61 protein-coding genes, 1 tRNA gene and 2 pseudogenes (2 of these 64 cut by a window edge) are annotated in these 55,495 nt (G+C 55.4%); 38 read left to right on the top strand and 26 right to left on the bottom strand.

Translation table 11 applies throughout. From position 1 onward, the window contains the following. On the top strand, positions 1-1,299 hold the 3' portion of the coding sequence (dnaG, locus tag JDW22_RS09150; protein ID WP_200522804.1) for a DNA primase. It extends 486 nt beyond the left edge of the window; the window shows 1,299 of its 1,785 coding nt (coding positions 487-1,785); its start codon lies beyond the left edge, outside the window; its stop codon occupies positions 1,297-1,299. Positions 1,300-1,582: 283 nt separating this feature from the next. Here the strand turns inward: dnaG and hpf are convergent, their stop codons facing one another. The 10 genes from hpf to JDW22_RS09200 all read right to left on the bottom strand — a co-directional run bounded on the left by hpf (position 1,583) and on the right by JDW22_RS09200 (position 11,781). After that, positions 1,583-1,876: a ribosome hibernation-promoting factor, HPF/YfiA family gene (hpf, locus tag JDW22_RS09155; protein ID WP_003796899.1), complete on the bottom strand. Its 294-nt coding sequence runs from the start codon at positions 1,874-1,876 to the stop codon at positions 1,583-1,585. A gap of 82 nt (positions 1,877-1,958) precedes the next feature. Next, entirely contained in the window at positions 1,959-3,320 is a 1,362-nt protein-coding gene (gene rpoN, locus JDW22_RS09160) for an RNA polymerase factor sigma-54 (protein WP_200522805.1), read from the bottom strand. Positions 3,321-3,337: 17 nt separating this feature from the next. Then, a complete protein-coding gene (lptB, locus tag JDW22_RS09165; protein WP_200522806.1) occupies positions 3,338-4,069 on the bottom strand; it encodes an LPS export ABC transporter ATP-binding protein in 732 nt (243 codons plus the stop codon). Positions 4,070-4,293: 224 nt separating this feature from the next. Continuing rightward, complete coding sequence (gene lptA / locus JDW22_RS09170) at positions 4,294-4,827, bottom strand: lipopolysaccharide transport periplasmic protein LptA (protein WP_200522807.1); 534 nt, start codon at positions 4,825-4,827, stop codon at positions 4,294-4,296. Beyond that, positions 4,808-5,383: an LPS export ABC transporter periplasmic protein LptC gene (gene lptC, locus JDW22_RS09175; protein ID WP_200522808.1), complete on the bottom strand. Its 576-nt coding sequence runs from the start codon at positions 5,381-5,383 to the stop codon at positions 4,808-4,810. Before lptC ends, lptA begins: the two co-directional genes overlap by 20 nt. Beyond that, the gene (locus JDW22_RS09180; RefSeq protein ID WP_003796912.1) at positions 5,380-5,919 is read right to left on the bottom strand and encodes a KdsC family phosphatase; all 540 of its coding nucleotides are present in this window, start codon (positions 5,917-5,919) and stop codon (positions 5,380-5,382) included. The genes lptC and JDW22_RS09180 overlap by 4 nt, the downstream gene beginning before the upstream one ends. Before the next feature lie 770 nt (positions 5,920-6,689). After that, positions 6,690-7,529: a 3-deoxy-8-phosphooctulonate synthase gene (kdsA, locus tag JDW22_RS09185; RefSeq protein ID WP_200522809.1), complete on the bottom strand. Its 840-nt coding sequence runs from the start codon at positions 7,527-7,529 to the stop codon at positions 6,690-6,692. Between the two features lie 61 nt (positions 7,530-7,590). Next, positions 7,591-8,088 carry a YbhB/YbcL family Raf kinase inhibitor-like protein gene (locus JDW22_RS09190; protein ID WP_200522810.1) on the bottom strand — a complete coding sequence of 166 codons (498 nt, stop codon included), beginning with the start codon at positions 8,086-8,088 and terminating at the stop codon, positions 7,591-7,593. Between the two features lie 95 nt (positions 8,089-8,183). Beyond that, positions 8,184-8,672 (bottom strand): adenylyltransferase/cytidyltransferase family protein, encoded by a 489-nt coding sequence (locus tag JDW22_RS09195; protein ID WP_200522811.1) that lies wholly within the window; start codon positions 8,670-8,672, stop codon positions 8,184-8,186. A gap of 214 nt (positions 8,673-8,886) precedes the next feature. Then, entirely contained in the window at positions 8,887-11,781 is a 2,895-nt protein-coding gene (locus tag JDW22_RS09200) for an Rne/Rng family ribonuclease (protein ID WP_200522812.1), read from the bottom strand. 406 nt (positions 11,782-12,187) lie between these two features. Here JDW22_RS09200 and JDW22_RS13960 point away from each other — a divergent pair, with 406 nt between their 5' ends. The 20 genes and pseudogenes from JDW22_RS13960 (at position 12,188) to JDW22_RS09285 (ending at position 26,258) form a co-directional block, all read left to right on the top strand. Further along, positions 12,188-12,313 carry a hypothetical protein gene (locus JDW22_RS13960; RefSeq protein ID WP_268884230.1) on the top strand — a complete coding sequence of 42 codons (126 nt, stop codon included), beginning with the start codon at positions 12,188-12,190 and terminating at the stop codon, positions 12,311-12,313. Positions 12,314-12,318: 5 nt separating this feature from the next. Then, the gene (locus JDW22_RS09205) at positions 12,319-13,299 is read left to right on the top strand and encodes an RluA family pseudouridine synthase (protein ID WP_200522813.1); all 981 of its coding nucleotides are present in this window, start codon (positions 12,319-12,321) and stop codon (positions 13,297-13,299) included. A gap of 111 nt (positions 13,300-13,410) precedes the next feature. Continuing rightward, a complete protein-coding gene (locus tag JDW22_RS09210; RefSeq protein WP_200522814.1) occupies positions 13,411-14,745 on the top strand; it encodes a tetratricopeptide repeat protein in 1,335 nt (444 codons plus the stop codon). 33 nt (positions 14,746-14,778) lie between these two features. Further along, positions 14,779-14,964, top strand: a complete 186-nt coding sequence (locus JDW22_RS09215) for a hypothetical protein (RefSeq protein ID WP_200522815.1) — start codon at positions 14,779-14,781, stop codon at positions 14,962-14,964. Between the two features lie 180 nt (positions 14,965-15,144). Further along, positions 15,145-15,462 carry a hypothetical protein gene (locus JDW22_RS09220; protein WP_200522816.1) on the top strand — a complete coding sequence of 106 codons (318 nt, stop codon included), beginning with the start codon at positions 15,145-15,147 and terminating at the stop codon, positions 15,460-15,462. A gap of 12 nt (positions 15,463-15,474) precedes the next feature. Then, the gene (locus tag JDW22_RS09225; protein ID WP_200522817.1) at positions 15,475-16,053 is read left to right on the top strand and encodes a hypothetical protein; all 579 of its coding nucleotides are present in this window, start codon (positions 15,475-15,477) and stop codon (positions 16,051-16,053) included. A 340-nt stretch (positions 16,054-16,393) separates the two neighbouring features. After that, on the top strand, positions 16,394-17,800 hold the full coding sequence (leuC, locus tag JDW22_RS09230) for a 3-isopropylmalate dehydratase large subunit (protein WP_200522818.1): 1,407 nt from the start codon (positions 16,394-16,396) through the stop codon (positions 17,798-17,800). Positions 17,801-17,899: 99 nt separating this feature from the next. Continuing rightward, positions 17,900-18,250, top strand: a complete 351-nt coding sequence (locus JDW22_RS09235) for a hypothetical protein (protein ID WP_200522819.1) — start codon at positions 17,900-17,902, stop codon at positions 18,248-18,250. Positions 18,251-18,359: 109 nt separating this feature from the next. Then, on the top strand, positions 18,360-19,292 hold the full coding sequence (locus JDW22_RS09240) for a DUF1152 domain-containing protein (RefSeq protein ID WP_003796942.1): 933 nt from the start codon (positions 18,360-18,362) through the stop codon (positions 19,290-19,292). An 89-nt stretch (positions 19,293-19,381) separates the two neighbouring features. Beyond that, positions 19,382-19,757 (top strand): annotated as a pseudogene (locus JDW22_RS14160) (transposase family protein); the annotation flags it as partial. An 81-nt stretch (positions 19,758-19,838) separates the two neighbouring features. Further along, a pseudogene (locus JDW22_RS14165) lies at positions 19,839-20,102 on the top strand (transposase family protein); the annotation flags it as partial. Next, positions 20,099-20,959, top strand: coding sequence for a M48 family metallopeptidase (locus JDW22_RS09250; RefSeq protein WP_200522820.1), 861 nt, complete (start codon positions 20,099-20,101; stop codon positions 20,957-20,959). The pseudogene JDW22_RS14165 and the gene JDW22_RS09250, both read left to right, overlap by 4 nt. Before the next feature lie 138 nt (positions 20,960-21,097). After that, a complete protein-coding gene (locus JDW22_RS09255) occupies positions 21,098-21,238 on the top strand; it encodes a hypothetical protein (RefSeq protein ID WP_200522821.1) in 141 nt (46 codons plus the stop codon). 81 nt (positions 21,239-21,319) lie between these two features. Next, positions 21,320-21,964: a 3-isopropylmalate dehydratase small subunit gene (gene leuD / locus JDW22_RS09260; protein WP_200522822.1), complete on the top strand. Its 645-nt coding sequence runs from the start codon at positions 21,320-21,322 to the stop codon at positions 21,962-21,964. Positions 21,965-22,096: 132 nt separating this feature from the next. Then, positions 22,097-23,218, top strand: a complete 1,122-nt coding sequence (dapE, locus tag JDW22_RS09265; protein WP_200522823.1) for a succinyl-diaminopimelate desuccinylase — start codon at positions 22,097-22,099, stop codon at positions 23,216-23,218. Positions 23,219-23,450: 232 nt separating this feature from the next. Continuing rightward, positions 23,451-24,143, top strand: coding sequence for an aspartate/glutamate racemase family protein (locus JDW22_RS09270; RefSeq protein ID WP_200522824.1), 693 nt, complete (start codon positions 23,451-23,453; stop codon positions 24,141-24,143). A gap of 42 nt (positions 24,144-24,185) precedes the next feature. After that, positions 24,186-25,184, top strand: coding sequence for a UDP-N-acetylglucosamine 4,6-dehydratase (inverting) (pseB, locus tag JDW22_RS09275; protein WP_200522825.1), 999 nt, complete (start codon positions 24,186-24,188; stop codon positions 25,182-25,184). Between the two features lie 132 nt (positions 25,185-25,316). Further along, positions 25,317-25,445, top strand: a complete 129-nt coding sequence (locus tag JDW22_RS13965) for a hypothetical protein (protein WP_268884231.1) — start codon at positions 25,317-25,319, stop codon at positions 25,443-25,445. Further along, positions 25,442-25,780, top strand: coding sequence for a hypothetical protein (locus JDW22_RS09280; protein WP_003796963.1), 339 nt, complete (start codon positions 25,442-25,444; stop codon positions 25,778-25,780). The genes JDW22_RS13965 and JDW22_RS09280 overlap by 4 nt, the downstream gene beginning before the upstream one ends. 94 nt (positions 25,781-25,874) lie before the next feature. Further along, on the top strand, positions 25,875-26,258 hold the full coding sequence (locus tag JDW22_RS09285) for a hypothetical protein (protein WP_003796965.1): 384 nt from the start codon (positions 25,875-25,877) through the stop codon (positions 26,256-26,258). Between the two features lie 43 nt (positions 26,259-26,301). Here JDW22_RS09285 and JDW22_RS09290 read toward each other — a convergent pair whose 3' ends face one another. Further along, entirely contained in the window at positions 26,302-26,502 is a 201-nt protein-coding gene (locus tag JDW22_RS09290) for a hypothetical protein (protein WP_200522826.1), read from the bottom strand. Positions 26,503-26,620: 118 nt separating this feature from the next. Between JDW22_RS09290 and smc the strand changes: the two genes are divergently transcribed. From smc to JDW22_RS09310, 4 genes are read left to right on the top strand one after another with little or no spacing between them, the layout of a single operon-like run. After that, positions 26,621-30,103 (top strand): chromosome segregation protein SMC, encoded by a 3,483-nt coding sequence (gene smc / locus JDW22_RS09295; RefSeq protein WP_200522827.1) that lies wholly within the window; start codon positions 26,621-26,623, stop codon positions 30,101-30,103. 4 nt (positions 30,104-30,107) lie between these two features. After that, positions 30,108-30,908, top strand: a complete 801-nt coding sequence (locus tag JDW22_RS09300; RefSeq protein WP_200522828.1) for an alpha/beta hydrolase — start codon at positions 30,108-30,110, stop codon at positions 30,906-30,908. Positions 30,909-30,962: 54 nt separating this feature from the next. Beyond that, positions 30,963-31,175, top strand: coding sequence for a hypothetical protein (locus tag JDW22_RS09305; protein ID WP_200522829.1), 213 nt, complete (start codon positions 30,963-30,965; stop codon positions 31,173-31,175). After that, on the top strand, positions 31,166-31,309 hold the full coding sequence (locus tag JDW22_RS09310; protein WP_200522830.1) for a hypothetical protein: 144 nt from the start codon (positions 31,166-31,168) through the stop codon (positions 31,307-31,309). The genes JDW22_RS09305 and JDW22_RS09310 overlap by 10 nt, the downstream gene beginning before the upstream one ends. On the opposite strand, the gene JDW22_RS09315 is transcribed toward JDW22_RS09310, so the two are convergent. The 3 genes from JDW22_RS09315 to JDW22_RS09325 all read right to left on the bottom strand — a co-directional run bounded on the left by JDW22_RS09315 (position 31,279) and on the right by JDW22_RS09325 (position 32,292). Beyond that, complete coding sequence (locus JDW22_RS09315; protein WP_200522831.1) at positions 31,279-31,470, bottom strand: hypothetical protein; 192 nt, start codon at positions 31,468-31,470, stop codon at positions 31,279-31,281. The genes JDW22_RS09310 and JDW22_RS09315 overlap by 31 nt on opposite strands. Further along, positions 31,470-31,877 (bottom strand): PepSY domain-containing protein, encoded by a 408-nt coding sequence (locus JDW22_RS09320; protein ID WP_235965360.1) that lies wholly within the window; start codon positions 31,875-31,877, stop codon positions 31,470-31,472. The genes JDW22_RS09315 and JDW22_RS09320 overlap by 1 nt, the downstream gene beginning before the upstream one ends. A gap of 100 nt (positions 31,878-31,977) precedes the next feature. Further along, a complete protein-coding gene (locus tag JDW22_RS09325; RefSeq protein WP_200522833.1) occupies positions 31,978-32,292 on the bottom strand; it encodes a PepSY domain-containing protein in 315 nt (104 codons plus the stop codon). A gap of 226 nt (positions 32,293-32,518) precedes the next feature. On the opposite strand from JDW22_RS09325, the gene JDW22_RS09330 reads away from it, so the two are divergent. The 3 genes from JDW22_RS09330 (at position 32,519) to JDW22_RS09340 (ending at position 35,865) form a co-directional block, all read left to right on the top strand. After that, entirely contained in the window at positions 32,519-33,751 is a 1,233-nt protein-coding gene (locus JDW22_RS09330; protein WP_200522834.1) for a sugar transferase, read from the top strand. Positions 33,752-34,156: 405 nt separating this feature from the next. Further along, positions 34,157-35,173 (top strand): UDP-glucose 4-epimerase GalE, encoded by a 1,017-nt coding sequence (galE, locus tag JDW22_RS09335; protein ID WP_200522835.1) that lies wholly within the window; start codon positions 34,157-34,159, stop codon positions 35,171-35,173. A 98-nt stretch (positions 35,174-35,271) separates the two neighbouring features. Beyond that, positions 35,272-35,865 carry a hypothetical protein gene (locus JDW22_RS09340; RefSeq protein WP_200522836.1) on the top strand — a complete coding sequence of 198 codons (594 nt, stop codon included), beginning with the start codon at positions 35,272-35,274 and terminating at the stop codon, positions 35,863-35,865. Between the two features lie 135 nt (positions 35,866-36,000). On the opposite strand, the gene JDW22_RS09345 is transcribed toward JDW22_RS09340, so the two are convergent. Then, positions 36,001-36,216: a SemiSWEET family transporter gene (locus JDW22_RS09345; protein WP_268884239.1), complete on the bottom strand. Its 216-nt coding sequence runs from the start codon at positions 36,214-36,216 to the stop codon at positions 36,001-36,003. Here JDW22_RS09345 and JDW22_RS14170 point away from each other — a divergent pair. Then, the gene (locus JDW22_RS14170) at positions 36,139-36,423 is read left to right on the top strand and encodes a hypothetical protein (RefSeq protein WP_268884240.1); all 285 of its coding nucleotides are present in this window, start codon (positions 36,139-36,141) and stop codon (positions 36,421-36,423) included. The two genes, JDW22_RS09345 and JDW22_RS14170, sit on opposite strands and share 78 nt — an antisense overlap. Positions 36,424-36,698: 275 nt before the next feature. Here JDW22_RS14170 and JDW22_RS09350 read toward each other — a convergent pair whose 3' ends face one another. Both JDW22_RS09350 and JDW22_RS09355 read right to left on the bottom strand, forming a co-directional pair. Beyond that, the gene (locus JDW22_RS09350; protein WP_200522837.1) at positions 36,699-37,457 is read right to left on the bottom strand and encodes an iron ABC transporter ATP-binding protein; all 759 of its coding nucleotides are present in this window, start codon (positions 37,455-37,457) and stop codon (positions 36,699-36,701) included. Positions 37,458-37,526: 69 nt separating this feature from the next. Then, the gene (locus JDW22_RS09355; protein ID WP_200522838.1) at positions 37,527-38,480 is read right to left on the bottom strand and encodes an iron chelate uptake ABC transporter family permease subunit; all 954 of its coding nucleotides are present in this window, start codon (positions 38,478-38,480) and stop codon (positions 37,527-37,529) included. Here JDW22_RS09355 and JDW22_RS09360 point away from each other — a divergent pair. Continuing rightward, complete coding sequence (locus JDW22_RS09360) at positions 38,479-38,787, top strand: hypothetical protein (protein ID WP_200522839.1); 309 nt, start codon at positions 38,479-38,481, stop codon at positions 38,785-38,787. The two genes, JDW22_RS09355 and JDW22_RS09360, sit on opposite strands and share 2 nt — an antisense overlap. On the opposite strand, the gene JDW22_RS09365 is transcribed toward JDW22_RS09360, so the two are convergent. Then, positions 38,784-39,746, bottom strand: a complete 963-nt coding sequence (locus tag JDW22_RS09365) for an ABC transporter permease (RefSeq protein WP_200522840.1) — start codon at positions 39,744-39,746, stop codon at positions 38,784-38,786. The genes JDW22_RS09360 and JDW22_RS09365 overlap by 4 nt on opposite strands. 221 nt (positions 39,747-39,967) lie before the next feature. On the opposite strand from JDW22_RS09365, the gene JDW22_RS09370 reads away from it, so the two are divergent. Further along, positions 39,968-40,117, top strand: coding sequence for a hypothetical protein (locus JDW22_RS09370; protein ID WP_200522841.1), 150 nt, complete (start codon positions 39,968-39,970; stop codon positions 40,115-40,117). 41 nt (positions 40,118-40,158) lie between these two features. Here JDW22_RS09370 and JDW22_RS09375 read toward each other — a convergent pair whose 3' ends face one another. The 7 genes from JDW22_RS09375 to JDW22_RS09405 form a co-directional block, all read right to left on the bottom strand. Then, positions 40,159-40,470, bottom strand: a complete 312-nt coding sequence (locus tag JDW22_RS09375) for a hypothetical protein (RefSeq protein WP_200522842.1) — start codon at positions 40,468-40,470, stop codon at positions 40,159-40,161. 25 nt (positions 40,471-40,495) lie between these two features. Further along, positions 40,496-40,870 carry a hypothetical protein gene (locus JDW22_RS09380; protein WP_200522843.1) on the bottom strand — a complete coding sequence of 125 codons (375 nt, stop codon included), beginning with the start codon at positions 40,868-40,870 and terminating at the stop codon, positions 40,496-40,498. Between the two features lie 577 nt (positions 40,871-41,447). Beyond that, positions 41,448-42,470 carry a siderophore ABC transporter substrate-binding protein gene (locus tag JDW22_RS09385; protein ID WP_200522844.1) on the bottom strand — a complete coding sequence of 341 codons (1,023 nt, stop codon included), beginning with the start codon at positions 42,468-42,470 and terminating at the stop codon, positions 41,448-41,450. A gap of 227 nt (positions 42,471-42,697) precedes the next feature. Then, positions 42,698-44,665 (bottom strand): TonB-dependent receptor domain-containing protein, encoded by a 1,968-nt coding sequence (locus JDW22_RS09390; protein WP_200522845.1) that lies wholly within the window; start codon positions 44,663-44,665, stop codon positions 42,698-42,700. 308 nt (positions 44,666-44,973) lie between these two features. Continuing rightward, a complete protein-coding gene (locus JDW22_RS09395; RefSeq protein ID WP_200522846.1) occupies positions 44,974-45,156 on the bottom strand; it encodes a hypothetical protein in 183 nt (60 codons plus the stop codon). Positions 45,157-45,353: 197 nt separating this feature from the next. Continuing rightward, a complete protein-coding gene (locus JDW22_RS09400) occupies positions 45,354-45,686 on the bottom strand; it encodes a hypothetical protein (RefSeq protein ID WP_200522847.1) in 333 nt (110 codons plus the stop codon). A 33-nt stretch (positions 45,687-45,719) separates the two neighbouring features. Next, complete coding sequence (locus JDW22_RS09405; RefSeq protein ID WP_200522848.1) at positions 45,720-46,754, bottom strand: hypothetical protein; 1,035 nt, start codon at positions 46,752-46,754, stop codon at positions 45,720-45,722. Position 46,755: 1 nt separating this feature from the next. Here JDW22_RS09405 and JDW22_RS09410 point away from each other — a divergent pair, with 1 nt between their 5' ends. The 7 genes from JDW22_RS09410 to JDW22_RS09440 all read left to right on the top strand — a co-directional run bounded on the left by JDW22_RS09410 (position 46,756) and on the right by JDW22_RS09440 (position 54,005). Further along, complete coding sequence (locus JDW22_RS09410; protein ID WP_200522849.1) at positions 46,756-46,914, top strand: hypothetical protein; 159 nt, start codon at positions 46,756-46,758, stop codon at positions 46,912-46,914. A 59-nt stretch (positions 46,915-46,973) separates the two neighbouring features. Next, complete coding sequence (locus tag JDW22_RS09415) at positions 46,974-48,167, top strand: oligosaccharide flippase family protein (RefSeq protein WP_200522850.1); 1,194 nt, start codon at positions 46,974-46,976, stop codon at positions 48,165-48,167. A gap of 173 nt (positions 48,168-48,340) precedes the next feature. Beyond that, the gene (locus JDW22_RS09420; RefSeq protein ID WP_200522851.1) at positions 48,341-50,335 is read left to right on the top strand and encodes a transglutaminase family protein; all 1,995 of its coding nucleotides are present in this window, start codon (positions 48,341-48,343) and stop codon (positions 50,333-50,335) included. Further along, positions 50,272-52,161: a phospho-sugar mutase gene (locus tag JDW22_RS09425; RefSeq protein WP_235965362.1), complete on the top strand. Its 1,890-nt coding sequence runs from the start codon at positions 50,272-50,274 to the stop codon at positions 52,159-52,161. Before JDW22_RS09420 ends, JDW22_RS09425 begins: the two co-directional genes overlap by 64 nt. A gap of 138 nt (positions 52,162-52,299) precedes the next feature. After that, entirely contained in the window at positions 52,300-53,010 is a 711-nt protein-coding gene (deoD, locus tag JDW22_RS09430) for a purine-nucleoside phosphorylase (RefSeq protein WP_200522852.1), read from the top strand. A 107-nt stretch (positions 53,011-53,117) separates the two neighbouring features. After that, a tRNA-Glu gene (locus tag JDW22_RS09435) sits at positions 53,118-53,190 on the top strand. A gap of 146 nt (positions 53,191-53,336) precedes the next feature. Beyond that, a complete protein-coding gene (locus tag JDW22_RS09440; protein WP_200522853.1) occupies positions 53,337-54,005 on the top strand; it encodes a protein-L-isoaspartate O-methyltransferase family protein in 669 nt (222 codons plus the stop codon). 189 nt (positions 54,006-54,194) lie between these two features. Here JDW22_RS09440 and JDW22_RS09445 read toward each other — a convergent pair whose 3' ends face one another. Next, positions 54,195-55,495: the 3' portion of a DUF4178 domain-containing protein gene (locus tag JDW22_RS09445; protein ID WP_235965382.1), read on the bottom strand. Its footprint extends 232 nt past the window's final position; 1,301 of the gene's 1,533 nt are visible here — the last part of the coding sequence; its start codon lies beyond the right edge, outside the window; it ends in the stop codon at positions 54,195-54,197.

Consider the following 55,495-nt stretch of genomic DNA (forward strand, 5'->3'; position numbering starts at 1 on the left):
GACGGCTGGACACCGCTCGCTCAAGTGTTCCAGCCCTATCCCAACGGCGAACTCATCGCCAGCGGCATGGTCATCGACCAAGACGGCAAACAATACGACCGCTTCCGCCACCGCCTGATGTTCCCCATCCGCAACGTTTCAGGCAGCATCATCGGCTTTGGCGGGCGCGTATTAGATGACAGCAAACCCAAATATCTCAATTCCCCCGACACCCCCCTGTTTGACAAAGGCAAAAACCTATACGGGCTATACGAAGCCCGCCAAGCCATCAAAGACGCAGGGCGAATCTTGGTGGTGGAAGGCTACATGGACACCGTTGCCCTCGCCCAATACGGCATCGGATACGCCGTCGCCGCGCTGGGCACCGCCACCACCGCCGAACACATCAAAATCCTGTTCCGCCAAACCGACAACATCTATTTTTGCTTTGACGGCGACGCAGCAGGACAAAAAGCCGCATGGCGCGCGCTAGAAAACGCCCTACCCCAGCTCAAAGACGGCAAAGCCCTGCATTTTCTCTTCCTGCCCGCCGAACACGACCCCGACAGCTTCGTGCGCCAATTTGGCAAAGCCCAATTTGAAGAAGCCCTGTTACACCAAAGCCGCCCCCTATCCCAATACTTTTGGGACGCGCTCACCGCAGATTTAGACCTCGCCAGCCAAGAAGGCAAAGCCGAGCTGGTCAAACGCGCCGCGCCGCATCTCGCCCAAATCAGCCAAGCCCCCACCCTCGCCTACCTGCTCAAACAAAATCTCAGCGAGCAAACAGGCATAGACCCCACCAATCTCGCCTACCTAATGGGACAAGCCGCACCGCAACGCCACGTTGCCGCCAAGCGCTACAACCTGCCGCGCGAAAGTTTCAGGCAGCCTGAAACCACCACCCTCGTGCAACGCCAAATCCGCACCCTACTACTCAACCCCCAATGGGCGGAACACGTCGCCATCCCCGACTACCTGCCTGCAGGGGGCGACATCGCCTGCCTGCTCGCCCTCGCCCACAGCTACCGCAGCCACCCCAGCATGACCGCCGCCCAAGCCATAGAACACTTCCGCGCCACCCCCTTCGCCCACACCATCGACCACATCTTCCGCAACGCCCTGCAAAACCAAGAAGACCTCACCGACAGCAGCCCCGAAAAACAACAAGAGTTCCAAGACGGCATCGCCAAACTCATCACCGAGCTGAAAAACCAGCAAATCTACCAGCTCAAACACCGCCTCGCACAGCCCGAAATCAGCCCAGACGAGCGCAAACGCTTATCCCTGCTGATTGTGCAACTGCTGGCAATCAAGTAGGCAGAGCGATTGAGGCAGCCTGAAAACGCTAAATTGTGTTTTCAGGCTGCCTTAGGCGTAGGGTGTGTACCGCAGGTACGCACGCGGTTGAAACGCAACAAACAGCGTGCGCAGCCAAGCTGCACACCCTACAACGGATGGCAAACAACCCCATCACAAATAATGGTTTTCAGGCTGCCTCTGCTGTTTCCCCAAAGGCAGCCTGAAACGAAGTTCAGCGAAGCTAAACCCAAAAAAAGACCGAGCAAACTCAATCGCTCGGTCTTTCTCAATTCCCAAAACCTCAACGGTTTTGCGCTTTCTCTTTATATTGCAGCAACGCGCGGTCTAATTTATCCGCCATATTGTCAATCGCCGCATACATATTGTCGCCGTTTTCCGATGCCTCCACATGAAAATCCTTACCGGCCAAATGCACTTGCGCGGCGGCTTTGCTTTGCACTTTTTCCACCGAAAGCGTAATCGTTGCCGAAATCATGCCATCGGTGTGGCGTGCGATGCGTTCTAATTTTTCGGTTACACGCGCTTTGATGGCTTCGGTAACATCAAAATTAAGACCTGTGATTTTCAGATTCATAATGCAACTCCTTATCCAGAGTGGTTAGAAAAGGCAGCCTGAAAACGCCGCTGGGGCGTTGCCAAGCGCAAAAGAAACTCAATTATTCTCGGCGTTGTTGCACGGTGGGGATGCCCAGTTGTTCACGGTATTTGGCAACCGTGCGCCGCGCGATGTTGATGCCTTGCTGTTGCAGCAAGCGATGCAGTGAGCAATCGCTGTGGGGTTTGCTTTTGTCTTCATGTTCAACGATTTGCGCAATCACGGATTTGATGGCGTTGGCGCTGATGGCGTTGCCTGTTTCGCTGTCGTTGATGGCTGCATTTTGGCTGAAAAAATAGCGCAGCGCAAATAATCCTTGCGGGCAAGCCAGATATTTGTTGCTCACGGCGCGGGAGATGGTGGATTCGGCGAGTTCAAGGTGTTTGGCGCAGTCTTTAAGCAGCATGGGCACCAGCCCGATTTCGCCGAAATAGAAAAAATCCTGCTGATGGGCAAGGATGTATTCGGCAACGCGCAAGATGGTGCTTTTGCGCTGTTGCAGCATATCTATTTTTTGTTTTGCGCCGTTGATTTTTTCGCGCCAAATCGGGTCTAGGTTGCTTTCTTCTTGCAGGGCTTCGATGATTTCGGTGTTGATTTTGATTTGCGGCAGCGATTCTTCGTTGCTGATGGCATACCACTCGCCCTTGTCGTTCTTTTGCACGAACACATCGGGGCGAACGTATTGGGTGGGTTCTTCGCTGGCAAAGCCGTAGGAGGGATAGGGGCGCAGGTTGGTGATGATTTCCAGCGCGTCGCGCAACACGGTTTCGCTGTATTCGGGCAGCAATTTGCTGAATCGGTTGAGATTTTTCGGCGTGTTTTGGGTGATTTGGTCTAGATGGCGGGTAATGATTTGCGCGGCGCAACGGCGTGCTTCGGATAGCGGCAGGCGGTCAAGCTGATAGAGCAGCGATTGGGTTAAATCGGGGGTGGCGATGCCTGCGGGGTCAAACGCGCGCAGGTGTTCCAGCGCGATTTCCATGTCGTCTTCTTCCAGCATCCATTCCAGCGGGGTGTGTTCTATGATTTCTTCTATGGATTCGGTGAGATAGCCTTTGTCGTCCAAAAAATCAATCAGAATATGCACGCGGGCGGCTTCGGATGGGGTGAGCGGGTGTTCGGCAACTTGTTTATGCAGATAGGCGTTGAGCGTTTCTTCTTGCGCAAGGTTTTCCCACGCGCTGCTGTCGTCGTCATCCAGGCTCACGCCGCGTTTGGCGATGTCTGCGGTGGTTTGGGGCGGCTCGTAGGTTTTTTCAGGCTGCTCTACGCGGTCAAGCAGGGGGTTGTCCGCCAGCCAGTCTTCCACTTCGCGCTCGATTTCAATACCCGACATTTGCAAAACGCGCAGCGATTGCTGCATGTTTTGGCTAAGCTGCTGGGTTTGCCTGAGTTTGAGTTGGATGTTGGTGCTGCTCATAGCGGTTGTTATGGTTGTCAGTAATCAAAATTTTCGCCTAGGTAAACGGCGCGGACTTGTTCGTTGTTCACCAGCTCTTCGGGTTTGCCGGTGGCAAGCACGGTGCCGTCGCTGATGATGTAGGCGCGGTCGCAGATGCGCAGGGTTTCGCGCACGTTGTGGTCGGTAATCAGCACGCCGATGCCGCGCTCTTTGAGAAATTCGATGATTTTTTGGATGTCTATCACGGCGATGGGGTCTACGCCGGCAAAGGGTTCGTCCAGCAGGATAAAGCGCGGCTGCATGGCGAGCACGCGGGCGATTTCCACACGGCGGCGCTCGCCCCCCGATAGCGCGGGCGCGGGGCTGTGGCGCAGGCGTTCAATGTTTAAATCGGCGAGCAGTTTGTTGAGCTGGGTTTCAATTTGCTGCTTGTCGCGCAGGCGGATTTCCAAAATGGCGCGGATGTTTTGTTCTACCGTCATTTTGCGGAAGATGGATGCTTCTTGCGGCAGGTAGCCGATGCCTGCTTGGGCGCGTTGGTGGATGGGTCTGTGGCGCAGCTCTTCGCCGTTGAGCGTGATGCTGCCTGCATCGGCGGCAATCAGCCCGACTATCATGTAAAAGCTGGTGGTTTTGCCTGCGCCGTTGGGCCCGAGCAAGCCGATGACTTCGCCGCTTTGGATGTCTAGCGAGAAGTTTTTGACCACTTGGCGTTTTTTAAAGGCTTTTTGCAAGCCTGATACATGGAGATGGGCGGGTTGGGTCATGGTAGAAACTCGGGGGTGGTTTTGGCTGCGCCAAACTGCGTTTCAGGCTGCCTTGGGTTTTTCGCTTTGGCGGCGTGGGTTTTATTCTGCGCGTTGAGGATGGCGCATGATTGAGGCAGCCTGAAAATGATTTGGGCAGGGTGGGCGCAGATGTTTACATTATGAAACGAATACGGATAAGGCAGCCTGAAAACCGTGCAGCTTGGTTTCAGGCTGCCTATCCATTATTTTTTCTTATCGCTCTGCGCGGTGGAGGGCTGGATGATGATGTGCACGCGCGGGTTGTTTTTGCTGCCTGTGGCGTTGCCGCCCAGCACGGTATAAACCTCGGTTTGCGTGTTGTAGCTGATGGCGTTGCCTGTGGCAACGTCGCCGCCACGGCGCACTTTGGCGTTACCCACCAGTTTTACCGTGTGGTTGGCGGAAACGTATTCGGCGCGGTCGCCCCAGCCTTCGGCGATGCCTTTGTTGTTGTCCAGCTCTTGGCGGAAGTAAACGGGGCTTCCTTGGGCGTTCATGGTTTGGTTGCCATTTTGGTCTTGCACCACGCGCACGGTGTTGGCGCGCATATTAAGCGTGCCTTGCGTGATGATGACGTTGCCGGTGAACACGGTTACTTGGTTTTTTTGGTCCAGCGAGCCTTGGTCGGCATCAATGGAGATGGGCTGCTGGCGGTCGCTTTCTAGAGCGTGGGCGTTCAGGCTGCCTAGGGCGAGCGCGGCGGCAAGGAGGGTGTTTTTAAGGGCGTTTGAGGTCATAGATTTGTGCTTTCACTTTGGATTTGAGGTTGAGCAGGCCGTTTTTGTTGTCGTAGGTTAAGCCTGTGGCGGTGCCGTGCGAGCGTCCGTATTCGTATTGCACGGGAGCATCGGTTTCGGCGGTTTCGGTTTGGGTGTCCACGTTTAAATAATCGGTTACGACTTTGCCTGCGGGGCGTTCGGCATCGGGGGTTTTGGTGAGCACCACGTTTTGTTCAAAAAAGACTTTTTTGCTTTCCAGTTCGTAGCGGGCGGTTTGGCTGGACACGGTGTATTGTTCGTTGTTGTCGCGGTAGGTTTTGAGCGTGGGTTGTTGGAAATAAACGTTTTTTTGGTCGGGCAACTGCCATGCCAGCGGAGCGGTGAGGTCTTGATTCAGGCTGCCTGAAATGTCGTAGCGTTTGCCGTGGATTTGCGTCATGGTGTATTGCGGCTTGGCGGGGTCCAGCTTCACGGCTTCAATCACCACTTCGCTCACGCGCCCGAGCCACGCGGTTAAGCCGCCCAAAATCAGGGCAAGCGCAAGGGGAAAGACAAGGCTGCGAAATCGGTTCATTTGGTGTACTCGGCGAGCGCATCGCTCAATGTGTTTTGGGCGTGCATAATCAGGTCGGTTACTTCGCGCACCGCGCCGAAACCACCGCTTTTCCGGGTGGTGTAGAGCGCGTGTTCTTTCACATAGCTGTGGGCGTTGGCAACGGCGAACGGGAAGCCGCAGCGGGTCATCACAGGCAGGTCAATCACGTCGTCGCCCACAAAGGCGCATTGTTGCGCGGCGATTTGGGTTTGGGCGCAGAGTTGTGCGAAGGCTTGCTGTTTGTTTTCCACGCCGTGCAGATAGTGGTTGATACCGAGCTGGGCAGCGCGGTGGGCGACGGCGGGGTCGTTGCGGGCGGTGATGATGGCGGTTTGCACGCCTGTTTGGTGCAACATTTTGATGCCGTGCCCGTCTAGCGTGTTGAATGCTTTGATGATTTCGCCGTTGCCGCCGATGAAGAGTTGCGCGCTGGTGAGCACGCCGTCCACGTCTAAGATAAGGAGTTTGATGTCGCGCAGGCGTTGTTGGCGTTCGGGAGAAAGGGGGGTAAACATGGTTTGAGGCAGCCTGAAAATGATATTTTGGACATTCTAACAGATTGGGGCGGGAATAAGCATTTTTTGTGCCAAACGTTGATGGGGGATGGTAAAGTTTTCAAGGGGGTCTTGGACAATGAGCCGTCGCTACGCCATTAAGGCAGCCTGAAAATGGGTTAGTGCATTATGGTTGGCTTTGGGTGTAGCTTTAACCATGCGTCTCATGCCGACGGGGCACTTACTTTTCTTTGCTTCGCCAAAGAAAAGTAAGCAAAAGAAAGGCGACCCCGACGTGCAGGTTCGCTGCGCGAACTACCCTCACTCCGCATCCTTTTTTCGGCGCGTGCGAACTAGTCGCACTTCGTGCGCCGTCGGACAAGCGCACGCTTTTTCCCGAAAAAAGAATGCTGCGTTCGGCTAGACGTAGGGGAGAGTGGCAGCAGCATTAAACATTTGTGAAGCGTTAGGCAGCCTGAAATTCAATTCATCCAGTAAAAAACCGCGTGGCAGAACATCAAGCAATTTTGTGTTTTCAGTAAAACAGTATGCGCAACGAAGCTGCACACCCTACGGCTATTTCTCAAAGGCAGCCTGAAATGTTTGCGCTACGGCAATGGAAAGAGTGGGTATAGCGGCGATACGCCATGTTCTGTTTCGGGCTGCGCGAAGGGTTGGGGTAGCTTGCATGGCGAAGTGGGGTTGCGAAGCTCAAATCCATCGCTCTATTTGGTTTTCAGGCTGCCTCATCATGCACAATAAGGCAGCCTGAAAATATGCAAACCGCAGCGTTACGCAATCTCCATCGGCGCAAACGATTTCACCACATCGTCCACGGCTTTCACGCGCACGAGGAAGTCTTCTAGCTGGGCGAGTGGCAGAGCGGATGCACCGTCGCATTTGGCTTGGTTGGGGTTGGCGTGGCTTTCCAAAAACAAGCCTGCCAAGCCTGTCGCCATGCCCGCCAGCGCAAGGTCTAGCACTTGGCTGCGCCGCCCGCCCGATGCCGCCGCGCCGCTTTCGCGCTGTTGCAGCGAGTGGGTTACGTCAAAAATAATGGGTAGGTTGTTGCAGGTTTTTTTCATCACGCCAAAGCCGAGCATATCTACTACGAGGTTGTCGTAGCCGAACTGCGCGCCGCGCTCGCACAGGATGATGTGGTCATTGCCTGCTTCGTGGAATTTTTCCACGATGTTTTTCATTTGGCTGGGGCTGAGAAACTGGGGTTTTTTCACATTAATCACGCGCCCTGTTTTCGCCATGGCGGTTACCAAATCGGTTTGGCGGGCGAGGAAGGCGGGCAGTTGCAGGATGTCGCACACTTCGGCAACGGGGGCGCATTGGTGCGGCTCGTGCACATCGGTAATGATGGGGCAGCCAAATTCTTGTTTGACTTTGGCGAAGATGCGCAAGCCTTCGTCTAGCCCCACGCCTCGATAGGAGTGGATGGACGAGCGGTTGGCTTTGTCAAACGAGGCTTTGAAGATGAAGGGGATGCCGAGTTTTTGCGTTACTTGGATGTAGTGTTCGGCGGCGTGCAGCGTGCTGGTTAGGTCTTCTAGCACGTTGATGCCGCCAAAGAGTACAAACGGGGCTTGGTTGTTGAGGGTGATGTTGTGGTGGGAGAGCATGGGGTGTCCTTTGGGGTGGGTTTTAGCTTCGCAGAAGCTCGTAAACTCGCTTTCAGGCTGCCTAATCGCTGTATGTGCCGGTTACGCTGGCGGTGGCGAGGATGTGCCCTTGCATGGCGTAGTGCAAATCGTTGTAGCGAAAGCCTTGCGGCAGGTTGAGTTTGGTGTCTAGCGCGTACACGGTCAAGTCGTAGCGGTGCGGGCAGTTGGGCGGTGCCATGCCGCCGTATGCGCTGGCTTCGGCGATGCTCAATTCGCCCAACACGCTTGCCCACGAGTTCGCGCCTTGCGTGTAGCCTTGCGCGGCGATGCTGTCGTTTTCGGGCACGCTGGTGGCGGTTAAATCGGCGATAAGCCAATGTATCCACACAAAGCCTGCGGCGGTAACCGCATCTTTGTCGTCCAGCACCACGGCGTAGGATTGCGTGCCTGCGGGCGCATCGCTGATGCTAAACGGGATGGAGCGGCTGGGCATGCCGTTGGGGCTGAAATCGCTGCCGCGTTTGCCAAAACGTTCGTGGAACACGCCGTTTTCTATGGCGGTGGTGTGAACTTGCATGGTGGGTCTCCTTGGCGGGGGTGGATGGGGTTTCAGGCTGCCTTTGAACTGCGCTGCAACGTGAGCAAATAGGCAGCCTGAAAAGCATCCCACCGCTAGCCGCGAATTTTCGCCAGCGTTTGCGTGGTGGAAGTTTGATGCAAAAACGGAATGGAATGCACGCTGCCGCCGCGCGCAAGGGTTTCGGCCGCGCCCACAATGTTTTCAGGCTGCCAATCGCCGCCTTTCACCAAAACATCGGGCTGAACCAGCGCAATCAAATCGGCGGGCGTGTCGCTGTCAAACCACGTTACCACGTCCACGCTCGCCAACGCCGCCGCCACCGCCGCGCGGTTTGCCAGCGAATTGATGGGGCGGTCATCGCCCTTGCCCTGCCGTTTCACCGACGCATCGGTGTTCAACGCCAGCACCATGCTCGCCCCCAACGCGCGGGCTTGGGCAAGGTAAGTAACGTGTCCGCGATGCAGGATGTCAAAGCAGCCGTTAGTAAACACCAGCGGGCGCGGCAACTGCGCCAGCGCGGCGGATAATTGCTCGGGCGCGACGATTTTTTGTTCAAATTGGGGCGGGGCGTAAGCAGTCATGATGGCTCCTGATGAGGGGATGAAAAATAAAAGGCGTATTTTAGCGGCAGAACGGGGGTTTAGGCAGCCTGAAAGTTGGCTGCGCATTCAATCCGCAATCTTTGCGAAGCCCGTAAGCATTGGGGCAACCGTTGCTCTATATCGCGTTTCAGGCTGCCTTTCCGCCGCCACAAAACAAAAACCGCGCTACCCAAGCAACGCGGTTTTGTTCCGACTATTTAGCGGTTTCGACCTGAACCATTTCCACCGCAAGCACGGCGGTTTCCACACGCGGCACATCGCTGCGGCGCAAACGGGGTTCGGGCGCTGGTTGCGCGCGTTCGGCTTCGGCTGCCAGCGCGGCGGCATCGGTTTCCACAAACTGCAAACCCGATGCGGCAACGATTTCGGCAAGGTTGAACGACGAAGCAGACCGGGCGGCAGCCACTTGTGCGGGCGAAACGGTTTCGGTTTCTGCCGCAACCGCTTGCGTTGCGCTTGGCTGCGTTTCATCCGCCGTATCCGCCGTTTTCAGGCTGCCCGATTCGGCTGCACCGGAAACCGCATCCTCTGCATCCGCCGCTTGCGGCGCGACGGCATCCGTTTCTGCCCCCGCTTCACCGCGTTCGGTTTTCAGGCTGCCATGCAACACGGTGATTTGCGCCTGTTCCACATAAGCACTCGCTCGGGCAACCACGGCATCTTCTGTTGCCGCCATGCTTTCCGCCGCCATTTCGGCGCTTTCGGCTTTCAGGCTGCCCACTTCGTCATCCGCAGCCAAGCGGCTGGGCGGCACTTTGCCCGCTTCAATCGCCAACACGTGTGCAACGGCTTGGCGCACGCGCTCGGCAATCGCTGCCACCGAATCGGGCGCAGGCGCAACGGTTACGCGCACGGTATCGCCTTGTTTTTGCGGACGGCGGCGGCGTTTGTTTCCACCCGCGTTGTCGGGGCTTTCGCTGCGTCCATCATCGCCCAAGCGCACCACCACAGGTTTTTGCTTGCGGTTGCGGCTGGATTTTTTGCCGCTCTCTTTTTCAGGCTGCCCTTGCGCTTCGGTAACGCTGGCAACGCTGTTTTCATCCACCGCATCCACGGCTTTTTCGGCGTTTTGCTGATTGCGGTTGCGATTGCGCAGTTCGCCTTTGTTGCGGCTGTTGCGCGGTTCTTTTTCCGCTTTGGCGGTCGCGTTTTCAGGCTGCATCAAGGCTTTGGCTTCGGCGTTTTCCTCATTGGCAGCGGTGTTGGCATTGCGTCCACGCGAATTTTTGCGCTCGCCGTTGTTGCCATTGCTGCTGTTGCCATTGTTATTGGCATTGCCGTTGGCGGATTTTTCTTCGCTGCTTTCGCGGCGTTTATTGCGGCGGTTGCTGCGTTTATTGCTTGTACCGCCGCTGCGTTCGTTGCGGCTAGATGATTTTTTCGCGGGCGCGGCAGGTTCGCCTGCATCGCCGCCAAACAGTTTTTTCAGCCAGCCTTTAAAGCTCTCCCACCAAGATTGGCTGCTGCTTGCCACCACAGGCGGCGGCGAAGCGTGATGCACGCCTTTCACTGCGGGCTCGGGGTGCATGGCTTTTTCGCCTTTTTTGTTGGCAAAGGGCACGGTTTCGCTGCTTTCAGGCTGCGTTACGCGCTTGTAGCTGGGCGCGGCGTTGTCGTCCAAATCGTCCACGCGAATGCGCGAAATTTCGTAGTGCGGGTTTTCCAAATGCGGATTGGGAATCAGGAACACCGACACGTCCAGCCGCTCTTCCATGCCAAACAATTCGGCGCGTTTTTCGTTGAGCAAGAAAGTCGCCACATCAACAGGCACTTGTGCGTGCACTTCGCCCGTGTTTTCTTTCATCGCCGCGTCTTGAATCAGGCGCAAAACGTGCAGCGCGGTGGATTCGATGCTGCGAATCACGCCTGTGCCTGCGCAGCGTGGGCAAGCGATGTGGCTGGATTCTGCCAGCGCGGGCTGCAAGCGTTGGCGCGACAATTCCAGCAAGCCAAATTTGGACAATTTGCCCATTTGCACGCGCGCGCGGTCGCGTTTGAGCGCGTCTTTCAGCGTGTTTTCCACTTCGCGCTGGTGCTTGGCGTCTTCCATGTCAATGAAGTCAATCACCACCAAGCCGCCCAAGTCGCGCAGGCGCATTTGGCGAGCCACTTCTTCTGCCGCTTCCATATTGGTGCGGAACGCGGTTTCCTCGATGTCTGCGCCGCGCGTGGAGCGAGCGGAGTTTACATCAACAGAAACAAGGGCTTCGGTGTGGTCAATCACAATCGCGCCGCCGCTGGGCAGCGTTACTTCGCGCGAGAACACGGTTTCAATTTGTTGCTCAATTTGCAAGCGCGAAAACAGCGGAATATGGTCGTCATACAGTTTCAGCCTGCCTAAATTATTGGGCATCACATAGCTCATAAATTCAGACACTTGCTCGTAAACTTCGGGGTTGTCCACCAGAATTTCGCCGATGTCGGGGCGGAAATAATCGCGGATGGCGCGAATCACCAGCGAGCTTTCCATAAACAACAAATAAGGCTCGGGATGGGCAGCTGCGGCTTCTTCAATGGCGCGCCAAAGTTGCAATAAGTAATTGAAATCCCAAGCCAATTCTTCGGATGTGCGCCCAATGCCTGCGGTGCGGGCAATCAGGCTCATGCCGTGCGGCACGTCTAACTGCGCCATCGCTTCTTTCAGCTCGGCGCGCTCTTCGCCTTCAATGCGGCGCGATACGCCGCCACCGCGCGGATTGTTGGGCATCAACACCAAATAGCGCCCTGCTAGGCTGATGTAGGTAGTAAGGGCTGCGCCTTTGTTGCCACGCTCGTCTTTTTCCACTTGCACAATCACTTGCATGCCTTCTTTAAGCACGTCTTGAATGCGCACTTTGCCGCCTTCGTAGTCTTGAAAATAGGCGCGGGACACTTCTTTAAACGGCAAAAAGCCGTGTCTGTCCATGCCGTAATCCACAAAGCAGGCTTCCAGCGATGGCTCAATGCGGGTGATGGTGCCGGTGTAAATATTGCCTTTGCGTTGCTCTTTGCCGAGCGTTTCAATGTCTAGGTCAATCAGGGTTTGACCGTCCACAATCGCCACGCGCAATTCTTCTGCTTGGCGGGCGTTAAATAGCATTCTTTTCATTTGTTTTGAGTACCTTATAGATGGCGGCACTTTGAGATAATCAGTTTTGAACCGCCCTGCCGCGTGCTGCCGTAAACAAGAAAAACCATACGGTGCGGCGTGTGGGCGTGAAGAACGATATTAAAGAACTGTGATGGCGGCGCGGTTGAAATCGCGAAAAACGGATTTTCAGGCTGCCTTTGAGGGATTTGCTGCGGGGCATTCGGGCAAACAGGGAAACTGCTGTGGTTTGCGTTATTTGAATGGTGGATTGATGCTGCAACAAACGAAAAATGGGTTAGCCGTCGTCTTCTAACTGGTGGCTTGGGGTTCAACTTGATTATGGGTTTTATTGGTTAGGCTGTTTGCCAATAAAGTGAACGTCAAAGTGCGTTATTTTGTAAAATAGGCGGCTACGGCTTTCAATATGCAATCATTCAATTTTCAGGCTGCCGATGTATTGGTTTCATTCATCTTTTATTTCAAAGCCGTATGCGCTGAAAATGGCGTTTCAGGCAGCCTGAAACCGCCCAAAACAAGTTTCGGATTATAGAGAAAATGGCATCGTTTAGCAAAGAAATAGTCAATCATATCAACATCACCGAGCATGAAGCGGGACAACGCCTTGATAACTATTTGATTAAAATTTTAAAAGGCGTTCCCAAAAGCCATATCCACCGCATTATCCGCGCGGGCGAGGTGCGCGTAAACAAACGCCGTGCCAAGCCTGATTATCGCGTAGCGGCGGGCGATGGCGTGCGCATTCCGCCGATTCGCGTGGCGGCGAAAGCAGCGGTTTCAGGCAGCCTGAAAACGGTGCCCGCGCGGGAATTTGAGATTATTTTTGAAGACGATGCGCTGTTGGTCATCAACAAGCCCAGCGGCATTGCGGTGCATGGTGGCAGCGGCGTGAGCTTTGGCGTGATTGAGCAGCTTCGCCAGTCGCGCCCCGAGGCGAAATATTTGGAGCTGGTGCATCGGCTGGACAAGGACACCAGCGGTTTGCTGATGATTGCGAAAAAGCGCAGCGCGCTGGTGAAGCTGCACGAGATGCTGCGCAACGACCACCCGAAAAAGGTTTATCTTGCGCTGGGCGTGGGCGCGTGGCAGCCTGAAAACCGCCATGTGCGGCTGCCGCTGGTGAAATACACGGGCGCGGCAGGCGAAAAGATGGTGCGCGTGGGCGATGAGGGGCAGTCGGCGCATACGATTTTTCGCGTGCTGGATACGTTTTCAGGCTGCATGACGCATTCGGTGGGCATTTCGGCGTTGAGCCTTGTGGAGGCGACGCTGAAAACGGGACGCACGCATCAAATCCGCGTGCATATGCAGGCGAGCGGCTGCCCGATTGCGGGCGATGAACGCTATGGCGATTATCAGGCGAACAGGCGTTTGCAAAAGCTGGGCTTGAAGCGGATGTTTTTGCACGCGCATCGGTTGGTGTTGGCGCATCCGATTACGGGGGAGACGATGGATTGGGTGGCGGAGTTGCCTGAGGAGTTGGGGGCGTTTTTGGCGCGGTTGGAAGCGGGGGAATAGGCAGCCTGAAAACACAAAACCCAACTTTCAGCCTACCTTTGAACACTTAGCTGAAATGTGATTTAGCTTAATGGCGGCTGTATGCCGTTTAATTTTGAATTTGGAGAGACAATGTTGTTTGATTTACGCAAGATTTTTAAACTGTTGAATGGGGTGTTGGCGGCGTTGGTTTTGGCTGCGCCTGCGGAGGCGGATAATGCTGCTCAGCTTCAACAGGCGATAACAGCTTATCAATCAGGTGATTACGCCCAAGCCTTTAAATTATTGCAGCCGCTGGCACAACAAGGCGATGCTCTGGCGCAAAACAATTTGGGTGCGATGTATGAAAATGGGCAAGGCGTAGCTCAAAACCATCAACAAGCTTTCACTTGGCTTCAAAAAGCGGCTAATCAGGGAGATGCTGATGCACAATACAATTTGGGCGTAATGTATTACCAAAGGCAAGGCGTAACACAAAACTATCAACACGCCTTCGCTTGGTTTCAAAAGGCAGCCAATCAAGGATATGCTTTGGCGCAGTACAATTTGGGCGTAATGTATAGAAAAGGGCAAGGTGTGGCACAAAACTATCAGCAAGCCTTTATGTGGTTTCAAAAAGTAGCTAATCAGGGATATGCTGCTGCGCAATATAACTTGGGCATGATGTATTACAAAGGTCAAAGCGTGGCGCAGAATTATCAACAAGCCTTTACATGGCTTCAAAAAGCGGCTAACCAAGGATATGCTTTGGCGCAATACAATTTGGGCGTGATGTATGGAAATGGTTATGGTGTGGCGCAAAATTATCAACAAGCCGTAGCTTGGTATCAAAAAGCGGCTAATCAGGGAGATGTTAATGCTCAATACAATTTGGGTATGATGTATCTAGATGGTCGTGGCGTGGCGCAAAATTATCAACAAGCCGTAGCTTGGTTGCAAAAAGCGGCTAATCAGGGAGATGCTGGCGCACAAAATAATTTGGGTGCGATGTATCAAAATGGACAAGGCGTGGCGCAAAACTATCAGCAAGCCTTTGCTTGGTATCAAAAAGCGGCTAATCAGGGGCGTGCTAGTACACAAAATAATTTGGGGGTGATGTATAAAAATGGGCAAGGTGTGGTGCAGGATTATCAACAAGCCTTTGCATGGTTTCAAAAATCAGCTAATCAGGGATATGCTCAGGCGCAGTATAGTTTGGGTTTGATGTATGCCAATGGGCAAGGCGTAGCGCAGGACTATAAACAAGCCTTGGCGTGGTTTCAAAAAGCGGCTAATCAAGGTGATGCTAAGGCGCAAAACAATTTGGGCTTTATGTATCAAAATGGTTTTGGCGTAGCGCAAAATTATCAACAAGCCAAAGCATGGTATCAAAAAGTGCTGGCGCAGCCTGATACGCCAGAGAATGCCGAAGCCAAGGCAAAAGCCCGCAAAAATTTGCAAGAATTAAAAAACAAAGGTGTTCGCTAACCGCTTTTCCATTTAGGCAGCCTGAAAACATATTTGGAACTGCCAATTTTAAGGCAGCCTGAAAACCCAAAAAATGGTTTTCAGGCTGCCTTATGCGTAACCATCTACAACGCCACCCCCATTTGCCACTATAATCCGCCCTTTTATTTTCAGGCTGAAACCTTTGCAAAACCTAAAAACGCCACAAGAAATAGTCAATTCTCCGTCATTCCCGCGTAGGCGGGAATCTTGTTTGATATTCAAAAATCTGTGTAGAAACAATCTATTGTGTAAATCTAACCAAGATTCCCGCCTACGTGGGAATGACGGCATTTCTTATTTTTCAGGCTGCTGTTAGGGGTTTTGCAAAGGTTTCAGGCTGCCTAATGCCTAGAACACCCCAATCAACAAGGATTTCCCATGACACCCCACCCCTATCCCGCCGCAATCGCCGCGCGTATCAACGAAAGTGCAGCCACGCCGCTTCTGCCCAACGCGCAGTTTTACCACACCGCCAATGGCTACTGGATTGCCTGGCAGCCTGAAACCGCTGCCGTGTTGCCACCCGATTTGCCCGCGGGCGAGCCTTGCGACTGGGTGGAAGGCGCGGAAAGTTTGGCGGAATTGGCGAGCCTGATTGAAAGCGGCGATTATGAAGCCTTGCTTGCCGAGGATGCCGACAACGCCAATGAACACGCGCAAGAAGGCGGCTGCGCTTGCGGATGCGCGCATGGTTAAGGCAGCCTGAAAATGAAGATGAATTTATGGCTGTTGGCAAGGCAGGCGGGCGCTGCGGCGGTTTTGCGCTTTCGCCCCGCGCGGTTTTATGCGTATGGCTTGCCCGTGTTTGTGTTGGTGTGGGCGGCGGTGGGCATGGTGAACGCGGTGGCGTTGAAGCCGTTTTTGGGCGCGGGCGATGCCGCCATCGGCTTTGGCTTTTTAACGGCGGTTACGCGCTATTTGGTGCTGACGCGCGTGTTTTGGGAGCTGCTGCGTGCGCCTGATGGCGAGCGCGTGCCGTTTTGGGGCTATGTGTTGGCCACCGAAGCCTTGGCGATTCCCACGCTGTTCACCCTGCCCTATCCCGAAATGCACCCGTGGGTGGGCTTGTGGAACACTTGGTGTTTTTGGGCGCAGTTTGCAGGCGCGGTGGCAATCAGCGGGCAGCGACCTTTGCGCGTAGCGGGGGCTTATGTGGTGTATTGGCTGGTTTCTTCGCTGCTGTTGTTTGTGTTTTTGTTGATGTTTGTGTCTAGCGGCTGGCTGGATGCAAATGAACTGAATGCCAACGTGGTTAAGATGTTGGAAGCAATGCAGCAGGCGCGGTAGTGAGGCAGCCTGAAAACGTTGCACAGCCTGATAACCAGCAATAATCAATTCCCCCGTTATTAACGTCGCGCATCAATGCCCAACCTACTTGCCTTCCGTCATTCCTACTTACTCGGGAATGATGGCATTTCTTGTATTTCAGGCTGCCCCAGGCGTTTTGCAAAGGTTTCAGCCTAACAATAAGCAGAAGTTCGCAAACTTCGGCAGGTTAAAAAAATAAACAATTTGTCCAAAAATAAAATATCGTTTTCGCCATTTTTGATTTTTCACTTGAAATTAATGTCCAAAAAGTCTAAAATGCCTGCCGTTTCACCCATTCATCCATAGAAAGACACAAACCATGACCCCGCAAACCCTATACGACAAACTCTGGAACAGCCACGTTGTCCGCGAGGAAGAAGACGGCACGGTGCTGCTGTATATAGACCGCCATTTGGTACACGAAGTAACCAGCCCGCAAGCCTTTGAGGGCTTGAAAATGGCAAATCGCAAGCTCTGGCGCATAGACAGCGTGGTGTCCACCGCCGACCACAACACGCCCACAGGCGATTGGGACAAAGGCATTCAAGACCCCATTTCCAAGCTGCAAGTGGACACTTTGGACAAAAACATCAAAGAATTCGGCGCGCTGGCGTATTTTCCGTTTATGGACAAAGGCCAGGGCATCGTGCACGTAATGGGCCCCGAACAGGGCGCGACGCTGCCGGGCATGACCGTAGTGTGCGGCGACTCGCACACCAGCACCCACGGCGCATTCGGCGCATTGGCGCACGGCATCGGCACTTCGGAAGTGGAACACACCATGGCCACCCAGTGCATTACCGCCAAAAAGTCCAAATCCATGCTGATTGAGGTTTCAGGCAGCCTGAAACCGGGCGTAACCGCCAAAGACGTTGCGTTGTATATTATTGGACAAATTGGCACAGCAGGCGGCACGGGCTATGCCATCGAATTCGGCGGCGAAGCCATCCGCAGCCTGAGCATGGAAGGGCGCATGACGCTGTGCAACATGGCGATTGAAGCGGGCGCGCGCAGCGGCATGGTGGCGGTGGACGACACCACGATTGATTATGTGAAAGACCGCCCTTTCGCCCCCAAAGGCGCGGATTGGGACAAAGCCGTTGCCTATTGGAAAACATTGGTATCAGACGAAGGCGCGGCTTTTGACAAGGTTTACCGTTTTCAGGCTGCCGATATTGAGCCGCAGGTAACATGGGGCACATCGCCCGAAATGGTGTTGGACGTGAGCGGCAAAGTACCCAACCCCGCCGACGAAGCCGACCCCGTGAAACGCAGCGGCATGGAGCGCGCGCTGGAATACATGGGCTTGGAAGCAGGCACACCGCTCACCGACATTCCTGTGGATATTGTGTTCATCGGCTCGTGCACCAACAGCCGCATTGAAGATTTGCGCGAAGCCGCTGCCATCGCCAAAGGGCGCAAAAAGGCGGATAACGTGCAGCGTGTGCTCATCGTGCCTGGTTCGGGCTTGGTGAAACGCCAAGCCGAAGCCGAAGGCTTGGACAAAATCTTTATCGACGCGGGCTTTGAATGGCGCGAACCAGGGTGCTCCATGTGTCTCGCCATGAACGCCGACCGCTTGCAGCCGCAACAACGCTGCGCATCCACATCCAACCGCAATTTTGAAGGGCGGCAGGGCAATGGCGGCAGAACCCACCTCGTCAGCCCAGCGATGGCGGCGGCAGCGGCGGTGGCCGGGCATTTTGTGGACGTGCGGGAGTTGTAATCTGTAAAAAGGAAGTGCAGGCTGCTTTGAAGTGCTTTTCGGCGTTTCAGGCAGCCTGAAATGTCAATTTCAACAAATTTCCAATAGAACGCCCCCGCCATGACCGACCTTGAAAACCTATACCACCATGCCATCCAACGCGTCCGCCTGTACCCTTGCTGTTTTTCCGGCGCCAAGCGCGACTACCCCGTATTCGCACTCTACCCACCCGAATACCAATACTATTCCCATCAAATCGCCGACTGCGGCGGCTGGTATCGTGGTACGGAAATGCGGTTAATCGGCTTGGACGGATGCGGTAACTTCTACGGTCTCCATTGCAGCGGCGAAGTGCGCTTCTACAAACACGCAGATAAAAGCAGCACCACGCTGGCCAAAAGCGAGAAAGAGTTTTTAGTCGGCATTCGGGAAATAGAAAACCAAACGATTTCTATGCCGAATGGCCGATAAACCGCACGGGCAAACAAGGGTTTTAGGTAGCCTGAAAGCCAGGGTGTAGGCTGCTGCTTTTCTGTTGCCCACCTCATATCCACCCACCGCTTTCAGGTAGCCTCAGCCCATGCAGATACCCTTTTTCCGACAAATCCAAAATAGCTCGCGCATCCTGATTGCGGGCTGCGGCGGCGGTTACGACCTCGCTTCCGGCATTCCGCTGCATCTGTATTTGCAGAGTTTGGGCAAATATACCGTTTTAGCAAACCTTTCCTTCTCGCAATTGGCCGAAAGCGGCTGCGAAGCAGTGTTTCCAAACTGCTATCTGATTGACGAGAACGCCGCCAATCTGCCCTATTTTCCGGAAAAGCACATTGCAGAATGGCTGGCCGGTTCAGGCTGCCGTGCGCCCGTTTATGCGTTTGCAAAAACAGGCGTGCGGCCACTGCGGGATGCCTATCGCCATCTACGCGAAAAACATAGGCTGGACACGGTTATTCTTGCCGACGGCGGTACCGACAGCCTGATGTTTGGCGACGAATGGGCAACCGGCACCATTGTTGAGGACAGCCTGTCGGTTATCGCTGCCAATGCGGCAGGCTTTGAACACCGTTATTTGGCCGCCGTCGGCTTTGGCGTGGAACACGATTTAGACCATTACACGCTGTTGCAGAACATGGCGGAACTGACCCGCGCACAAGCTTTTCTCGGCGCGCAATCAATCACCGCGCAAATGCCCGAGGGTGCAGGTTTTCTGAGCCTGACCGAATACCTAAACCACCAAAGCAGCCACCGCAGCATCGTTACCAACGGTATTGCCGCCGCCATGCGCGGCAGTTTCGGCGACATCCATTTCAGCCTGCGCACCGAAGGCTGCGAACAGTTTGTCAATCCGCTTATGCCGCTTTATTGGTTTTTCAGGCTAGATAAATTGGCCGAACGGTTGCCGTTCAAAGAACAGGTTTCTGACAGCGAAACCATGCAGGAATATTACCGACTCTACCGCATCCACCGCGCGATACACGGCCGGCGGGCAGGGCGGCGCGATTTGCCGATATAAGCCTTCAGGTTTCAGGCAATCTGAAAACTATCTCAGGGAGCCAATATTAGACCTTTTGCGAAAGTATCCTGAAGATTTACAATTTCCAAATGAAATACGAAAACCTCATCCAAAGAAGCGACAGGGAATTCAAACGGCTCACAGGTGTAACGCCCGTCCTTTTTCATGAAATGCTGCAAGTCACCACAGAAGCAGAAAGCCGGAAGATCAAGTCGGGCAGGCCGCATACACTCGGTTTGGCAGACCAACTGCTGTTTACCCTAAGTTATCTGCGCCATTACCATACCCAACTCGAATTGGCCGCCATCTACGGTCTTTCTGAAAGTAATGTCTGCCGCACTATCCGTAAAACCGAGGACGCCCTCATCCGTTGCAAACGCTTTTCCCTGCCAAAACCCGGGCGATCAAACGGTCATCATTGACGTTATAGTCGATTAAAATTGCGACGTTATAGTCGATTAAAATTGCAATGATACGGCGTTTGCTCGCCTTGACGTACTACCTGTACGCCTTGCGGCTCGCCGCCTTGTCTCATTTTTATTTTAATCCACTATAGTCATTGCGGATAAGGGTTATCAAGGATTGGCTAAAACCGGATTACAGACCCCGAAAAAGAAATCCAAACATCATCCGCTGAACAAACAGGATAAAGAGGCGAACAGGCGGTTAGGCAAACTCAGAACTGTCATCGAGCACATCAATAGGAAGCTGAAAATATTCAAAATATTGTCTCTACCTTACCGCAACAGGCGGAAACGGTTCGGGTTAAGGGCAAATCTGATTGCAGGACTGGTTAATGCGATGGGATGAATATTTTCGCAAGAGGTCTATCCATGCAATACGAAGCCCCAAAGTTCAACGAAAAAGACAATCCCAACATCCCACACGACACGCACCACGGGCGAGAAATCCGCGCCATGCTGATTTATCTTGCCATCACCGTTGTGGTGATTTGGGCGCTGGTGGAAGTCGCCGTGCGCGCCATGCCCTATGCCATCAGCCTGCCGCGCGAAAAGCAATGGTTCAGCTTTGTGGGCAAAGAGCTCATCGCCGATAAACACACCCAGCAAGACCCCCAAATCACCGCCCTTGCCGCGCGGCTGGGCAAACACATGAATCTGCCCGATAACTTGGTAACCGTGTACATCAGCGAGCAAGAAATTCCCAACGCCTATGCCACATTTGGCGGCAATGTGGTGTTGTATCGCGGGCTGCTCAAAGAATTGCCCAGCGAAGAGAGCGTTGCCGCCGTGTTGGCACACGAAATGGCGCACATCAAACACCGCGATCCCCTGCGCGGTATGTCGCGTGGTTTAATGTATAGCGTGATTGCCGCCATGCTCGGCAGCGAAACGCAAATAGATGCCCTTGTGAGCATCGGCAGCCTGAAATACAGCCGCGATATGGAGCGCGCCGCCGACAACGCCGCCATAGAAGCCATCGCCAAGGAATATGGCAACGTGGGCGGTGCCAGCCAATTGTTTGCAACGCTGGAAGAAATTGAACAAAAAGACCACAAAAACCACAACATCGCATGGCTCAGCACCCATCCCGACACCCGCGAGCGGCAACACAATGTTCAACAGATAGCCAGCCAGCTCGGCTATCAAAACAGCCCCGCCAAATTGCCCAATATCTGGCAAAGCAAATCGCCCCAAACACCTTAATCCGCAGCATTCACTCTATTTGCAAGCTGCCCAAATTTAAAATTTCAGTTAAAATACAGACACATTTTGTTAATCTACACGTTTATCAGAATGGTCTCTCGTGTATTTATTTAACCCCACCTTTATAAGGAAAATAGCATGAAAAAAGCTCTACTCATCACTCTCGCCGCGCTCACCCTAGCCGCTTGCGCCGACACGCGCAGCCATGTGAGCGAAAACTCAACCAACTGGGAAACCGTGAAATATCAAGTGGGCGCAGAAAAAGCCCCCGCGCAGTAAGCCAATTAGGCAGTCTGAAAACCATTTACCTGTTTTCAGGCTGCCTATTCCAACTCCCCAAAACCACACAGAGACACCACCATGAAATCATTCACCCAAATCACCGCCATCGTTGCCCCGCTAGACCGCAGCAACGTGGACACCGATGCCATCATCCCCAAACAATTTCTCAAATCCATCAAACGCAGCGGCTTCGGCGTAAACTGCTTTGACGAATGGCGCTACCTAGACCACGGCGAACCAGGCATGGACAACAGCCGCCGCCCGCTCAATCCCGAATTCTCGCTCAACCAGCCGCGCTATCAAGGCGCGCAGATTCTGCTCACGCGCAAAAACTTCGGCTGCGGTTCCAGCCGTGAACACGCCCCGTGGGCATTGGATGATTACGGCTTTCGCGCCGTCATCGCGCCCAGCTTTGCCGACATCTTTTTCAACAATTGCTACAAAAACGGCTTGCTGCCCATCGTGCTGAGCGAAGAGCAAGTGGAACAACTGTTCCAAGAAACCTACGCCAACGAAGGCTATCGACTCACCATCGATTTAGCGGCGCAAACCGTAACCACGCCCAGCGGCGCCGCCTTCCATTTTGACATCACCGAACACCGCAAACACTGCCTGCTCAATGGCTTAGACGAAATTGGCTTAACCTTGCAACACGCCAACGAAATCCAACAATTTGAACAACAACGGCGCAACGCCCAGCCTTGGCTGTTTAACAACGCATAAACCCATTTTCAGGCTGCCTATTCCCACCCAGTAGGCAGCCTTGCCTCTTTGTCCAAATCTTTGATTTGGCAACAAAGAGGTATGCCGCAGCGCAACGCGCAAGGCTGAAAACATTTCCCACGAAAGCAAACCATGTCTCTCGCTCTAGCCAAACAACTGCTCGCCCAGCCCAGCATCACCCCCAACGACCACGGCTGCCAAGACATCATCGCCGCCCGCCTTGCCGCACTCGGTTTCAAAATAGAATGGCACAACCACGGCAACACCAAAAATCTCTACGCCCGCATCGGCAGCCAAGCCCCTGTGCTGTGTTTTGCGGGGCACACCGATGTCGTCCCCACAGGCGACGAAGTCCAATGGACATTCCCACCGTTTACCCCCACCGAACACAACGGCAACCTCTACGCCCGCGGCGCAGCTGACATGAAAACCGCCATCGCCTGCTTTGTCGTTGCCGCCGAACGCTATCTCGCCGCCCATCCCCAGTTTTCAGGCAGCCTTGTCCTGCTGATTACTTCCGATGAAGAAGGCGATGGCAAAGACGGCACCACGCGCGTGGTGGACACGCTCCAAGCACGCGGCGAAACCTTTGACTACTGCATCGTGGGCGAACCCACCGCGCAAAACCAACTGGGCGATATGCTCAAAAACGGACGGCGCGGCAGCCTATCAGGCAGCCTGAAAATACACGGCAAGCAAGGACACATCGCCTATCCCCATCTCGCCGAAAACCCCATCCACCGCGCCGCCCCCGCGCTCGCCGAACTCATCAACACCCAATGGGACAACGGCAACGCCTACTTCCCCGCCACCAGCTTCCAAATCTCCAACATCCACAGCGGCACAGGCGCAACCAACGTTATCCCCGCCGATATAAACATCCAATTCAACTTCCGCTTCTCCACCGAGCAAACCGAAGGCAGCCTGAAAAGCCAAGTCCACCAAATCCTAGACGCGCACCAGCTACGCTACGACCTAGACTGGCAACTATCAGGCAACCCATTCCTAACCGAAGCAGGCACGCTCACCCAAATCGCCCAACGCGCCTGCCAAAACGTTTGCGGCATCACCCCCGAGCTATCCACCAGCGGCGGCACATCAGACGGACGTTTTATCAAAGCCATCAGCCGCGAGCTGATTGAACTCGGTTTCGTCAACGCCACCATCCACCAAATCGACGAACACATCGCGTTAGACGACATCCCCAAGCTCACCGCCATCTATCAAACCATCATGCAAGAATTGTTTGCCTAACGCACCACATAGAGCGGACGGCTCAGCGCTATTGTTTACCCCAAAGGCAACCTTGCCCCTTTGTCCAAATCTTTGATTTAGCCATGCGAACTTATGCAAAGCTCAGGGGTATGCGTAGCTGAAACCCTATTTCGCCGGCGCACGGCTTGCCAGCAAGCCGTCAAAATCGCGCGGACAGTTTTCAGGCTGCCCAATATTCCCCCCGCGCCCCACCATCATCAGGAGACCCACCATGAAAACCATCGGCATCATCGGCGGCATGAGCCCCGAAAGCACCACCTTGTATTACCAAACCATCAACCGCGCAATCAACCAACGCCTAGGCGGCAACAGCAGCGCAGAAATCATCATGCACAGCGTCAATTTTGAAACCGTGGTGCAACTGCAAAAGCAAGGCGATTGGGCAGCCGCAGGGCATTTGCTGGCAAACAGCGCAACCAAACTGGCAGGCGCAGGCGCAGATTTACTGCTGCTGGCCACCAACACCATGCACAAAGTCGCCCCCGCCATAGAACAAGCCGTCAGCATTCCGCTGCTGCATATTGTGGATGCCACCGCCGAAGCTATCAAACAGCAAGGCTTGCACACCGTAGGACTGCTCGGCACACGCTTCACCATGAGTGATGGCTTTTACACCGAGCGCATGGCAGCGCAAGGCGTGAACACCATCGTCCCCAGCGAAGCCGAACAAAACGAAATCCACCGCATTATTTTTGAAGAATTGTGCCGCAACCAAATTCAGGCTGCCTCAGCACACTATTTCCAAAACGTGATTGGCAGCCTGAAAACACAAGGCGCGCAAGGCGTTATCCTCGGCTGCACCGAAATCTGCCTGATTGTGAACGCGCAAAACAGCCTCTTGCCCGTGTTTGACAGCACCTCCATCCACGTGCAGGCAGCAGTGAATGCCGCGCTGGCGCAATAATTCCGTATAATCTCCCCTTTTCCAATTCCCATTAAAAAAACCATGTTAAGCAACTCCACCATTCTGATTACAGGCGGCACCGGCTCATTCGGCAACACCTTCGTTCCCATGACCCTAGCCCGTTACAACCCCAAAAAAATCATTATTCTCTCCCGCGACGAAATGAAGCAGTGGGACATGGCAAAACAATACCAAGGCGACAAGCGCGTGCGCTTCTTTATCGGCGACGTGCGCGACAAAGACCGCCTGTACCGCGCGCTGGACGGCGTGGATTACGTTGTCCACGCCGCCGCCACCAAAATCGTCCCCACCGCCGAATACAACCCGTTTGAGTGCGTGAAAACCAATATCAACGGCGCGATGAACCTGATTGATGCCTGCATCGACAAAGGTGTGAAAAAAGTCGTCGCCCTGTCCACCGACAAAGCCAGCAGCCCCATCAACCTATACGGCGCCACCAAGCTCGCCAGCGACAAGCTCTTCGTGGCGGGCAACGCCTATTCTGGCGAACACGGCACCCGCTTTGCCGTCGTGCGCTACGGCAACGTGATGGGTTCGCGCGGCTCGGTGATTCCCTTTTTCCTATCCGTGCGCCACACAGGCGAATTGCCCATCACCGACCCGCGCATGACGCGCTTTATGATTTCGCTGGAACAAGGCGTAGAGCTGGTTTGGCACGCCTTTGACGACATGGTGGGCGGCGAAATTTATGTGAAAAAAATCCCGTCGATGAACATTTGCGATTTGGCAGCGGCGGTCGCCCCCGAATGCCGCCAAACCACCATCGGTATCCGCCCCGGTGAAAAACTGCACGAGCAAATGATAGGCGCGGAAGATTCATGGCACACCTACGAATACCCCGAGCATTTCAAAATCCTGCCCGCCATCAACGGCTGGGACCAAACCCCCGAGCGCATCAAAGACGGCAAACCCGTGCCCGAAGGCTTTGTGTACGCCAGCGACAACAATAGCGAATGGATGTCGCAAGAAGAATTGCAAGCGTGGATTGCCGAGAACCAGCATAAAATTGGCAAGATTTGAGTTTTACGTTTTCAGGCTGCCTACGGCGTATTGAGGCAGCCTGAAAATCTAAAATGGCGCGGCGATGGCTTATCGCCAAATGACAGAGTTCAATGGACTTTACTGGTTAGTAAAATGTCGGCGAACCTTTGATTGCACCGTCGGTTGCAGGCTTCGCAAGGGTTTCAGGCTGCCTACAACGCAGCCCAGCCCCCCATTATCGCGGATACCGTTATTCCCATTACATCTTCTATCCAAACCATCAGACAGCCTGAAACATGATTACCCTAGACATCTACTTCAACAAACTGGCAGGCAACGGCATCACCCTCACCGCCAAGCAACCATTTAGCAACAGCCGAATGCTGGTGGCGAATTTTGCCTACTTAGCCCAAGCCATGAACGAATGGCAGCAAGCCGCCAAAATGGCGGGCGGCTATAAACCGCATAGCAAATGGACGGGCACGCTGTTTGTTACCCCTGTGCGCTTTAATGTGCGCGAAAATCTAGCCGACGGTTTGTCGCAAATTGAATGCAAATGTTTGCGAGACACAGGGATTGAATGCAACATGAAAGTTGTGGAAATTTGCTATCAGGGCAAACCTGTTGAATTTTAAGGCAGCCTGAAAACCGTTTTGCCGTTTTCAGGCTGCCTATTGCACAGACATTGAGGCAGCCTGAAACCCCTTCCCCACAACCGAAAGACAATCCATGAACCCAACCGAACCACGCTCCGAATACACCGTTATCGTCGATATTTCCCACGACGTATTGGCAGACGACGCAGGCAACGAAAGCAACGCCCTGTTCGTTGCCTGCACCTTTCCCGATGAAGCCGATGCCGTGAAATACGTTGCCGAAGAAATCGCCCCTGCCGTGCGCATCGAGCGTTTTCTCGCGGGCAGCACACCGCTGGCTTTGCTGCTCATCACCATCATCGGACCGGTGAGCGCCGAAGATTTCCGCGCCGCATGGCAGGCATACTGCCAAACAGACCCGCTGCTTGCCGCCTATGTGCAAGCCACGGAGCAGGCGGTTGTGGTTTGGGGCAACGAGCAGGGTGAGACCTTGGGGCAGGCGAATTTGAAAGTCTAAACCCTTGTTTCAGGCTGCCTGCAAGCGCAGCAAAGTTGCGGCGCTAAAAATAAGAAATGTCGTCATCCCCGCGCAGGCGGAAATCTGGCTTGATATTCATAAATTCCCGCAAAAACAAACTGTTGTTCACATTTAACCAAAGTTCCCGCCTGTGCGGGAATAACTGAGCATTGCGTGCTTCTTGTTTTATTTTAGATTTTGCAAAGTTTTCCATCCAGCCACAAACCGCTACCCCCATTTTCATTTTCAGGCTGCCTATTGCGCGTAACCCAATAGGCAGCCTGAAAACCATCCCGCCCCGCCCAATTTGCTATAATCCGCCCCTTTTTGCCCCACCCGTTTCCCCCTTTTCAGGCTGCCCCATGCGTCTCACCCAAATCAAACTCGCCGGATTCAAATCCTTTATCGACCCCACCACCATCCACGTTCCCAGCCAGCTCGTTGCCGTGATTGGACCAAATGGCTGCGGCAAATCCAATGTGATTGATGCCGTGCGCTGGGTGTTGGGCGAATCGTCTGCCAAGCAATTGCGCGGCGAATCCATGCAAGATGTGATTTCCAACGGCGCCGCCACCCGCCGCCCTGCGCCGCGCGCGTCGGTGGAGTTGGTGTTTGACAACAGCGACCACGTTTTGCAAGGCGCGTGGGGGCAATACGCCGAAATCGCCATCAAACGCCAGCTCACGCGCCAAGGCGATTCCAGCTATTTCATCAACAACCAAGCCGTGCGCCGCCGCGACATCACCGACCTATTCCTAGGCACAGGCGTAGGCGCCAAAGGCTACGCCGTGATAGAGCAGGGCATGATTTCACGCATCATCGAAGCCCGCCCCGAAGAATTGCGCGTGTATATAGAAGAAGCCGCAGGCATTTCCAAATACAAAGAACGCCGCCGCGAAACCGCCGCCCGCCTAGACGACACGCGCGAGCATTTGCAACGGCTAAGCGATTTGCAAACCGAGCTTGCCCGCCAAGTAGAAAAACTGCACGCCCAAGCTGCCACCGCCGAGCAATACCGCAGCCTGAAAACCGAATTGGCGCAAAACCAAAACCTATCCGACTACATCCAATGGCAAAACGCCCTTGCCCAAGCCGATGCCGCCCAAGCCGCGCACGCCGCCGCCCAAGCGCAACAAGAAAGCCACCAAGCCGAAAGCGACAGCCTTAACCAACGCATCCAAGAGTTGCGCCTTGCCGAGCGCGAGCAACAACAGCAACACGACAGCTTGCAACAGCAACACGCCCAATCGCGCGAACACATCGCCCGCCTAGAAGAACAAATCCGCGCCCAACACGCGCAAAACGAACGCGCCGAGCGTGACCGCCAATCCGCCCAAGCGCAACTGCACAAACTGCAACAACAACACGCCGACACCCTTGCCGAGCGCGAAACCCTGCTGCAACAAACGCAAGAAAAAAACAGCGAGCTTGCCGAACTTGCCCTGATTGTTGCCGAACACGAAGCTCGCCTGCCCGAGCTAGAAGCCGCTGAGCAAACCAGCCAACACAATCACCAAAGCCAGCACGACCAAATCGGCAGCCTGAAACGCGAACACGCGCTCAAGCAACAGCAGCAACAACACACCCAAGCCACCCTTGCCAACCACCGCAGCCGCCTGCAACGCCTAGCAGACGAACTCGCCCAGCTTGGCGCAGCCGACAACCCCGCCTTGCAACAAGCCAAAGATGCCGCCCAAACCCTGCAACACCAATGCCAAGCCGCCGAAATCCAATGGCAACACCGCCAAGCCCAATTAGGCAGCCTGAAAACGCAGCAGCAAAAAGCCCAAGCGCATTATCACGCCCTCAATCAACAACACATCGCCGCCCAAGCCCAACAGCAAGCCATCGCCCAAATCCTGCACAGCAGCGCGCCCAACGACTTTTGGGCAAACACCGATTACGCCCAAACCCCCGGCCTATGGCAACAGCTCACCGCCCCCGAAGCATGGCAACACGCCATCAGCGTGGTACTCGCCGAGCGGCTGCACGCCAAAAAGCTGCCCGAAGCCAACACCCTGCCCAGCCCCCTGCCGCAAGGCGCAGCCGCATGGCTTAACCGCGCCCAAACCGCAAGCAAGAAAACCCAGCCCGCCCAAGCCCTGCTCAACCAAATCCAAGCGCACAAAGATTTTCAGGCTGCCTTACACGACTGGCTAGACGGCATCCTGTGCGCCCCCAATTTGGACTACGCCATCGCCTACCAAAGCGAACTCGCCCCCCAGCAAACATGGCTCACGCCCGAAGGGCACCGCGTGGACAAACACAGCATCACGCTCTACAACGAAGCCAGTAGCCAAAACCTAATCCAGCAAAAAGCCCAACACGACGAACTCACCGCGCAGCTTGCCACCCTCGCCCCCCAGCTTGCCGCCGCTCAACAGCAAGCCGAAGATGCACAAACCGCGCTTGCCCAAGCCGAAGAAGCGCACAGCCAAGCGCAAGAACACTACCGCGAATTGTTAAGCCAACTGCAACAAGCGCAAAACCACGCCAACCAGCTTACCGAGCGCAGCAACCAAGCCCAGCTTCGCCGCGAACACATCGCCCAAGAGCAAGCTCAGTTGCAAGACGAAATAGAACTGCTTGCCCAACAAAGCGACACCCTCGCCGAAGACAGCGACACCCTCGCCCAATCGCTTGCCGAATTGGAGCACCAATTTGAAACCCTTTCAGGCAGCCTGAAAACGCAGCAACACGCCCTCAAAACCGCCCAACTTGCCTTGCTGGAAGCCAATCGCCAATACGGCGCAGCCGAAGTGGAGCAACACAAAATCCAACAACGCGCCGACAGCCTTGCCGAGCAAGCCGCGCAAATCGCGCAGCAACAGCAAGACTGGCAACAGCGCATCGAAGAAACCGCCCTCGTGCAAGAAGCCGACGAAGCGGGCGCCGAGCTTGCCGAGCAGCTTGCCATCGCCCAAGAAGCCGGCGGCGAGCTTGCCGAGCGCATCGCCGCCGCGCAAGACACCCTTGCCCGCACCCAAACGCAAGGGCAGGATTTGTTCCGGCAAGCCCAAGCCCTCGCCAGCGAGTTGCCGCAGATTCAGGCTGCCGTGCAAAACGCGCTGTTGCAGCAGCAACAAGCCGAGCTCAACGCACAGCGTTACCACGAACAGCTCACCGAGCGCGGCGCCGATTTGGCCGCCCTTGCCGCTGCCCAGCATTCAGGCAGCCTGAAAACCCTATCGCAGCACATCAACCGCCTGCTGGCGCAAATCGAAGCCTTGGGCGCGGTAAACCTTGCCGCGCTGGACGAGCTTGCCGAAGCCCAGCAGCGCGATGCCTACTATCGCAGCCAAAGCGAAGACCTGCAAAACGCCATCGCCTTGTTGGAAGAAGCCATCGTCCAAATCGACAACGAAACCAAAGCCCGCTTCTTAGAAACCTTCCACGCCGTCAACACCAAAATGCAAAGCATCTTCCCCACGCTGTTTGGCGGCGGCGAAGCCACCTTGCAGCTCACCGACAGCGACCCGCTTGCTGCAGGCATCAGCATCATGGCGCGCCCCATCGGCAAGAAAAACAGCTCCATCCACCTATTGAGCGGCGGCGAAAAAGCCCTCACCGCCATGAGCCTAGTGTTCGCGCTGTTTAGCCTGAACCCCGCGCCATTTTGCCTGCTGGACGAAGTGGACGCCCCGCTGGACGATGCCAACACCAGCCGCTTTTGCCAGCTGGTGAAAGAAATGTCTGCCCAAACCCAGTTTCTTTACATCTCGCACAACCGCCTAACCATGGAAATGGCAGAGCAGCTCATCGGCGTAACCATGCAAGAAAAAGGCGTATCGCGCATTGTTGCTGTGGACATCAAACAAGCCATGCAAATGGCAGAGGCAGCCTGAAAACATGAAAACCCGCCTTTTCCGCCTGCTCGCATGGCTTGCCGCACTCTACGCCGCCGTGTTATGCGTCCTCTATTTCCAGCAAGAAAACCTGCTGTTCCACCCCGCCAAGCTGCCCGCTCGCTACGCCTACGCTTTCAGGCTGCCGCACGAAGAAATCGCCCTGCCGGTAAACGGTGCGGTGCTTAACGGACTGCATTTTCGCCCGCCCCATGCCCATAGCAAAGGCGCGATTTTGTTTTTCCACGGCAACGCGGGCGCGCTGGATAGCTGGGGCGAAGTGGCGCAACGCTTTGCCGAGCTGGGCTACGATAGCTATGTGTTTGACTATCGCGGCTACGGCAAAAGCAGCGGGCAAATCCGCAGCCAAGCCGATTTGCTCGCCGATGCCGAGCGCATGGCGCAATATGTGCAGCAACGTTTCCCCGCCGGGCCAATCATGGTGGTGGGCAATTCCATCGGCAACGGTATGGCGGCGCACGTTGCCGCGCAACTGCAATCGCCCAAGCTGGTGCTGATTTCGCCTTATTTCCGCCTGCGCGATTTAATCCGCGAAAAAATGCCGTTTGTGCCGCCGTTTCTCATCAAATATCCGCTGCCCACCGCCGATTACCTCGCCGCCGCGCCCAACACGCAGGTGCTGATTTTCCACGGCACGCTCGACACGCTGATTCCCGCTGTGCACGGGCAACGGCTGGCGCAAACCTTGGGCGCACGGGCGCAGTATCACGAATTGCCCGCCAGGCATAACGATATGTTTAGCCAAGCCGTGTTATGGCAAACGCTGGAACAAGCGTTGCCATGAAGCGTTGAGGCAGCCTGAAAACCGCTTTGTCTATTTTCAGGCTGCCTTTGCTTTATGAAAGACCATCAAAAAATGCTGGATAACCTTTACCCCGATGTCGTTTTGCTGGCGGGCGGCGGGCAAACGCCAAGCTGTCCTGTTCCCCCTATTTCCCCCGCGCCGCCGCCCGATTACCGCGCTTTGCTGCGCCATCCCGACGATTTTGAATTTTCGGTGAACGGCTGCTGTGTGCGGATTTGGAATGCGGCGGGCTGTTTTTGCATATAGCAGGCGCGGCGGGCAAGGGGCTGTATTACTGCCGCGCGGCGGATTGGGACGCAGCCGAAGCGGTGAAAATCGCCGACAGCCTGCGCGGCTTGCTGGCGGAAGGTCAGGGCAGAGCGCAGCTCGCCGCATTATAAAAGGCAGCCTGAAAGCGAATTTTCAGGCTGCCTTTTGCGGCTTGCAAACCTTTCAGGCTGCCATCGGGTTCAACCCCCAACGGCAGCCTGAAAAAACAAAACCGTTCGGCGCGATGCCAAACGGTTTTTTGCGGGCCAGATTGGATTTCAGGCTGCCCCATCAATCCTCATCCACCCAAGCCTTGACGCTCATCGCATCCACATTCACCTCATACTTGCGCCCGCCGCTCAAAATCTCAAACTCATAGCGGCTGCCGCGTTTGCTGATGTCAAACTCCGCTTCGGTGATGATGCCGCCGTTGGTTACGCCGAACGCCGCCTGCGCCGCCTGCACCGCAGTGATGTTGCTCTGCCCCGTCATTTTGGGCAGATAATTCGCCCCCGCCGCCGTTGCCACGCCCAGCAGCAACGCCAACACGCCGCCTTTGAGCACCGTTTTGCGCGTGGGTTTCAGTTGCTTGATTTTTCGCCCCAGCCAGCGCACGGCGGTTTTGCCCTGCTGCGCCGATTTTTTCGCCGCCTCTTGCAGCTTCTCTTTGCCGTTGGGGTCTAATTGGATTTTTATCATTGTGAATGTCCTTTCAAGGGTAACAAGATTGCCCGCATCAGCGGTTCGCATTCAGCCAACCGCCTCGCCCGATAAGGCAGCCTGAAACGCCGTTTCGCCATCAATCGTCCAAATGGCTGGACAGCACCGCGCCCGTTTTGGCATCCACTTCCACTTCGTATTTCTGCCCGTTTGCCGTGCGCACGTCCACGTCAAAATGGTCGGGCTTGTTGCGGCTGCGGTCAAATTCCACTTCCGTTGCCTGCCCACTGCCCACTTTGGCAACGGCAATTTGCGCCGCTTTTTCGTGCGTGATGTAGCTGGCGCGGTTTTGCTCGTAGTGCAAATAATCGCCATCCGCCAAAGCGGGCGTGGCAACAACGGTAAAGGCAGTAGCCAATAAAACAGCAACGGTTTTGCGAGAATTGAATTTCATGGTGTTTACTCCTAATTGGTGGTTAAAAAACGTGTGTCGTTGGACAACGCTGCGCAGTATAGAAAACCAAAATTAGGAGATAATTAGGGTTGTGTTAAAATGCGTAAACGAAATAAACGCTGCCCAGAGGCAGCCTGAAAACGCTGTTTAGCCCAACGCAATTTCACCCAATCGCCACATGGCAACGCCAAAACGCCACACAAACCGCACTATCCGCCGATAAACCATGAAACCCGCCCCCTCGCTTACCCTGCGCCTCATCACAGGCATCCTGCTTATCGCCGCCACCACCGCGCTGTATCGCTGGCAAAAACCGCTCCCCCTCTCTGACATCAAAATCATCAACAGCGCCGCCATCAGCCTCGCGGGCTACGCGCTATCCGCCCTATCCATCAACAAACTGCTTTATTTCCCCGGCCGCCAAAGCTGGCTCAACATCCTGCCCACCGTAGGCATCGCATACAGCAGCGTGTTTGGCATCGCCGCCCTGTTTTTTGTTACCTTTTCCAACAGCTTCGTGTTAAGCAACGGCATTCTCGCCGCACTGTTTTTCCTTGCCGATTACCGCCGCCACAGCCGCCGCACGCCGCTGATGGCATACATCCCGCTCGGGCGCGCGCGCGAAGCCGACCAAATCCCCCACGCCCATTGGCTGCGATTAGACCAAGCCCAACTGCCGCACAACAGCGTGCAAGCCATCGTTGCCGACCTGCACAGCCCAGATTTGGGCGCAACATGGCAACGCTTTCTCGCCGACTGCACGCTGCACAACATCCCTGTTTACAACATCCGCCAAATAGAAGAATCGCTCACAGGGCGCGTAAAAATCCGCCATCTCTACGAAAACGACCTCGGCTCGTTGCTGCCGCCGCCCGCCTATATGCTCATCAAGCGCATCATGGACATCGCGCTCATCATCATCAGCCTGCCGCTTACTCTGCCGCTAATGTGCCTCACCGCGCTGGCGGTGGTGCTGGAAAGCCGAGGTGGCGCACTGTTCACCCAAAACCGCATCGGGCAAGGCGGGCGCGAATTTACCATCTACAAATTCCGCAGCATGGCAAAAAATTCCGAAGCGCACGGCGCGCAGCTTGCCCAGATTGGCGATGCCCGCATCACCCGCGTGGGCAAATTTATCCGCAAAACGCGGCTGGACGAGCTGCCGCAATTTTGGAACATCCTGCGCGGCGACATGAGCCTCATCGGTCCGCGCCCCGAACAGCGCGTGTTTGTAGAACAGTTCAACGACAGCATCCCGTTTTACAACTACCGCCACATCGTCAAACCGGGCTTATCGGGCTGGGCGCAAGTAACCCAAGGCTACGCGGGCAACGAAGACGAAACCCAAATCAAGCTGGAACACGATTTTTACTACATCAAACACTTTTCGCTTTCGCTGGACATCCTGATTATCTTCAAAACCATCAAAACCATTTTGACAGGCTTTGGCGCAAGATAGGCAGTAGGCAGCCTGAAACCATTAGGCAGCCTGAAAAACAACCGTAGCAGTAGGTCGGGGCATTGATGCCCGACACACACCGCTCTATTTATCTTGATACGCCACAACTCAAAACGTCGGGCATCAATGCCCGACCTACTTAGGTTTTGCAAAAGTTTCAGGCTGCCCCAAATGGAGCGGCGACGGCTCGTCGCCAAATACGCGTTGACATCATGCCACGCTTAGCAACCATCAAGGCAGCCTGAAAATCAGCCGTAGAGTGTGCAACTCCGTTGCGCACGCCGTTTGCAAGCCAACCGCAAAGGCAGCCTGCGTAGCGAAGCGGAGTTGCGAAGCTAAAACCATCTCCCCCCGTTTTCAGGCTGCCCCATTCCTCCAACCATACAACCACAAAGGACTCCACCCATGAACATCCTCATCACAGGCGGCGCAGGCTACATCGGCAGCCACACCGCCGTTGAACTCATCAACGCAGGACACACCGTCATCATCCTAGACAACTACGAAAACTCATCGCCCAAAGTGTTGCAACGCATCCAAGAAATCACAGGCGTTGCCCCCGCGTTCTACCAAGGCGACATCCGCGACCGCAGTATGCTGCAACGCATCTTCGCCGAACACAAAATCCACAGCGTGCTCCACTGCGCCGCGCTCAAAGCCGTGGGCGAAAGCGTGCGCCAACCCCTGCGCTATTACGACAACAACATCACAGGCAGCCTGATTTTGCTAGAAGAAATGCAAAAAGCAGGCGTGCACAGCATCGTGTTCAGCTCATCCGCCACCGTTTACGGCGACCCCGAAATCGTGCCCATCACCGAAAACAGCCCCACAGGTGCCACCACCAACCCCTATGGCACATCCAAACACATGATGGAGCGCATGATGCAAGACCACCAACGCGCCGAACCCGATTGGAGCGTGATTCTGCTGCGCTATTTCAACCCCATCGGCGCCCACCCCAGCGGCAAAATCGGCGAACAGCCCAACGGCATCCCCAACAACCTGCTGCCCTACGTTTGCCAAGTCGCCGCCGGCAAACTCAAAGAACTCGCCGTGTTTGGCAACGACTACCCCACCCCCGATGGCACAGGCGTGCGCGACTACATCCACGTTGTCGATTTAGCCATCGGACACCTCAAAGCCATAGAACAAAAATCGCAAACCGCTGGCATCCACATCTACAACCTCGGCACAGGACAAGGCTACTCCGTGCTAGACATCGTCCACGCCTTTGAAGCCGCATCAGGGCAAACCATCCCCTACGCCATCCACCCCCGCCGCGCAGGCGACATCGCCACCTGCTATGCCAACCCCGCCAAAGCCCAAGCCGAGCTGGGCTGGAAAGCCGAACGCGACTTGCCTACCATGATGCAAGACGCATGGCGCTGGCAAAGCCAAAACCCCAACGGGTATGACGACTAAGCCCCAAACGTTTTCAGGCTGCCTCTATCGCATCAAGGCAGCCTGAAACCTTTGTAAAATCCTAAAACATTAAAACTGCCACCACTCCTAAAACCACCATGCAAACAGAAGAACTCCCCATCCACTTCCCCGCCAAACGCCTCGCCCTCAGCAAAATAGAAGGCACACACCCCAGCCTGCTCATTATCATTCTGCCCGCCCTGTTGCTGATTGCCGTCGCCAGCATCGCAGGCACGGTTATCCTGTTTAACGACCTCGCAAGCGATTACAAGCATGGCATTATCCTGATGCTCGCGGTGGCAGCGTTTAGCCTAGGGTATTTTGCTCACCTGCTGCGCCAATATCAGCGCAACCGTGCCATTTTGCACGCGCTCAACCGCGCCGATGCCCAACCGTGGAAACTGGTCGCGCTATGGGCAGACGTGGCATGGGTAAGTGATAAATACAAGAAAATTACCTTTGGCTACACCGCCACCATCAACGGCGTGCCACAGCAAATTACCTTCGCCGACCGCCCCAACCTTATCCGCTATCGCAACAAATTCCTCGCCATCGCCCCGCGCCACGGCGGCGCGCCCGCGTTGATAGACGACACATTAAGCACTATTCGCGGCTTAACCCATGCCGAGCGGCAAGATTTAATCCGCCAAATCCAAGCGTTGCTTGATGCAGAGATGGATGAGGCAGCCTGAAAAAACCCAAAGCCGTCTGAAAACAGCATGAGAAGTTTTCAGACGGCCTTACAAATGCCAAAGAACGCGTGCGTGGCAGAGCCACACACCCTACGGCATGCAGGCTACGCTTGCTAATCTAGTACAGCCCCTTGTTTAAAGCGAAGTCAGAAAAGTCAGAAATCCCAATATCACGCCGACTGCGTTGGGTATAATCAGAATCCAGTCTTTCCGGGGTTCTTTGCTCCAACCGTACAAAACCCAAATCAGACAGGATGCTGCTGCAAACAGGGGTTGCCACGGCTGCGCCTTTGCCCCTTGCATATTGGCGATAATTTGGGGGATATAGGCGACAAATACGAAAATACCCATTGCCGCCCCTATGCTGCCGACAAAGGTATTGAATTTTGCCTTGCTTATCATGGTGGTAAGTCTCCTTTGGGGTTTAACGGTTCTTCCGTTGCCGAAACGGCGTTTCAGGCTGCCTTATTGTACCACAAAGGCAGCCCGAAAGACGGATTCCGAATCTATATCTCGTTTTGCACGGATGGTCTTGCCGGATATCTGCTGCACCTGTAAAAATCTGCCATTTCGAATAGAAAAACGGCATCGGCGGTTTTCAGACTGCCTGAAAACCTATCGGACACAGAAAGCAAGCGTAGCCTGCATTGTAGGGTGTGTCGCCCAAGCGACGCACGCGGTTTCCAATCCCCCAAAGGCAGCCTGAAAAAACCAAAACCGTTTGGCGTTTCCACCAAACGGTTTTTTCTCGGGCAATCTACTTTTAACCTCGTTAAAATCTGCGGCTTTCAGGCTGCCATCCCTCCCCAGTCATCGCATCAAAAATCGTCGCATCAAAAATGATGCACAATCAATTTTTTCCCTTTGTAATCCAACACATCCACTTCCATATTAAACGCCGCCTGAATATTGGGTACGGTAAACACTTCATCAGGGCAGCCTGAAAACAGCACTTGCCCCTGCTTCATGGCGACCACATGGTCGGCATACGCCGCTGCCATGTTGATGTCGTGCAGCACCACGATAATCGTGCGCTGCTGGCTGTGCGCCAAGCGGTGCAAAAGCTGCATCAGGTTGCGCGCGTAATACATATCCAAATTGTTCAGCGGCTCATCCAGCAGCACATATTCAGTGGATTGGCAAAACACCATCGCAATCAGGGCGCGTTGGCGTTGCCCGCCCGACAGCTCGGTCAGATAGCGGTGCGCCAATTCTTGCAGTTGAAATTCCGCCAGCGCGTTGTCCACAATCGCTTGGTCTTCGGCGGTGGGCTGCCCTTGGTGGTAGGGATAACGCCCAAACAGTAGCAAATCGCGCACGGCGATGCGGCTGTGGATGCTGTTTTCTTGCGTGAGAATCGCCAGCATTTTGGCCACTTGGGCAGTGGGCGTGCCGGCAAGGTCGCGCCCGTTGTAGCTGATGCTGCCTGAAACCAGCGGTTTGAGCCGCGCCATCAACGACAGCAGCGTGGATTTGCCCGCGCCGTTTGCGCCGATGAGCGCGGTGATGCCGCCCTGCGGGATGTCCAAATTCACGTTGTTTAAAATGGTTTGATGGTGGATTTGATGCGATAAGTTTTGGATTTTAATCATATTTAGCTGCTTCAATTAAAAGGGTTAAATGGCAGAAAGGGTTAAATGGTAACAAGCAGGCAAGTGTTTTCAGGCTGCCTTATTCTTTTTCAACACCAGCCACAAAAACACCAAGCCGCCCACAAATTCAATCACCACGCTCAACACTGCTTTCATGCCCAGCAAATGCTCAAACACGGTTTGCCCCAACACCAGCATCACCGCCGCAATTAAAAACGCCATCGGCAGGCGCACGCTGTGTTTCAGGCTGCCTGAAAACGCATTCACCAGCGCGCACACCAGCAGCCCAAAAAAGCTCACCACGCCCACCGTTGCCGTGGCAGAAGCCACCAACAGCGCAATCCAAAATAAAATCCACAGCGTGTGGCGTTGGTAATGAATGCCCAAGTTAATCACTTGGGCGCGCCCGAGCAAATGCACATCCAAGCGATGCCGCTCGCGCCACAAAAACGGCACGCTAATCAGCACCAACACGCCGCTATACGCCAGCATCTGCGTGTTCACGCTGTTGAAGCTGGCAAAGGTGGCGGCTTGGGCGGCGGTAAATTCCTCAGGGTCTATCATCCGTTGCAGCAGGCTAGATAGGCTACGAAACAGCACGCCAAACACCACGCCAATTAAAATCATCCGCGCCAAATCGCGCCCGCCTTGTTTGAGCAACTGGCTAAACAGCAGCAGCGAGCCGCCCAGCATCGCCGCCAATTCCAGCGAAAATTTGCCCAATGGCGCAAGCTGCGCATAGCCCAAACCGCCAAACGCGGCAACCAGCGCGGTTTGCAAAAACACATATAGCGCGTCAAAGCCCAAAATAGACGGCGTTAAGATGGGATTATTGGTGATGGTTTGAAACAGCAAGGTGGACACGCCCACCGCGTAGGCAACCAGCAGCAAAGCGGCGAGCTTTTTCGCGCGAATTGCCAACACAAAATCCCACGAGCCTTGCGCGTTCCAAGTGAGAAACAGCGCGGCGGATAGGATAAGCAGGGCGGATAAAATCAGAATAAGTTTTGCAGATTGAGACATGGTATTCAGATGGATAGTTTGGTTACTTGGGCAGGGCGGGAAATGGTTTTCAGGCTGCCTTATTGGTTTAGGCTGCTATCTTGGCAAAGCCCACCATCGTTGGAGCGTCGGCGGCTCGCCGACATCTTGGCAAACCCGTCATACTTCGTTTAATCAGCCATTTGGCGGCGAGCCACCGCGCCATTTTAGGTTTCAACCTTGCGCGTTGCGCTGCGGTATAACCATTTATACCCAAATCAAAGATTTGGACAAATGGATAAGGCTGCCGTTGGCTTGGGTAATTGTGCAACGTTTTCAGGCTGCCTAACCCCGTTGCGGCGCGCGCAGCAGCAGCAAAAACAACACCGTCCCCACCACGCCAAACACCGTTGCCACGGGAATTTCAAACGGAAACACAATCAGCCGCCCAATCAAATCGCACATCAACACCAACGCCGCGCCCAGCAACGCCACCGCAGGCAAGCTCGCCCGCAGCTTATCGCCCAGCAAACGGCTGGCGATATTCGGCACCACCAAGCCGATAAACGGAATGCTCCCCACCGTAACCACCACCAGCGACATAATCAGTGACACAATCAACAGCCCCGCCCACAGCACCGCATCGCGGTTTAGCCCCAAATTCGCCGCCACGCTCTCGCCCAAGCCCATAATCGTGAGCTGGTCGGCAATCACATAAGCAAACGCCGCCAACGCGCCCGTTGCCCACAGCAGCTCATACCGCCCCAGCAACACGCCCGAAAAATCGCCGCTTTGCCACACATTCAACATTTGCAGCATTTCCGTTTCATAAGCAATAAACGTCGCCACCGCATCAATCACGCCGCCAAAAATCATCCCCACCAGCGGCACCAGCAACTGCGCCGAAGGCGGCAAACGCCGCGACAAAGCCATAAACAACAGCATCCCCGCCAACGCCGCTGCCGCCGCCACGCTCATTTTCACCAACAACGCCGCCGAGGGCGCAAACAACGCCATCAGCAGCAGCCCCAACGCCGCCGATTGGCTCGCGCCCACCATAGAAGGCTCTACAAACCTGTTTTTCAGCAAAATTTGCATAATCATCCCCGCCACCGCCATCGACGCGCCCACCAACACAATGGCAAACGTGCGCGGCAGGCGGCTAATCATCAGCACTTGGCTGCTGTCGTTCAGGCTGCCTGAAAGCAAATCCGCCCAATGAAAATTCGCTACGCCCACGGATAGGCTGGCAACGAATAGCAGGGCGACAAAAAGCAAGGATAGGGTATAGAGAATTTTGGGAGTCATTTTGTTGTTGAGTATATTTGGGGGGCGTTCAGGTTGAAATCTTTGCAAAATCGGCAACCGATGGCACGTTGGCGGCTCGCCGACAGCTTGGCAAATTAGCCATGTTGAAATCTTTGCAAAACCTGAAATCAAACCAGAAATAATCAATTCTTCGTCATTCCCGCGCAGGCGGAAATCTTGGTTAGTCTTAAACAACAGATTGTTTTTACAACTATTTCTGAATGTCCAACAAGATTCCCGCCTACGCGGGAATGACGGCGGTTATTGTGTTTCAGGCTGCCGTTGGTGTTTTGCTAAGGTTTCATACTTTGTTTAATCAACTATTTGGCAGCGAGATGCCACCGTTCTATTTTAGATTTCAGGCTGCCTAATGTGTGTGGATTGGAACAACGCTGTTGCGAATAACCACGCGCTACACGGCAGCCTGAAACCGCACTGCTTCCACGCGCCCCATGCCCACGCATTTGCCCGCTTCCATAATGGCAAACACCGCCCCGCACCGCAACAACGGCGAATAATCCACCTCAAACAACAGCTTCACCACCACCAACGCATCTTGCGGGGGCGCAGACACTTCGCCGCGGATAAATTCCATGCCCAAATATTCGCCCGAATTATCGGCAACCAAATGCGGGCGATAGCAGGTGGCGGCGTAATCAATCGGCGGCAGCCTGAAACGAAGTTCAGCGGAGCTAAAACCTTGTGGGTGAAACGGATGGTGCAAAGCAGGGTAAACGGCGGCATCGGGGTTATTGGAGCGTTTCGTCTAAAAATTCGTCTAAATAACGCTTGCCACTATCGTCTAGCGTGGTGCGCAGTTCGCGCAGTCGGGCGAATAGCGCGGCTTTTTCGGCGGCGGTGAGCGTGTGTCCGCTGTCGTCGGTTAGGCGGTTGTAATCGGTCGTGCCTTGGGCATCTAGGCTGCGCAGGCGCAGATAGCTGCGTTTTTTGCCTGATGCGGTTTGGGTTTGCAGCAGCATACTGCCGCCGTCTGCGGCGACGGGGCTTTCATCTATCAAAATGGCGGAGGGTAAAGTGTTTTTGGGCATGGCGTAGCTTTGGGGTGTTTGGGCGATTGCGCATGATACGGCTAGGGCGAGCAGTAGGGGGAATAAGGATTGCATGGTGGGCTTTTTCAGGCTGCCTTATTTTGTGTTCTGAATGGCGAGCTACATTTAGTCAAAATAAAAACAATATGGGTAGGACGTATGGCTTTGCCACGCACCCTACGTCGACTGTTTTTCAGGCTGCCTATTGGGTTGAGGCAGCCTGAAAACGGTTATTCAAACTGCAAACGGTTGATATTCACACGCCGCAAGCATGGGTATGGCGGCGCAACGCCATGCAAACGGCTGAACTCGCTGCAACCGTTTTTCAGGCTGCCTATTGGATTGAGACAGCCTGAAACCTTTGCAAAACCTGCAACCGATGGAGCGTCGGCGGCTCGCCGACATTTTGGCAAATCAGTAATACTATGTTTAATAAGCTATTTGACGACGAGCCGTCGCCACTCCATTTTAGATTTCAGGCTGCCTCAGGGGTTTGCAAATGTTTCAGCCTGAAAACGGTTATTCAAACTGCAAACGGCTGATATTCACGCGCCGTAAGCGTGGGTATGGCGGCGCAACGCCATGCAAACGGCTGAACCCGCAGCAACGTTTTTCAGGCTGCCTCTGTTGCGCTGAGGCAGCCTGAAAACCTTTATTTCGCCTTTTTAAACGCTTCTGCCGCCTGCTTGGCAACGGTTTGCAACTGCTGCGCGCCGCCTGCGGCAAGATACGCGCTGCTGTCCAGATACACCACCTGCCCTTTTTTCCATGCGGTGCTTTCGGCAACCAGCGGGTTATCCAACACGTCTTTTGCTGCTTTGCCCTCTTCGCCAATCGCGGCGCTGCGGTCTAGCACAAACAGCCAATCGGGGTTTTTCTCTTTAATGTATTCAAACGAAATCGGCATGCCGTGCGAGCCTTCTTTCATGGCGGTGTCCACAGGTTCCAGCCCGATGTCTTGGTGCAGCCAGCCGCCCAAGCGCGAATTGGGGCTTTGCGCCGACAGTTTGCCGCCGCTCACAATCAACACCAGCGCCTTGCCTTTGCCTTTTGCCGCTTCGCGGGCTTCGTCAAACGCTTTGTTGATGTCGGCTTTCAATTTTTCGGCTTCGGCTTGTTTGCCAAAAATTTGCGCGTAGGCATCAATGCGCGCTTCTGCGCTGGTGCGCAGGTTTTTGGTGTCGGCGGTCATGTCTATGGTGGGCGCGAGTTCGTTGAGCTGTTGCGCGGCTTTGCTGGTGCGGCTGCCGATGATGATGAGCTGCGGTTTGAACGCGCCCAAGGCTTCGTAGTTCGGCTCAAACAGCGTGCCGACGTGTTTCGCCTTGCCAAACGCGTCTTGCAAATAAGGCAGCATGGATTTGTCCACGGTTGCGCCCACGGGCACGCCCAAGGCGGTGAGCGTGTCCAACGCACCCAAATCATACACGGCAACGTTTTGCGGATTTTTCGGCACCACCGCTTCGCCGCGCGCGGTTTGCACGGTTACTTTTTCGCCTTGAATATCGTGCGCTTTCAGCGGGGCTTTGTCGTCTTTATCCGCTGCGCCGCCTTGCGCTTGCGATGCGGCAGAAGCTGAGTTTGCTTGGCTGGCGGCTTGGTTGCCTTGCTGTTGCGATGGGTTGCACGCGGTGAGCGCGGCAAGGGTGAACAGGGCGATAAGCGAATGTTTCATGGGGTTTCCTTGTTGTTAAAAAGATGGCGCGGTTTGAGGCAGCCTGAAACCGCGTATTTCGTTTATAACGGGTTGATAAAAATGGGTTACAAGTTTACAAAAACAAAAATGGATTCGGTTAAAACTTCTGTTTCAGGCTGCCTCAAACCGAAATTTTAACCGCAATCCCCAAGCGGAAGATAGGCAAAGCAGGGTTGGCACGCCATCGATGCTTTGCCTTCAATCGCCTACCAACGATAATTCACGCCCAAACGCACATCGCGCCCTGCTTCGGGCAAGGAACTGCCGTTGGTGCTTTCGCGTTGCGTGTGCGATTTGTAGTATTTGTTGCCCACGTTGTTGATGGCAAAGTTCACATTCAAATTGTCTTTGCCGGGCAGGGGTTTCCAGTTCAGATAAATATCGTTTACGCCGTAGCCTGGGCGTTCTGTGCCGCCGCCTGAGCCGCGTTGGTAGGCGGAGTGTTCGGTGCGTTGCACAAAGCGTCCGCGCCAGCCGATTTCCAAATTGGGATTTTCAAATTGGTAAGACAAGCCCGCTGTCCATGTGCGCCCCACGGGCACAAACGTTACCAGCGAATCGATGTTGGCGCTGTTGATTTTGGGCTTGTTGTAGGCAACCCCTACGCGTGCGGTTAAACCGCGCCAGCGATAGGAAGTAGAGATTTCGTAGCCTCTGTTTTTCAGCGTGCCGCCGTTGTACGCCATAAAGCGACCGCGCCCAAGGCTGCGCCAAGCCTGCACATCTTTGATTTGTTGGTCAAAATAGCTGGCTTCAATGAACAACGCATCGTTGAGCTTGTATTTCACGCCCACTTCGGCATTGCGCGCGCGTTCGGCTTTCAAATTGGGGTCGGCAAGCGCGGTGCGGCTGCCTGAAAGCATCACTTCATACAAGCGCGGGCTGCGGCTGGCGTAGTTTAAATTGGCGTTGAAGGATAAATCGGGTGTAGCGTCCCAAATCACGCCGATGCTGGGGTTCACTTTGCTGCCCGAGCTTTTGCTGTTGCCAGAGAACAAGGTTTTGTAGTGGTCGTAGCGCAAGCCTGTGGTCAGCGTTACGGGTGCAATATCCCAGATGCCTTCGGCGTAGATGCCGTAATCGGTTTTTTCTTCGCGCACACGCCCGCCGCTTAGGCTGTCGGGCTTGCTTTTTTCTTTGCGCCAGTTCACGCCGTATTTGAGCGTGTGTTTGCCAAACAGCGGTGTGTCAAAGCCCACGTTTGCGCCATTGGTTACGATTTTGTTGGTGGCGGTTTCGGTAGCGCTGGGTTCTTCGCGCTTGATGGTTTGGGTGTACACATTGGCTTTCAGGCTGCCTAATGCGCCCAGTTGCTTGCCCTCGTAAGCAAGGTTGGTGGTGTCTTGCGTGAGGATGCGATAGCGCGGGCTGTTGGTTGCACTTCTGCCTGCTTGGGCGAAGTCAAATTCTTCACGCAAATTGCGTGTGCCGTAGGTTTTTTCTTGGCGATGGCTTAATTCAACGCGGTGGTCGTCGTTGAAATTGTAGGCAAATTTGGCGAGCAAGCCGCGTTGTCCAATCGCGCTGCCGTTTACTTTGTTGCCCGTGGCGCTGCGGTAGCCGTTGCCCGCTTTGTAGTCTTTTTCGGTAACCCAGTTGCCCGTTACCAAAGCATCCAAGCCGCCCCAGCGCCCGTAAACGGTTGCGCCGCGATTGTAGCCTTTGTTACTGCTCACGCCCGCGTTCACTTTGAAGCCTACGTTTTGCCCGTCGCGCAGCAAATCGGCGGCATCCACGGTTTTGGCGACAATCGCGCCGCTGGTTGCGCCGATGCCCGCCGATGCCGAGCCTGTGCCTTTTTGCACGCCGACTACTTTCACCAAGCTGGGGTCTAACAAAAACCGCCCGTTGTGGTGGAAGATGTGTGAATCGGAATAGGTGTTGTCCACTTTCATGTCGATTTGGTCTTGCCCCATACCGCGGATGGACACCCATTGCGAAGTGGCGTTGCCGCCGCCGAAGTTGATGGACGGCTCGTTGAACAGCACATCTTTCATGTCGGTGGAGGTGGATTCGTCCATTTTTTTGGTGGTCACGCGGCGGGTGGAGGTGTCGCCTTTGACCGTGATGTTTTGCAATTCCTGCTTGTGCTCGGCGGGCAAATCCTCGGCTTGGGCGTAGCCCGCTGCCAATGCCAAGGTGAGCATGGAAAGTTTGAAAAAGGGTGTTTTCATGGTTTTCTCTCAGTCGGATTAAGGTTAAACAAAAATAAAATTCGTTCTCAATATTAACACGTTTTGACAAAACCATGAATAGAAAAACCGTATGAGTTGTGGGGATGGGAATGGGGCAGGCGGGGAAAAGGCAGCCTGAAAACAGGGGGATAGTGTTGTTTTACTCGTTTTCAGGCTGCCTTATGGGCTTTCTGATGGCGCGTTGGATTTAATGCGGCTGGCGTTGGTACGCAGCACAAAAGGCAGCCTGAAACGCGCTAAACAGCATTTGGGCTTCGCAACTCCGCTGCGCTACGCAGGCTGCCTTTCTATCCTCCGCAGCGAACCGTTCCCACCCACTCGCCGTCAGCCCTGATTTCCGCCGTTTTGCCGCCGCCTTTTGCTTCCCAAACCCAATGGTTGCCGTGCGATTGCGCGGGTTCGCCAAGGATAAACCACGCCTTATCCAGCGTGTCGCCTGCGCGGATGGTTTGGCATTGTTCGCGCGGCACAAAGGCGCGTTCGCCGCAGTTGTGTTGCTGTCGGCAGTCGGGACGGATGCAGTAGTCCTGCGTGTTGTGCCAAATGCCGCCGCCCTTCTCGCATAGGGGGCGGTTAGTGCGGTGAAATAACGGGTTTGGGGTTTCATTGTGAATTCCTTGTGGTAAGGCAGCCTGAAATGAGCAAACCTGTTTTCAGGCTGCCGCAATCAGCGCACCGCCTGCTCCCACCACACATTGCCGTGATAGGTGTCGCCGCATAGCTGATAACGCCGCCGGCAACGGGTGCATTCAAAATACAGCGATAGGCTGTCGTACCAACCAAAGCGGTCGCGCTCATCGCCCAAGGTGCGGCATTCTGCTAGCGAGTTGCCCCATTTCGGATCGTCTTCCTTGCCTACATCGCGCAAAATGCCTAGTGATACGGCGTTTTCAAGATGGCACAGCGTGCGCTGCAAATGCCACGCGCTGTTTATTTGCACGCGCGGTTTAAACTCGGCGCATTGCGGGCAGTCTATGCCTTTGCGGGAAAAAACGGGCATGATCGTCTCCTTGAAAAGTGGTTTTCAGGCTGCCTATCCATCCACATTCACCGCCACGCCTTGCGCCGCCGCATTCTCACGCCGGTCATAGCGTTCAAACGTAATTTGCCGTGTGGTTTCGTGATACGACAGTTTGCGCGCGGGGCTTCTGTGTTGCGCCAAAATTTGCGGCAGGGCGGCGCGGCGTTGCGCGGGGGGCAGCGCGTATAGGGCAAGGGCAGCCTGAAACGCGCGTTGTTGCATGGCGGTATCCAGCAGGCGTTCGCTGTACACGTTGTAATCCGCCGTGTCGTTATCCAGCAGCACGCAGCCGATGAAGTTGCCCCAGCACGCGGGGCGCAGCGCAATGTTGCGGGCGTTGTGGGCGGGCGGAGTGTTTTCAGGCTGCCTATCTTGTGCTACGGCGGCTTGGTTTTCGGCGGTGCAATAGTGCGCGAGATTTTGCGCGTGCAAACGGCGCGTGTGCTCGGGCGAGAACAGCAGGCTACGCGCGACTGGGTTTTGCAGTAGCTGCTTGGCATCCATGCTGGCTTTGTCCTCGTCTGCCGCATCGCTCGCCAGCCAGTTGCGCATCATGTCGTCAAAATAGCGAAATTCGCCCTGCATGGCGGCGCATAGATTGGGCTCACCGCGGGCAAACGGGGCAAACGCCGCCGCGCAGTTATCGGGCAGATGCGTTGCCCAAGCGGGCTGCTCCGCCAGCATTTCCGCCGCCAGCGCGGTGTTGCGCACCACGATGGCGTTGCCAATCATGGTGTCAATCAAGCCGCCGTGCGCACGCAGCAGCACGCGCCCTGTGTGGATATTGCGGCACACGCGCGCCAAGGCGGCTGGGTGGCGATTTTCTGCCCGATCCACCGCCGCTGCGGTGTGTTGCTGCGCCAGCGGGGCAAAGGGCGGGAAGGCATCTCGGGTTACATCGTTGATAACGTAATCAAAATTATCGTATTGAGCCAGCGCATCGGCGTTGGCAAGCAGCTGGGCGGCTTGTTGCACGCTCGCGCGATAGGCGGGCAGATTTTGGCGCACGGCAGCAAGGCAGCCTGAAACGCTGTCATTCCCAGACAAAATGATGAAACGACGGCACGCCCTCAAAACGGCGGATTTCGCGCAAAACCTCAGGCTTGACGATGCCGCGCAATGCTGCCTGCTTTTACCGATTAACACAGAATTGAACAAGAAAACCCGCCCCGCCAAGCCCCGTCTGATACAATTTCGCCGCCATTAACCCCCAACCGCTTATCCATTTTAATTTATCCGTTGAAGCCTTCGGCTTTCAGGCTGCCCATGAAACTCCTAAAAGACAGTCTTATCTACCTTCTCGGCGAGCTTGCCGCCAAAGCCCTGCCCTTTTTGCTGCTGCCTTATCTCACGCGCAAATTCGGCGCGGCGGGCTACGGCGACTTGTCGTATTGGCAAACCCTGCTTTCCCTGCTGATTATCGTATTCAGCCTCAGCCAAGACGGCGCGCTCACGCGCTATTTTTATGTGTACGGCAAACGCAACCTGCCCGGCGTGATGCTGGCGGGCTACGGCTACACCGCGCTGGTTACGCTTGCCGCGCTGGGTGTTGCCGCCGCCGCGCAGTCGGTCAACCTTGCCACCGTAACCTGCGCCGCCGCCGCGCAAAGCGTGCTTGGCGTGCAACTGGCTTACCGCCAATGCCAAAAACGCGCCCTGTCGTACACGCTTATCCAAACCGCCAGCGGCGTGCTCACCAGCCTGCTCACCGTTGCCCTGCTGGAAGCCACGCACAGCGCGCCCATCGCCTTTCGTTTTGCCGCGCTGTTTATCGGCAACGCCGCCGTTTCGCTCGCCGCCTATGCGCTGATGCCGCGCAACCGCCACCACATCCGCCTGCGCCGCCTGTTTCAGGCTGCCCGATACATCTTCGCCTTTGGCCTGCCGCTTGTGCTGCACCACGCCAGCGGCTTTATCAAAGGGCAGCTTGACCGCATCGTTATCCATCAACACTACGCCCCCGAGCAGCTCGGCATCTACGCCGCAGGCTTGCAGCTTGCCAGCATCCTCAGCATTCTGCTGCTCGCCGCCAACAAAGCCACCGTGCCGCATTATTACCAAGCCGTCAAACAAGGCAGCCTGAACGCCGCCAAAATCCGCCGCCTCGCCCTCGCCGTCCTCGCCGTCAGCCCCCTCCCCGCCGCCATCGCATGGCTGCTGCCCAACACGCTGTTCACATGGCTGCTGGGCGCGCAATATGCGGGCAGCCAGTATTACACCGTCCTGTTCCTGCTCGGCTTCGGGCTCACCCTGCCCTATTACCTGCTGGTGAACCACCTGTTCTACCACGGCAAAAACAAGCGCATCGCCGTGATTTCCGTGCTGTCCACACTGGTTTACCTTGCCGCGCTGTTTGCCACCGCCCGCATCGGCATCCGCTGGATACCGCTGGCGATGATTGCCGGCAACGCCGCCATCCTGCCGATTTTGTGGACAAACGTGAACGACAAGGCAGCCTGAAAACAAAAACCCCGTTTTCAGGCTGCCTTGTCAGTTTCCCCATTCACCAACCGCAATCCCCACCCTCAACCCCACCAAAACCATTAAAATACCGCCCATTTCCCATCCCAACCTCATCCCCGTTTTCAGGCTGCCTCAACCGCAGCCCATTCTAACACCGCCGCACACCGCCCATGATTATCGCCAATCCCACCTATCTCAACGCCGACCCCGACCTTAAAGCCATTCTCGCCAACCAACTCGCGCTCTTTTGCGTGTCGCTGCCCATACTCAACGAGCTGCCCTTTGTGGTCTCCGTTATTTTTATTGTGATGATGGCGATTCGCATCCTGCTGCTGTTTTTTGGTGTGCGCAAAATGGCAACGTGGCAGCTCGTGTTGATGCTCGCGCTGGTGGTGGCGCTGGTGATGCTGCAAGTGGGCTCGTTTGTGGGGCTGCAAGGTGGCATGGCACTGCTGCTGTTGCTTGGTGCGCTCAAATCCTACGAAGGGCACACCCGCCGCGATTGGCAAGTCTCCGCGCTGGTGCAAATTTTCCTGCTCACAGGCGCGGTGCTGTTTAATCAAAGCATGCTGGTGGGCGCGTGGGTGCTGGTTTGCCTAACGCTCATCGCCGTCGCGCTCGCCATTTTAAACGAGCTAGACCCCAAAACCGCGCTGAAACAAAGCCTTATCGGCTTCGCGCTCACGCTGTTGCCGATGATTTTGCTGTTCATCACCATGCCGCGCAAAGAATCGCCGCTGTGGGGCATTCCGCAAAACCCCAGCAACCAATCCACCACAGGCATTTCCGAAAGCATGAAACCGGGCAGCATCGGCAACTTGGTGCAAAGCAACGAACCCGCCTTCACCGCCACATTCAGCGACAACTATCGCCCCCGCCCGCAAGACTTATACTGGCGCGTGATGGTGATGATAGACCGCGACGAAATGGGCGAATGGCACGCCGCGCGCGGCATGATGGACGGCGCATACCCCGCGCGTGGCAACCGCCCCACGCAAGACGTGCGCTATCAAATCGTCATCGAAGACACCAAAGGGCGCATCCCCGCGCTGGATTACCCCTCGCGCCGCCAAGAAACAGGCATCCTGCAAGAGCTGGGCAACGTGCTGCGCGTGTACAGCCGCCAAGGCGTGCGCGGCATCACGCTCCGCGCCAACGCCACCGACGAGCTCACGCAAAAGCTAGACAACGCCGAGCTGCGCCTTTACACCCGCATTTCCGACAACAACCCACAAACCAAAGCCCTCGCTCAAGCGCTCTATCAACAAGCAGGCGGCGACACCGCAACCTTTATTCAGGCTGCCTATCAGTATTTCAACAAACAAAAATTCGTTTACACCCTTAAACCGCCCGTCCTACAAAGCGCTGCCCCCACCGATGAATTCCTATTCCAAACCAAGCAAGGCTTTTGCGAACACTACGCCGATGCTTTTGTAACTCTAATGCGCTCCGCAGGCGTGCCAGCTCGCGTGGTAACAGGCTACCAAGGCGGCGAATGGAACGAACAAGGCGGCTTCTGGCAAATTCGCAGCAAAGATGCCCACGCATGGGCAGAAGTGTGGCTGCCCGAGCGCAACGTGTGGAAGCGCGTGGACCCCACCGCCTCCGTTTCCATCAGCCGCGTAGACAGCGGCGTGGACAACGCCCTGCCCGCCGAAGAAATCAACGAGCTGGTGAGCAACCTCAGCGCATGGAGCCGCTTCACCAGCCAAAGCCAAATCTACTGGCAACGCTGGGTGGTGAACTTCGATAACGCCCAGCAAAACAGCCTGTTTTCATGGCTCGGCTTGGGCGGCGCAAGCACATTCAGCTCGCTGCTGTTGCTCATTATCGGCAGCGTGCCCGTGCTCATCCCCATCATTTGGTGGTGGCGACGCTCGCGCAAGCAAGACATCTCACCGTTAAGCGACGGCTTTATGCTGCTCAAACGTCGCCTACTCGGCAACGCCTTCCCCAACCTCGCCGCACTGGGCGCAACCGAATTGCAAGCCGAATTGGAACAAAGCGAACGCCTCACCCCCGATTTAGCCCGACTGCTGCAAGACTTCATCGCGCTTAACTACGCCAGCCGCCAAGCCCCCAGCCAAACAGTCGCCCAAGCATGGTACCGCCGCGCGCGCAAGCTATCCCGCAAACACCGTTTGAAAACAGAATGGGCAGCCTGAAAACCAAAATAGAACGCCAACGCCCCGCTAAACAACGCCCAAAGGCAGCCCCCGCGCACCGCGCAAACCCCAAAACCAAATTTAGCCCAACGCAACCCCCACCCATTTTTCAGGCTGCCCCAATCCAAATTAAGCTAAAATCCTCCCTTTCCCACAACTACAAAGGAAACAGCATGACCTACCTCGCCCAAGCCCAAAACTGGCTCGCCCAAGACCCCGACCCCGAAACCCGCGCCGAGCTAGAAGCCCTGATTCCCGCCGCCCAAGCAGGCGATGCCGCCGCACTCGCCGAGCTAGAAGCCCGCTTCAACGGCCGCCTGCAATTCGGCACCGCAGGCCTGCGCGGCAAACAACAAGCCGGCAGCATGGGCATGAACCGCGTGCTGGTTGCCCAAGCCGCCAAAGGGCTTGCCGACTACATCCTGCAATTTGACCCGCAAAACCCCAGCATCGTCATCGGCTACGACGGGCGCAAAAATTCCGACATCTACGCCCGCGACACCGCCGAAATCATGGCAGCCGCAGGCATCCAAACCCGCCTGCTGCCGCGCACCCTGCCCACCCCCGTGCTTGCTTACGCCATCCAACATTTCAACACCAGCGCAGGCGTGATGGTAACCGCCAGCCACAACCCCCCCGCCGACAACGGCTACAAAGTCTATCTAGGCAAAAGCAACGGCGGCGGGCAAATCGTCTCCCCCGCCGATGAGCAAATCGCCGCGCTGATTGACCAAGCCACGCAAACCCCCATCAACCAATATCCCCGCAGCAGCGACTACGAAACACTCGGCGAAGAAGTGATTGAAGCCTATATCACCAAAACCGCCGCGCTGGCGCAAGAACCCGAATGCAGCCTGAATTATGTTTACACCGCCATGCACGGCGTGGGCAAAGAAGTGCTGCTCAAAACCCTTGCCGCCGCCAAGCTGCCGCTGCCGCACATCGTTGCCGAGCAAGCCGACCCCGACCCCACCTTCCACACCGTCGCCTTCCCTAATCCCGAAGAAAAAGGCGCATTAGACCTTGCCATCGCGTTAGCCAAAAAAGAAAACGCCGAATTCATCATCGCCAACGACCCCGATGCCGACCGCCTCGCCGTTGCCATCCCCGATGAACAAGGCAACTGGAAACCCCTGCACGGCAACGTAGTCGGCTGCTATTTGGGCTGGTATCTGGCGCAAAAAAACCAAGGCAAAACAGGCACACTCGCCTGCTCGCTCGTCTCCTCCCCCGCGCTGGCGCACATCGCGCAAAAATACGGCTTTGCCAACGAAGAAACGCTCACCGGCTTCAAATACATCGCCAAAGCACCCAATCTGCTTTACGGCTTTGAAGAAGCGCTCGGCTACCTCGTTGACCCCGATAAAGTGCGCGACAAAGACGGCATTTCCGCCGCCATCGTGTTCCTAGACCTAGTACGCAGCCTGAAAGCGCAAGGCAAAACCCTGCTTGACCACGCCCGCGATTTCGCGCAAACCTTTGGCGCATACACCAGCGGACAAATCTCCATCCGCGTAAGCGACCTTGCCGACATCAGCAAACTGATGAGCGCGCTGCGGCAAAATCCCCCCAGCCAAATCGGCGGGCACGCCGTAGCGCAAAGCATTGACCACCTGCAAACCGAACGCCAAAACGATATTTTGGTGTACTACCTTGCCAACGGCAGCCGCTTGATTGTGCGCCCATCGGGCACCGAGCCGAAAGTTAAATTCTATCTGGATGCCAAAGGCAGCAGCGAAGCCGATGCGCAAAACGTGCTGCAAGCGTTTGATGCCGCCGTGCGCGAGATGCTGCGCCAAGATGTTTACGGCAAACAAAACTGCTAACCCATTTTCAGGCTGCCTATCTTGCCCAAGCATCGCACAAGCATAGGCAGCCTGAAAACGAGTTGATGAGCTTCTGCGAAGCTAAAACGAGTTTCTACAAAGTTAAATTTCTTCCAACCAACCAACAAGGAGTCCATTATGGCAACCCCACACATTTCCGCCCACGCAGGCGCATTCGCCGAAACCGTTTTGATGCCAGGCGACCCCCTGCGCGCCAAATACATCGCCGAAACCTTTTTGGAAAACGCCGAGCAAGTAACCGCCGTGCGCAATATGTATGGCTACACCGGCACATACAAAGGTAAACGCATCTCCATCATGGGACACGGCATGGGCATCCCATCTTGCTCCATCTACGCCAAAGAACTGATCACCGAATACGGCGTAAAAAACCTAATCCGCATCGGCTCATGCGGCGCGGTGTTGGACGACATCCATGTGCGCGACGTGGTCATCGGCATGGGCGCATCCACCGACAGCAACGTCAATCGCATCCGCTTTCATGGCTACGACTTCGCCGCCCTTGCCGATTTTGGCATCGTGCAAGCCCTTGCCGCCGCCGCCCAAGCACGTGGTGTGAACGCCAAAGTGGGCAACCTATTTTCGTCCGATTTGTTCTACCACCCCGATACCGCCATGACCGAAACCCTGCGCAAATACGGCATCGTTGGCGTGGAAATGGAAGCCGCAGGCATCTACGGCGTGGCAGCCGAATTCGGTGCCAAAGCCGCCACCATCTGCACCGTGTCCGACCACATCGTGCGCGAAGAATACACCACCGCCGAAGAACGCCAGCTCACGTTTAACGACATGATTACCATCGCCTTGGATGCCGCGATAACGCTGTAATCCACTCCAAAGGCAGCCTGAAAACAGATGGCGAGCAACACCAACCGCCAACCGTTTTCAGGCTGCCTTGACACCCAACGCAATCGCCGTATAATCCGCGCCTTCCCGCGCCCATCGTCTAGAGGCCTAGGACACTGCCCTTTCACGGCGGCAACAGGGGTTCGAATCCCCTTGGGCGTGCTACAAAAAACCTTGCCGATAAGCAGCAAGGTTTTTTTGTTCGCGATAAAACCACCCCGCCGTTTTCAGGCTGCCCACTTCATCCAACCCGCCCCGCCAAAATGCTATAATCGCCCCATTTTCCACCCACCCCCAGAAAGCCCGACATGAACTTTGAACAAGCCCGTTTCAACATGGTAGAACAACAAATCCGCCCGTGGGACGTACTGGATTTTGACGTGCTCGACGCGCTGCAAGACATCCCGCGCGAACTGTTTGTGCAGCCCAGCCAACAAGGCTACGCCTATGCCGACCTCGCCCTGCCCCTGCCCAACGGCAGCCAAATGCTTGAACCCAAAATCGTCGGGCGCATGGCACAAGGCCTGGCGTTGAAAAAACACGAGCGCGTGCTGGAAATCGGCACAGGCTCAGGCTACGCCACCGCCGTTTTGGCAAAACTGGCAGGCAACGTAACCACCTGCGACATTGACCCATCGCAACTCAACACCGCCCAAGCCATCCTCAAAGGCTTGCAACTGGACAACATCCAATACCAAGCCATCGACGGCTTAAACGCCCTGCCCGCCGATGCCCGTTTTGACGCGATTTACATTGGCGGCAGCCTGAAAACCATTCCGCAACAGCTTTTCCCGCATCTGAACAACGGCGGGCGCATGGTGGTGGTGGTCGGCAGCGAGCCGGTTCAACGCTGCGTGCGCGTAACGCGCGACGGCGACACGTTTAGCGAAAAAGTCCTGTTTGACACGCTGATTACGCCGCTGCAAGACGGCGACAACGCCGGCTGGTATAAAGCGACGGGGAAATTTACGTTTTGATGATGGCGTGATTGGGCTTTGCCCAATCGTGTTTCAGGCTGCCTTGGATGATTTCAAGGCAGCCTGAAATTTTTTATACGGGCTACTATCCGCCCCCCCAAGCGCAACAATTGCAAAGGGGCTGAGAAAAGCGAAACATCTTTTCAAAACACGTTTTCAAGCTGCCTTTGCATCGCCATAAATACATTCTTAATCGTCGTCATCATCGCTGCGGTCTCTGCCCGCTCGGTAAAGAACGTAAACGACCACCGATGACAACACCAGCGAAAAGCCAAAATCGTCATCGTTCATTTTCAACCAAGCGGGGATGTTAATCAAAACAAACACGCCAATCATCAGCCAAACCATTTGCCGCGACACGGGGTCGGGCTGCATTTGCGCGGTGTAGCGCGGGGCGTTGCCGCCGTCAAATTGAAACCATGCGGCAAGCTGTTTGCGCGACACGGGGGTGTTTTTGCTCCATGCCAATTCGTTGCGCGTGCGCTGGGCGGAAAGTTTGCTGCCGCTTTGTTGGTAATCTTGGTAATAGGTGATGTCGCCTGCGCGGATGTGCCAGTAGAACGCGCCTGCGGCGTAGCTCACGCGCCCGCCGTAGTCGTAGAGTTTGTAGGCGTTTTTGGGAATGTTGTTTGGGGTTAGGGCGGGGAAGCGGGTGAGCGTTTCCGACAGCGCCCATTCGTTTTGCGCGGTTTCCACCAGCCATAGGAAGCCTTCTTTGGGGTTGTACAGCAAATATTCGCGCCACCAATCAACGGGGACGAGGCTTAGCGGGCTGCCGTATAGCGCGGCGTGTGCGTCGTCGGGGCGGAGCTCTTCGTAGCGGGCGGCACCGATAACGGTGTAGCTGTTGCCGTGGATTTTGCCTGTTTTGCCGATGGGCAGCGGCAGGGCTTCTTGCTGGGCTTGGCGCATTTCGTTGGCGGCGATGAGCTTGGCTTTTTCTTCGCTGGTGTCCAAGTCGCTGCCGCAGCTGGGGCAAATCACGGTGGGGGTGATGCCGCGCAGCCATTGCACGGGCGAGCCGCAATGGGGGCAGTTTTCGCTTTGGCGTGTGCCTTTCAGGCTGCCTGCGCTTTGGCGGATTTGGTCGTCGCTGCGGGTGTTTTGCAGAAACAGTTGGTTAAGCTGGACGGTGCTGCCGAGAAAGGCTTGCGGCGGGGTGTCGCCGTAATCCAGCGTGAGGAATGCGTTTTCGTTGCGCCAATCGACAACGCGGTTTTGGTAGTTTTCAGGCAGCCTGAAAGGCAGTTCGCCTTGGGCGGCGGCGTTGGAGAGGGTAATTTCGCGCACATCGCTGGCGATAAAGGTTTTGCCGTAGTCCAGCGTGCTGATGCCTGCGCGGATTTCGTTGAAATCGGGGGCGTTGTCGGGCGTGGCAATGGGGCGGGTAATCACATAAATATCGCCCGCTTCGGAGAGCCAGCCGTTTTCGCCGTCGTCAAACCGGACATACCATTCGTTCCACACGCCTGCGTCGTATTTGGCTTGCA

Source organism: Kingella bonacorsii, from assembly GCF_016623605.1.
Classification (GTDB): domain Bacteria; phylum Pseudomonadota; class Gammaproteobacteria; order Burkholderiales; family Neisseriaceae; genus Kingella_B; species Kingella_B oralis.

Bases quoted from the DNA above. Each gene is read 5' to 3' on its own strand.
- galE (WP_200522835.1), top strand. From the start codon at position 34,157: ATGAACATCCTCATCACAGGCGGCGCAGGCTACATCGGCAGCCACACC.
- JDW22_RS09385 (WP_200522844.1), bottom strand. From the start codon at position 42,470: ATGAAACATTCGCTTATCGCCCTGTTCACCCTTGCCGCGCTCACCGCG.
- lptA (WP_200522807.1), bottom strand. From the start codon at position 4,827: ATGACCTCAAACGCCCTTAAAAACACCCTCCTTGCCGCCGCGCTCGCC.
- JDW22_RS09225 (WP_200522817.1), top strand. From the start codon at position 15,475: ATGAAGATGAATTTATGGCTGTTGGCAAGGCAGGCGGGCGCTGCGGCG.
- JDW22_RS09205 (WP_200522813.1), top strand. From the start codon at position 12,319: ATGGCATCGTTTAGCAAAGAAATAGTCAATCATATCAACATCACCGAG.
- JDW22_RS09360 (WP_200522839.1), top strand. From the start codon at position 38,479: ATGGTATTCAGATGGATAGTTTGGTTACTTGGGCAGGGCGGGAAATGG.
- JDW22_RS09305 (WP_200522829.1), top strand. From the start codon at position 30,963: ATGAAAGACCATCAAAAAATGCTGGATAACCTTTACCCCGATGTCGTT.
- JDW22_RS09180 (WP_003796912.1), bottom strand. From the start codon at position 5,919: ATGTTTACCCCCCTTTCTCCCGAACGCCAACAACGCCTGCGCGACATC.
- JDW22_RS09415 (WP_200522850.1), top strand. From the start codon at position 46,974: ATGAAACTCCTAAAAGACAGTCTTATCTACCTTCTCGGCGAGCTTGCC.
- JDW22_RS09240 (WP_003796942.1), top strand. From the start codon at position 18,360: ATGCAGATACCCTTTTTCCGACAAATCCAAAATAGCTCGCGCATCCTG.
- hpf (WP_003796899.1), bottom strand. From the start codon at position 1,876: ATGAATCTGAAAATCACAGGTCTTAATTTTGATGTTACCGAAGCCATC.
- JDW22_RS09390 (WP_200522845.1), bottom strand. From the start codon at position 44,665: ATGAAAACACCCTTTTTCAAACTTTCCATGCTCACCTTGGCATTGGCA.
- JDW22_RS09280 (WP_003796963.1), top strand. From the start codon at position 25,442: ATGATTACCCTAGACATCTACTTCAACAAACTGGCAGGCAACGGCATC.
- JDW22_RS13960 (WP_268884230.1), top strand. From the start codon at position 12,188: ATGCAATCATTCAATTTTCAGGCTGCCGATGTATTGGTTTCATTCATC.
- JDW22_RS09290 (WP_200522826.1), bottom strand. From the start codon at position 26,502: ATGAAAATGGGGGTAGCGGTTTGTGGCTGGATGGAAAACTTTGCAAAA.
- kdsA (WP_200522809.1), bottom strand. From the start codon at position 7,529: ATGCTCTCCCACCACAACATCACCCTCAACAACCAAGCCCCGTTTGTA.
- JDW22_RS09220 (WP_200522816.1), top strand. From the start codon at position 15,145: ATGACACCCCACCCCTATCCCGCCGCAATCGCCGCGCGTATCAACGAA.
- JDW22_RS09285 (WP_003796965.1), top strand. From the start codon at position 25,875: ATGAACCCAACCGAACCACGCTCCGAATACACCGTTATCGTCGATATT.
- JDW22_RS09370 (WP_200522841.1), top strand. From the start codon at position 39,968: ATGTCCAACAAGATTCCCGCCTACGCGGGAATGACGGCGGTTATTGTG.
- lptC (WP_200522808.1), bottom strand. From the start codon at position 5,383: ATGAACCGATTTCGCAGCCTTGTCTTTCCCCTTGCGCTTGCCCTGATT.
- lptB (WP_200522806.1), bottom strand. From the start codon at position 4,069: ATGACCCAACCCGCCCATCTCCATGTATCAGGCTTGCAAAAAGCCTTT.
- JDW22_RS09440 (WP_200522853.1), top strand. From the start codon at position 53,337: ATGAACTTTGAACAAGCCCGTTTCAACATGGTAGAACAACAAATCCGC.
- JDW22_RS09365 (WP_200522840.1), bottom strand. From the start codon at position 39,746: ATGACTCCCAAAATTCTCTATACCCTATCCTTGCTTTTTGTCGCCCTG.
- JDW22_RS09270 (WP_200522824.1), top strand. From the start codon at position 23,451: ATGAAAACCATCGGCATCATCGGCGGCATGAGCCCCGAAAGCACCACC.
- JDW22_RS09195 (WP_200522811.1), bottom strand. From the start codon at position 8,672: ATGACTGCTTACGCCCCGCCCCAATTTGAACAAAAAATCGTCGCGCCC.
- dapE (WP_200522823.1), top strand. From the start codon at position 22,097: ATGTCTCTCGCTCTAGCCAAACAACTGCTCGCCCAGCCCAGCATCACC.
- JDW22_RS09355 (WP_200522838.1), bottom strand. From the start codon at position 38,480: ATGTCTCAATCTGCAAAACTTATTCTGATTTTATCCGCCCTGCTTATC.
- leuC (WP_200522818.1), top strand. From the start codon at position 16,394: ATGACCCCGCAAACCCTATACGACAAACTCTGGAACAGCCACGTTGTC.
- leuD (WP_200522822.1), top strand. From the start codon at position 21,320: ATGAAATCATTCACCCAAATCACCGCCATCGTTGCCCCGCTAGACCGC.
- smc (WP_200522827.1), top strand. From the start codon at position 26,621: ATGCGTCTCACCCAAATCAAACTCGCCGGATTCAAATCCTTTATCGAC.
- pseB (WP_200522825.1), top strand. From the start codon at position 24,186: ATGTTAAGCAACTCCACCATTCTGATTACAGGCGGCACCGGCTCATTC.
- JDW22_RS09380 (WP_200522843.1), bottom strand. From the start codon at position 40,870: ATGCAATCCTTATTCCCCCTACTGCTCGCCCTAGCCGTATCATGCGCA.
- JDW22_RS09200 (WP_200522812.1), bottom strand. From the start codon at position 11,781: ATGAAAAGAATGCTATTTAACGCCCGCCAAGCAGAAGAATTGCGCGTG.
- JDW22_RS09425 (WP_235965362.1), top strand. From the start codon at position 50,272: ATGGTACCGCCGCGCGCGCAAGCTATCCCGCAAACACCGTTTGAAAAC.
- JDW22_RS09210 (WP_200522814.1), top strand. From the start codon at position 13,411: ATGTTGTTTGATTTACGCAAGATTTTTAAACTGTTGAATGGGGTGTTG.
- JDW22_RS09400 (WP_200522847.1), bottom strand. From the start codon at position 45,686: ATGCCCGTTTTTTCCCGCAAAGGCATAGACTGCCCGCAATGCGCCGAG.
- JDW22_RS09255 (WP_200522821.1), top strand. From the start codon at position 21,098: ATGAAAAAAGCTCTACTCATCACTCTCGCCGCGCTCACCCTAGCCGCT.
- JDW22_RS09250 (WP_200522820.1), top strand. From the start codon at position 20,099: ATGAATATTTTCGCAAGAGGTCTATCCATGCAATACGAAGCCCCAAAG.
- JDW22_RS09330 (WP_200522834.1), top strand. From the start codon at position 32,519: ATGAAACCCGCCCCCTCGCTTACCCTGCGCCTCATCACAGGCATCCTG.
- deoD (WP_200522852.1), top strand. From the start codon at position 52,300: ATGGCAACCCCACACATTTCCGCCCACGCAGGCGCATTCGCCGAAACC.
- JDW22_RS09325 (WP_200522833.1), bottom strand. From the start codon at position 32,292: ATGAAATTCAATTCTCGCAAAACCGTTGCTGTTTTATTGGCTACTGCC.
- JDW22_RS09420 (WP_200522851.1), top strand. From the start codon at position 48,341: ATGATTATCGCCAATCCCACCTATCTCAACGCCGACCCCGACCTTAAA.
- JDW22_RS09340 (WP_200522836.1), top strand. From the start codon at position 35,272: ATGCAAACAGAAGAACTCCCCATCCACTTCCCCGCCAAACGCCTCGCC.
- JDW22_RS09320 (WP_235965360.1), bottom strand. From the start codon at position 31,877: ATGATAAAAATCCAATTAGACCCCAACGGCAAAGAGAAGCTGCAAGAG.
- JDW22_RS09300 (WP_200522828.1), top strand. From the start codon at position 30,108: ATGAAAACCCGCCTTTTCCGCCTGCTCGCATGGCTTGCCGCACTCTAC.
- JDW22_RS09345 (WP_268884239.1), bottom strand. From the start codon at position 36,216: ATGGGTATTTTCGTATTTGTCGCCTATATCCCCCAAATTATCGCCAAT.
- JDW22_RS09190 (WP_200522810.1), bottom strand. From the start codon at position 8,088: ATGCAAGTTCACACCACCGCCATAGAAAACGGCGTGTTCCACGAACGT.
- JDW22_RS09235 (WP_200522819.1), top strand. From the start codon at position 17,900: ATGACCGACCTTGAAAACCTATACCACCATGCCATCCAACGCGTCCGC.
- JDW22_RS09350 (WP_200522837.1), bottom strand. From the start codon at position 37,457: ATGATTAAAATCCAAAACTTATCGCATCAAATCCACCATCAAACCATT.
- rpoN (WP_200522805.1), bottom strand. From the start codon at position 3,320: ATGAGCAGCACCAACATCCAACTCAAACTCAGGCAAACCCAGCAGCTT.
- JDW22_RS09410 (WP_200522849.1), top strand. From the start codon at position 46,756: ATGATGAAACGACGGCACGCCCTCAAAACGGCGGATTTCGCGCAAAAC.
- JDW22_RS09315 (WP_200522831.1), bottom strand. From the start codon at position 31,470: ATGGGGCAGCCTGAAATCCAATCTGGCCCGCAAAAAACCGTTTGGCAT.